55 protein-coding genes, 1 pseudogene and 1 other annotated feature (1 of these 57 only partly in view) are annotated in these 56,598 nt (G+C 53.5%); of the genes and pseudogenes, 37 read left to right on the top strand and 19 right to left on the bottom strand.

Translation table 11 applies throughout. The features are described 5' to 3' along the window. The 8 genes in view from atpB to O3S68_RS23510 are tightly spaced (at most 58 nt apart) and all read left to right on the top strand, a layout consistent with a single transcriptional unit that may run on beyond the window. Window positions 1-517, top strand: the 3' portion of a protein-coding gene (gene atpB, locus O3S68_RS23545) for a F0F1 ATP synthase subunit A (protein ID WP_020455863.1). The gene continues 302 nt to the left of window position 1, outside the view; 517 of the gene's 819 nt are visible here — the last part of the coding sequence; its start codon lies off the left edge, out of view; it ends in the stop codon at window positions 515-517. A gap of 48 nt (window positions 518-565) precedes the next feature. Then, complete coding sequence (atpE, locus tag O3S68_RS23540; protein WP_007369368.1) at window positions 566-805, top strand: F0F1 ATP synthase subunit C; 240 nt, start codon at window positions 566-568, stop codon at window positions 803-805. Between the two features lie 58 nt (window positions 806-863). Beyond that, on the top strand, window positions 864-1,334 hold the full coding sequence (gene atpF, locus O3S68_RS23535; RefSeq protein WP_017458044.1) for a F0F1 ATP synthase subunit B: 471 nt from the start codon (window positions 864-866) through the stop codon (window positions 1,332-1,334). A 13-nt stretch (window positions 1,335-1,347) separates the two neighbouring features. After that, a complete protein-coding gene (gene atpH / locus O3S68_RS23530) occupies window positions 1,348-1,881 on the top strand; it encodes a F0F1 ATP synthase subunit delta (protein WP_017458045.1) in 534 nt (177 codons plus the stop codon). Window positions 1,882-1,893: 12 nt separating this feature from the next. Then, a complete protein-coding gene (gene atpA, locus O3S68_RS23525) occupies window positions 1,894-3,435 on the top strand; it encodes a F0F1 ATP synthase subunit alpha (protein WP_017458046.1) in 1,542 nt (513 codons plus the stop codon). Between the two features lie 50 nt (window positions 3,436-3,485). Continuing rightward, the gene (gene atpG, locus O3S68_RS23520) at window positions 3,486-4,349 is read left to right on the top strand and encodes a F0F1 ATP synthase subunit gamma (protein WP_017458047.1); all 864 of its coding nucleotides are present in this window, start codon (window positions 3,486-3,488) and stop codon (window positions 4,347-4,349) included. Window positions 4,350-4,375: 26 nt separating this feature from the next. Further along, the gene (gene atpD, locus O3S68_RS23515; RefSeq protein WP_017458048.1) at window positions 4,376-5,758 is read left to right on the top strand and encodes a F0F1 ATP synthase subunit beta; all 1,383 of its coding nucleotides are present in this window, start codon (window positions 4,376-4,378) and stop codon (window positions 5,756-5,758) included. Between the two features lie 20 nt (window positions 5,759-5,778). After that, window positions 5,779-6,198 (top strand): F0F1 ATP synthase subunit epsilon, encoded by a 420-nt coding sequence (locus tag O3S68_RS23510; protein WP_017458049.1) that lies wholly within the window; start codon window positions 5,779-5,781, stop codon window positions 6,196-6,198. A gap of 336 nt (window positions 6,199-6,534) precedes the next feature. On the opposite strand, the gene O3S68_RS23505 is transcribed toward O3S68_RS23510, so the two are convergent. Then, window positions 6,535-8,652, bottom strand: coding sequence for a right-handed parallel beta-helix repeat-containing protein (locus tag O3S68_RS23505; RefSeq protein WP_269232644.1), 2,118 nt, complete (start codon window positions 8,650-8,652; stop codon window positions 6,535-6,537). Between the two features lie 343 nt (window positions 8,653-8,995). Here O3S68_RS23505 and glmU point away from each other — a divergent pair, with 343 nt between their 5' ends. The 8 genes from glmU to phoU all read left to right on the top strand — a co-directional run bounded on the left by glmU (window position 8,996) and on the right by phoU (window position 17,949). Beyond that, window positions 8,996-10,366, top strand: coding sequence for a bifunctional UDP-N-acetylglucosamine diphosphorylase/glucosamine-1-phosphate N-acetyltransferase GlmU (gene glmU, locus O3S68_RS23500; protein WP_269232643.1), 1,371 nt, complete (start codon window positions 8,996-8,998; stop codon window positions 10,364-10,366). Window positions 10,367-10,573: 207 nt separating this feature from the next. Next, window positions 10,574-12,403: a glutamine--fructose-6-phosphate transaminase (isomerizing) gene (gene glmS / locus O3S68_RS23495; RefSeq protein WP_269232642.1), complete on the top strand. Its 1,830-nt coding sequence runs from the start codon at window positions 10,574-10,576 to the stop codon at window positions 12,401-12,403. A gap of 66 nt (window positions 12,404-12,469) precedes the next feature. Beyond that, a complete protein-coding gene (locus O3S68_RS23490; RefSeq protein ID WP_045507312.1) occupies window positions 12,470-13,048 on the top strand; it encodes a hypothetical protein in 579 nt (192 codons plus the stop codon). A gap of 272 nt (window positions 13,049-13,320) precedes the next feature. Beyond that, window positions 13,321-14,361, top strand: a complete 1,041-nt coding sequence (gene pstS, locus O3S68_RS23485) for a phosphate ABC transporter substrate-binding protein PstS (protein ID WP_020455856.1) — start codon at window positions 13,321-13,323, stop codon at window positions 14,359-14,361. A gap of 123 nt (window positions 14,362-14,484) precedes the next feature. Further along, the gene (gene pstC / locus O3S68_RS23480) at window positions 14,485-15,444 is read left to right on the top strand and encodes a phosphate ABC transporter permease PstC (RefSeq protein WP_017458058.1); all 960 of its coding nucleotides are present in this window, start codon (window positions 14,485-14,487) and stop codon (window positions 15,442-15,444) included. Then, window positions 15,444-16,334 carry a phosphate ABC transporter permease PstA gene (gene pstA / locus O3S68_RS23475; protein ID WP_017458059.1) on the top strand — a complete coding sequence of 297 codons (891 nt, stop codon included), beginning with the start codon at window positions 15,444-15,446 and terminating at the stop codon, window positions 16,332-16,334. The genes pstC and pstA overlap by 1 nt, the downstream gene beginning before the upstream one ends. Window positions 16,335-16,380: 46 nt before the next feature. Then, window positions 16,381-17,154, top strand: coding sequence for a phosphate ABC transporter ATP-binding protein PstB (gene pstB / locus O3S68_RS23470; protein WP_017458060.1), 774 nt, complete (start codon window positions 16,381-16,383; stop codon window positions 17,152-17,154). 69 nt (window positions 17,155-17,223) lie between these two features. Continuing rightward, window positions 17,224-17,949, top strand: a complete 726-nt coding sequence (phoU, locus tag O3S68_RS23465; protein WP_017458061.1) for a phosphate signaling complex protein PhoU — start codon at window positions 17,224-17,226, stop codon at window positions 17,947-17,949. Between the two features lie 34 nt (window positions 17,950-17,983). Here phoU and O3S68_RS23460 read toward each other — a convergent pair whose 3' ends face one another. From O3S68_RS23460 to yieH, 3 genes are read right to left on the bottom strand one after another with little or no spacing between them, the layout of a single operon-like run. Continuing rightward, window positions 17,984-18,886, bottom strand: coding sequence for an ADP-ribosylglycohydrolase family protein (locus tag O3S68_RS23460; RefSeq protein ID WP_269232641.1), 903 nt, complete (start codon window positions 18,884-18,886; stop codon window positions 17,984-17,986). A gap of 24 nt (window positions 18,887-18,910) precedes the next feature. Next, window positions 18,911-19,498 carry a PF03691 family colicin E2 tolerance protein CbrC gene (gene cbrC, locus O3S68_RS23455; protein WP_020455854.1) on the bottom strand — a complete coding sequence of 196 codons (588 nt, stop codon included), beginning with the start codon at window positions 19,496-19,498 and terminating at the stop codon, window positions 18,911-18,913. A gap of 26 nt (window positions 19,499-19,524) precedes the next feature. Next, complete coding sequence (yieH, locus tag O3S68_RS23450; RefSeq protein WP_269232640.1) at window positions 19,525-20,190, bottom strand: 6-phosphogluconate phosphatase; 666 nt, start codon at window positions 20,188-20,190, stop codon at window positions 19,525-19,527. Window positions 20,191-20,359: 169 nt separating this feature from the next. Between yieH and O3S68_RS23445 the strand changes: the two genes are divergently transcribed. Continuing rightward, the gene (locus O3S68_RS23445) at window positions 20,360-21,697 is read left to right on the top strand and encodes an NCS2 family permease (protein WP_020455852.1); all 1,338 of its coding nucleotides are present in this window, start codon (window positions 20,360-20,362) and stop codon (window positions 21,695-21,697) included. 37 nt (window positions 21,698-21,734) lie between these two features. Here O3S68_RS23445 and O3S68_RS23440 read toward each other — a convergent pair whose 3' ends face one another. The 7 genes from O3S68_RS23440 to rpmH all read right to left on the bottom strand — a co-directional run bounded on the left by O3S68_RS23440 (window position 21,735) and on the right by rpmH (window position 27,085). After that, window positions 21,735-22,301 carry an NADPH-dependent FMN reductase gene (locus tag O3S68_RS23440; protein WP_020455851.1) on the bottom strand — a complete coding sequence of 189 codons (567 nt, stop codon included), beginning with the start codon at window positions 22,299-22,301 and terminating at the stop codon, window positions 21,735-21,737. Window positions 22,302-22,320: 19 nt separating this feature from the next. Next, window positions 22,321-23,064, bottom strand: a complete 744-nt coding sequence (locus O3S68_RS23435) for a 4'-phosphopantetheinyl transferase family protein (protein ID WP_020455850.1) — start codon at window positions 23,062-23,064, stop codon at window positions 22,321-22,323. A gap of 197 nt (window positions 23,065-23,261) precedes the next feature. Next, on the bottom strand, window positions 23,262-24,626 hold the full coding sequence (gene mnmE, locus O3S68_RS23430) for a tRNA uridine-5-carboxymethylaminomethyl(34) synthesis GTPase MnmE (RefSeq protein WP_045507326.1): 1,365 nt from the start codon (window positions 24,624-24,626) through the stop codon (window positions 23,262-23,264). Between the two features lie 72 nt (window positions 24,627-24,698). Then, a complete protein-coding gene (gene yidC, locus O3S68_RS23425; protein ID WP_020455848.1) occupies window positions 24,699-26,345 on the bottom strand; it encodes a membrane protein insertase YidC in 1,647 nt (548 codons plus the stop codon). A 2-nt stretch (window positions 26,346-26,347) separates the two neighbouring features. Continuing rightward, window positions 26,348-26,605: a membrane protein insertion efficiency factor YidD gene (yidD, locus tag O3S68_RS23420; RefSeq protein ID WP_017458070.1), complete on the bottom strand. Its 258-nt coding sequence runs from the start codon at window positions 26,603-26,605 to the stop codon at window positions 26,348-26,350. Continuing rightward, window positions 26,569-26,928: a ribonuclease P protein component gene (rnpA, locus tag O3S68_RS23415; RefSeq protein WP_017458071.1), complete on the bottom strand. Its 360-nt coding sequence runs from the start codon at window positions 26,926-26,928 to the stop codon at window positions 26,569-26,571. The genes yidD and rnpA overlap by 37 nt, the downstream gene beginning before the upstream one ends. A gap of 16 nt (window positions 26,929-26,944) precedes the next feature. Then, the gene (gene rpmH / locus O3S68_RS23410; RefSeq protein WP_000831330.1) at window positions 26,945-27,085 is read right to left on the bottom strand and encodes a 50S ribosomal protein L34; all 141 of its coding nucleotides are present in this window, start codon (window positions 27,083-27,085) and stop codon (window positions 26,945-26,947) included. A 605-nt stretch (window positions 27,086-27,690) separates the two neighbouring features. Here rpmH and dnaA point away from each other — a divergent pair. The 5 genes from dnaA to yidA all read left to right on the top strand — a co-directional run bounded on the left by dnaA (window position 27,691) and on the right by yidA (window position 34,820). Next, window positions 27,691-29,088, top strand: coding sequence for a chromosomal replication initiator protein DnaA (dnaA, locus tag O3S68_RS23405; RefSeq protein ID WP_017458072.1), 1,398 nt, complete (start codon window positions 27,691-27,693; stop codon window positions 29,086-29,088). A gap of 4 nt (window positions 29,089-29,092) precedes the next feature. Next, on the top strand, window positions 29,093-30,193 hold the full coding sequence (dnaN, locus tag O3S68_RS23400) for a DNA polymerase III subunit beta (protein ID WP_065369723.1): 1,101 nt from the start codon (window positions 29,093-29,095) through the stop codon (window positions 30,191-30,193). A 146-nt stretch (window positions 30,194-30,339) separates the two neighbouring features. Further along, window positions 30,340-31,413, top strand: coding sequence for a DNA replication/repair protein RecF (gene recF / locus O3S68_RS23395; RefSeq protein WP_269232639.1), 1,074 nt, complete (start codon window positions 30,340-30,342; stop codon window positions 31,411-31,413). A 28-nt stretch (window positions 31,414-31,441) separates the two neighbouring features. Then, the gene (gene gyrB, locus O3S68_RS23390) at window positions 31,442-33,856 is read left to right on the top strand and encodes a DNA topoisomerase (ATP-hydrolyzing) subunit B (RefSeq protein WP_269232638.1); all 2,415 of its coding nucleotides are present in this window, start codon (window positions 31,442-31,444) and stop codon (window positions 33,854-33,856) included. A 151-nt stretch (window positions 33,857-34,007) separates the two neighbouring features. Continuing rightward, window positions 34,008-34,820 (top strand): sugar-phosphatase, encoded by an 813-nt coding sequence (gene yidA / locus O3S68_RS23385; protein WP_097407247.1) that lies wholly within the window; start codon window positions 34,008-34,010, stop codon window positions 34,818-34,820. 21 nt (window positions 34,821-34,841) lie between these two features. Here yidA and O3S68_RS23380 read toward each other — a convergent pair whose 3' ends face one another. After that, the gene (locus O3S68_RS23380; protein WP_269232650.1) at window positions 34,842-35,924 is read right to left on the bottom strand and encodes an FAD-binding protein; all 1,083 of its coding nucleotides are present in this window, start codon (window positions 35,922-35,924) and stop codon (window positions 34,842-34,844) included. Between the two features lie 124 nt (window positions 35,925-36,048). Here O3S68_RS23380 and O3S68_RS23375 point away from each other — a divergent pair, with 124 nt between their 5' ends. Beyond that, entirely contained in the window at window positions 36,049-37,275 is a 1,227-nt protein-coding gene (locus tag O3S68_RS23375) for a DUF3748 domain-containing protein (protein ID WP_269232637.1), read from the top strand. Between the two features lies 1 nt (window position 37,276). Here O3S68_RS23375 and O3S68_RS23370 read toward each other — a convergent pair whose 3' ends face one another. Next, window positions 37,277-37,603: a YceK/YidQ family lipoprotein gene (locus tag O3S68_RS23370; RefSeq protein ID WP_044489763.1), complete on the bottom strand. Its 327-nt coding sequence runs from the start codon at window positions 37,601-37,603 to the stop codon at window positions 37,277-37,279. Window positions 37,604-37,845: 242 nt separating this feature from the next. After that, window positions 37,846-37,921: a sequence feature (ROSE (Repression Of Heat Shock gene Expression) occurs in the 5'-region of heat shock genes and acts as an RNA thermometer to modulate expression.), on the top strand. Between O3S68_RS23370 and ibpA the strand changes: the two genes are divergently transcribed. Together ibpA and ibpB are read left to right on the top strand one after the other, a co-directional pair. Further along, window positions 37,915-38,328 (top strand): small heat shock chaperone IbpA, encoded by a 414-nt coding sequence (gene ibpA, locus O3S68_RS23365; RefSeq protein WP_020455839.1) that lies wholly within the window; start codon window positions 37,915-37,917, stop codon window positions 38,326-38,328. (Overlaps the previous feature by 7 nt.) A gap of 110 nt (window positions 38,329-38,438) precedes the next feature. After that, window positions 38,439-38,867: a small heat shock chaperone IbpB gene (ibpB, locus tag O3S68_RS23360; protein WP_017458081.1), complete on the top strand. Its 429-nt coding sequence runs from the start codon at window positions 38,439-38,441 to the stop codon at window positions 38,865-38,867. 42 nt (window positions 38,868-38,909) lie between these two features. Here ibpB and oxlT read toward each other — a convergent pair whose 3' ends face one another. Next, entirely contained in the window at window positions 38,910-40,172 is a 1,263-nt protein-coding gene (gene oxlT, locus O3S68_RS23355; RefSeq protein ID WP_269232636.1) for an oxalate/formate MFS antiporter, read from the bottom strand. A gap of 288 nt (window positions 40,173-40,460) precedes the next feature. Here oxlT and O3S68_RS23350 point away from each other — a divergent pair, with 288 nt between their 5' ends. Further along, complete coding sequence (locus O3S68_RS23350) at window positions 40,461-42,122, top strand: putative transporter (protein ID WP_045507342.1); 1,662 nt, start codon at window positions 40,461-40,463, stop codon at window positions 42,120-42,122. Here the strand turns inward: O3S68_RS23350 and O3S68_RS23345 are convergent. Next, window positions 42,090-42,836 carry a GntR family transcriptional regulator gene (locus O3S68_RS23345; protein ID WP_020455836.1) on the bottom strand — a complete coding sequence of 249 codons (747 nt, stop codon included), beginning with the start codon at window positions 42,834-42,836 and terminating at the stop codon, window positions 42,090-42,092. The two genes, O3S68_RS23350 and O3S68_RS23345, sit on opposite strands and share 33 nt — an antisense overlap. A 219-nt stretch (window positions 42,837-43,055) precedes the next feature. Here O3S68_RS23345 and O3S68_RS23340 point away from each other — a divergent pair, with 219 nt between their 5' ends. The 5 genes from O3S68_RS23340 (at window position 43,056) to O3S68_RS23320 (ending at window position 47,856) form a co-directional block, all read left to right on the top strand. Further along, complete coding sequence (locus tag O3S68_RS23340; RefSeq protein WP_269232635.1) at window positions 43,056-44,675, top strand: alpha-glucoside-specific PTS transporter subunit IIBC; 1,620 nt, start codon at window positions 43,056-43,058, stop codon at window positions 44,673-44,675. After that, entirely contained in the window at window positions 44,672-45,994 is a 1,323-nt protein-coding gene (locus tag O3S68_RS23335) for a 6-phospho-alpha-glucosidase (RefSeq protein WP_269232634.1), read from the top strand. The genes O3S68_RS23340 and O3S68_RS23335 overlap by 4 nt, the downstream gene beginning before the upstream one ends. A 105-nt stretch (window positions 45,995-46,099) precedes the next feature. After that, window positions 46,100-46,447, top strand: coding sequence for a YidH family protein (locus tag O3S68_RS23330; RefSeq protein ID WP_020455833.1), 348 nt, complete (start codon window positions 46,100-46,102; stop codon window positions 46,445-46,447). Then, entirely contained in the window at window positions 46,437-46,787 is a 351-nt protein-coding gene (locus O3S68_RS23325) for a DUF202 domain-containing protein (protein WP_020455832.1), read from the top strand. The genes O3S68_RS23330 and O3S68_RS23325 overlap by 11 nt, the downstream gene beginning before the upstream one ends. 88 nt (window positions 46,788-46,875) lie before the next feature. Next, the gene (locus O3S68_RS23320) at window positions 46,876-47,856 is read left to right on the top strand and encodes a radical SAM protein (RefSeq protein WP_269232633.1); all 981 of its coding nucleotides are present in this window, start codon (window positions 46,876-46,878) and stop codon (window positions 47,854-47,856) included. Window position 47,857: 1 nt separating this feature from the next. Here O3S68_RS23320 and dsdA read toward each other — a convergent pair whose 3' ends face one another. Further along, on the bottom strand, window positions 47,858-49,174 hold the full coding sequence (gene dsdA, locus O3S68_RS23315) for a D-serine ammonia-lyase (RefSeq protein ID WP_269232632.1): 1,317 nt from the start codon (window positions 49,172-49,174) through the stop codon (window positions 47,858-47,860). 161 nt (window positions 49,175-49,335) lie between these two features. Here dsdA and O3S68_RS23310 point away from each other — a divergent pair, with 161 nt between their 5' ends. Next, on the top strand, window positions 49,336-50,424 hold the full coding sequence (locus O3S68_RS23310) for a cellulase family glycosylhydrolase (protein WP_170956370.1): 1,089 nt from the start codon (window positions 49,336-49,338) through the stop codon (window positions 50,422-50,424). Here O3S68_RS23310 and emrD read toward each other — a convergent pair. Together emrD and O3S68_RS23300 are read right to left on the bottom strand one after the other, a co-directional pair. Beyond that, window positions 50,327-51,511: a multidrug efflux MFS transporter EmrD gene (gene emrD / locus O3S68_RS23305; RefSeq protein ID WP_044489531.1), complete on the bottom strand. Its 1,185-nt coding sequence runs from the start codon at window positions 51,509-51,511 to the stop codon at window positions 50,327-50,329. The genes O3S68_RS23310 and emrD overlap by 98 nt on opposite strands. A 177-nt stretch (window positions 51,512-51,688) precedes the next feature. After that, window positions 51,689-52,522 (bottom strand): DMT family transporter, encoded by an 834-nt coding sequence (locus tag O3S68_RS23300; protein WP_020455827.1) that lies wholly within the window; start codon window positions 52,520-52,522, stop codon window positions 51,689-51,691. Between the two features lie 210 nt (window positions 52,523-52,732). Between O3S68_RS23300 and O3S68_RS23295 the strand changes: the two genes are divergently transcribed. Genes O3S68_RS23295 through O3S68_RS23275 form a run of 5 tightly spaced genes read left to right on the top strand, consistent with a single transcriptional unit; the run spans window position 52,733 to window position 55,482 of the window. Further along, complete coding sequence (locus tag O3S68_RS23295) at window positions 52,733-52,921, top strand: ATP-dependent helicase HrpA (protein ID WP_197539469.1); 189 nt, start codon at window positions 52,733-52,735, stop codon at window positions 52,919-52,921. 42 nt (window positions 52,922-52,963) lie between these two features. Beyond that, a complete protein-coding gene (locus O3S68_RS23290; protein ID WP_269232631.1) occupies window positions 52,964-53,536 on the top strand; it encodes an EscI/YscI/HrpB family type III secretion system inner rod protein in 573 nt (190 codons plus the stop codon). A 15-nt stretch (window positions 53,537-53,551) separates the two neighbouring features. Further along, on the top strand, window positions 53,552-54,256 hold the full coding sequence (sctJ, locus tag O3S68_RS23285) for a type III secretion system inner membrane ring lipoprotein SctJ (RefSeq protein WP_097407257.1): 705 nt from the start codon (window positions 53,552-53,554) through the stop codon (window positions 54,254-54,256). Further along, entirely contained in the window at window positions 54,222-54,863 is a 642-nt protein-coding gene (locus O3S68_RS23280) for a hypothetical protein (protein WP_269232630.1), read from the top strand. The genes sctJ and O3S68_RS23280 overlap by 35 nt, the downstream gene beginning before the upstream one ends. Further along, a complete protein-coding gene (locus tag O3S68_RS23275; protein ID WP_269232629.1) occupies window positions 54,847-55,482 on the top strand; it encodes an HrpE/YscL family type III secretion apparatus protein in 636 nt (211 codons plus the stop codon). The genes O3S68_RS23280 and O3S68_RS23275 overlap by 17 nt, the downstream gene beginning before the upstream one ends. Window positions 55,483-55,535: 53 nt before the next feature. Here the strand turns inward: O3S68_RS23275 and O3S68_RS23270 are convergent. Then, window positions 55,536-56,598 (bottom strand): annotated as a pseudogene (locus tag O3S68_RS23270) (hypothetical protein); the annotation flags it as partial.

Below are 56,598 nucleotides of genomic sequence, written 5' to 3'. Positions count from 1 at the left end.
TATCGCACCACTGGCCCTGACGATCTTCGTCTGGGTATTCCTGATGAACCTGATGGATCTTTTGCCTATCGACTTCCTTCCGTGGATTGGCGAGCACGTCCTGGGTCTGCCTGCACTGCGCGTGGTGCCGTCTGCTGACGTCAACATCACCCTGTCGATGGCGCTGGGCGTATTTATCCTGATTCTGTTCTACAGCATCAAAATGAAGGGTATTGGCGGTTTCGCTAAAGAGCTGACTCTCCAGCCGTTCAACCATCCGGTATTTATTCCGGTAAACCTTATCCTTGAGGGCGTGAGCCTGCTGTCCAAACCGGTTTCACTCGGTCTGCGACTGTTCGGCAACATGTACGCGGGTGAGTTGATTTTCATTCTGATCGCGGGTCTTCTGCCGTGGTGGTCACAGTGGGTTCTGAATGTGCCGTGGGCCATTTTCCACATCCTGATTATTACGCTGCAAGCCTTTATCTTCATGGTTCTGACGATTGTCTATCTGTCGATGGCATCCGAAGAGCATTGATTTTTAACAACACTACTACGTTTTAACTGAAACAAACTGGAGACTGTCATGGAAAACCTGAATATGGATCTGCTGTACTTGGCTGCCGCTGTGATGATGGGTCTGGCGGCAATCGGTGCTGCGATCGGTATCGGCATCCTCGGGGGTAAATTCCTGGAAGGCGCTGCGCGTCAGCCGGATCTGATTCCTCTGCTGCGTACTCAGTTCTTTATCGTTATGGGTCTGGTGGATGCTATCCCGATGATCGCTGTGGGTCTGGGTCTGTACGTGATGTTTGCTGTCGCGTAGTAAGGGTTGCTTTTCAAGCAATTGTTTAGAACGTTAACCAGATAAGAGGCATTGTGCTGTGAATCTAAACGCAACAATCCTCGGCCAGGCCATCGCGTTTGTCCTGTTCGTTCTGTTCTGCATGAAGTATGTATGGCCGCCGTTAATGGCTGCCATCGAAAAACGTCAGAAAGAAATTGCTGACGGTCTTGCTTCCGCAGAACGAGCTAAAAAGGACCTTGACCTTGCACAGGCCAATGCGACCGACCAGCTGAAAAAAGCGAAAGCTGAAGCTCAGGTAATCATTGAACAGGCGAACAAACGTCGTTCTCAGATCCTGGACGAAGCGAAAGCAGAAGCCGAGCAGGAACGTACCAAAATCGTGGCGCAGGCGCAGGCGGAAATTGACGCCGAACGCAAACGCGCCCGCGAAGAGCTGCGTAAGCAAGTGGCTCTGCTGGCAGTAGCCGGCGCCGAGAAAATCATCGAGCGTTCCGTGGATGAAGCTGCTAACAGCGACATCGTGAATAAACTGGTCGCTGAACTGTAAGGAGGAGGGGCTGATGTCTGAATTTGTAACGGTAGCTCGCCCCTACGCCAAAGCAGCTTTTGACTTTGCCGTCGAAACTCAGAGCGTTGATCGCTGGCAGGATATGCTGGCGTTCGCCGCCGAGGTGACGAAAAATGAAGACATGGCAGAGCTTATCTCCGGCGCGTTAGCACCGGAAACGCTCGCTAAGTCGTTTATCGCAGTTTGTGGGGAGCAACTTGACGACAAAGGTCAGAACCTGATCCGGGTGATGGCTGAAAATGGTCGAATCAAAGTGCTTCCTGATGTTCTTGAGCAGTTTATTCAGTTACGCGCAGCCAGCGAGGCTATCGCAGAAGTCGAAGTGACTTCCGCGTCCGCACTGAGTGAAGAACAGCTTTCGAAGATCCGCGCCGCGATGGAAAAACGTCTGTCACGCAAAGTGAAGCTGAATTGCAATATCGATAAGTCTGTAATGGCAGGCGTAATCATCCGTGCGGGTGATATGGTCATTGATGGCAGCGTACGCGGCCGTCTTGAACGCCTTGCAGACGTCTTGCAGTCTTAAGGGGACTGGAGCATGCAACTGAATTCCACCGAAATCAGCGAACTGATCAAGCAGCGCATTGCTCAGTTCAGTGTTGTGAGCGAAGCTCACAACGAAGGTACTATTGTTTCTGTAAGTGACGGTGTTATCCGCATCCACGGCCTGGCCGACTGTATGCAGGGCGAGATGATTTCTCTGCCGGGTAACCGTTACGCTATCGCACTGAACCTGGAGCGCGACTCCGTAGGTGCAGTTGTGATGGGGCCGTACGCTGACCTCGCCGAAGGCATGAAGGTGAAGTGTACTGGCCGTATTCTGGAAGTTCCGGTTGGCCGTGGCCTGCTTGGCCGTGTGGTCAACACCCTGGGCGCGCCGATCGATGGGAAAGGTCCGGTTGATAACGATGGCTTCTCGCCAATCGAAGTTATCGCCCCGGGCGTTATCGATCGTCAGTCCGTCGATCAGCCGGTTCAGACGGGTTATAAATCCGTTGACGCCATGATCCCAATCGGTCGTGGTCAGCGTGAATTGATCATCGGTGACCGTCAGACCGGTAAAACCGCGATGGCAATCGATGCGATCATCAACCAGCGCGATTCCGGCATCAAATGCGTATACGTCGCTATCGGCCAGAAAGCCTCTACCATTGCTAACGTGGTACGTAAGCTGGAAGAGCACGGCGCACTGTCCAACACCATCGTTGTTGTTGCAACCGCTTCTGAATCTGCTGCACTGCAATACCTGGCGCCGTATGCCGGTTGCGCAATGGGCGAATACTTCCGCGACCGCGGCGAAGATGCGCTGATCGTATACGATGACCTGTCCAAACAGGCAGTCGCTTACCGTCAGGTTTCCCTGCTGCTCCGTCGTCCGCCAGGACGTGAAGCATTCCCGGGCGACGTATTCTATCTCCACTCTCGTCTGCTGGAGCGCGCATCCCGCGTTAATGCTGAATACGTTGAAAACTTCACCAAAGGTGAAGTGAAAGGTAAAACCGGTTCTCTGACCGCACTGCCGATCATTGAAACCCAGGCGGGTGACGTTTCTGCGTTCGTTCCGACCAACGTAATTTCTATTACCGATGGTCAGATCTTCCTGGAAACCAACCTGTTTAACTCCGGTATTCGTCCGGCGGTTAACCCGGGTATCTCCGTATCTCGTGTGGGTGGTGCAGCTCAGACCAAGATCATCAAAAAACTGTCCGGTGGTATTCGTACCGCACTGGCGCAGTATCGTGAACTGGCGGCGTTCTCGCAGTTTGCGTCCGATCTGGATGAAGCGACCCGTAAACAGCTGAGCCACGGTCAGAAAGTGACCGAGCTGCTGAAACAGAAACAGTATGCCCCTATGTCTGTTGCACAACAGGGCCTGGTGCTGTTCGCAGCTGAGCGCGGTTACCTCGAAGATGTGGAACTGGCGAAAATCGGTAGCTTCGAAGCCGCTCTGTTGGCTTTCGCTGACCGTGATCACGCTCCGCTGATGCAAGAGATCAACCAGTCCGGTGGCTATAACGACGAAATCGAAGGCAAGCTGAAAGGCCTCCTCGATTCCTTCAAAGCAACCCAATCCTGGTAACGTCTGGCGGCTTGTCTTAGGGCAGGCCGCAAGGCATTGAGGAGAAGCTCATGGCCGGCGCAAAAGAGATACGTAGTAAGATCGCAAGCGTCCAGAACACGCAGAAGATCACTAAAGCGATGGAGATGGTCGCCGCTTCCAAAATGCGTAAATCGCAGGATCGCATGGCGTCCAGCCGTCCTTATGCAGATACCATGCGCAAAGTGATTGGTCACCTTGCAAACGGTAATCTGGAATATAAGCACCCCTATCTGGAAGAACGCGACGTTAAACGCGTGGGCTACCTGGTGGTGTCGACCGACCGTGGTCTGTGCGGTGGTTTGAACATTAACCTGTTCAAAAAACTGCTGGCGGATATGAAAGCGTGGTCCGATAAAGGCGTTCAGAGCGAACTCGCGATGATCGGCTCTAAAGGCGTCTCTTTCTTTAATTCCGTAGGTGGCAACGTTGTCGCTCAGGTGACTGGTATGGGTGATAACCCATCCTTGTCAGAGCTGATCGGCCCGGTAAAAGTAATGTTGCAAGCCTACGACGAAGGTCGTCTCGACAAGCTTTATATTGTTAGCAACAAATTTATCAACACCATGTCTCAGGTACCGACCATCACTCAGCTGCTGCCGTTACCGGCTGCAGAAGATGAAGAGTTGAAGCGTAAATCCTGGGATTATCTGTATGAACCTGATCCAAAAGCGCTGCTGGATACTCTCCTGCGTCGTTATGTTGAATCTCAGGTTTACCAGGGTGTTGTGGAAAACCTGGCCAGCGAGCAGGCCGCACGTATGGTGGCGATGAAAGCCGCGACCGACAATGGCGGCAGCCTGATTAAAGAGCTGCAGTTGGTATACAACAAAGCTCGTCAGGCCAGCATTACTCAGGAACTCACCGAAATCGTCGGTGGTGCATCCGCGGTATAACCAGGTTAATTCGTAGAGGATTCATGATGGCTACTGGAAAAATTGTCCAGGTAATCGGCGCCGTAGTTGACGTCGAATTCCCTCAGGATGCCGTACCGCGCGTGTACGATGCTCTTGAGGTTAAAAATGGTAACGAGACGCTGGTGCTGGAAGTTCAGCAGCAGCTCGGCGGCGGTATCGTACGTACCATCGCCATGGGTTCTTCTGACGGTCTGCGTCGTGGTCTGGAAGTTAATGACCTTGCGCACCCGATCGAAGTCCCGGTAGGTAAAGCTACACTGGGTCGTATCATGAACGTGCTCGGTCAGCCGATCGACATGAAAGGCGACATCGGTGAAGAAGAGCGTTGGGCGATTCACCGCGCGGCACCTTCCTATGAAGAGCTCTCCAGCTCTCAGGAACTGCTGGAAACCGGCATCAAAGTTATCGACCTGATGTGTCCGTTCGCCAAGGGCGGTAAAGTCGGTCTGTTTGGTGGTGCGGGCGTAGGTAAAACCGTAAACATGATGGAGCTGATCCGTAACATCGCGATCGAGCACTCCGGTTACTCTGTTTTTGCGGGCGTGGGTGAACGTACTCGTGAGGGTAACGACTTCTACCATGAAATGACCGACTCCAACGTTCTGGATAAAGTATCCCTGGTTTACGGCCAGATGAACGAGCCGCCGGGAAACCGTCTGCGCGTTGCGCTGACCGGCCTGACCATGGCTGAGAAGTTCCGTGACGAAGGTCGTGACGTTCTGTTGTTCGTCGACAATATCTACCGTTATACCCTTGCCGGTACTGAAGTATCCGCACTGCTGGGCCGTATGCCTTCAGCGGTAGGTTACCAGCCGACGCTGGCGGAAGAGATGGGTGTTCTGCAGGAACGTATCACCTCTACCAAAACCGGTTCTATCACCTCCGTTCAGGCGGTATACGTACCTGCGGATGACTTGACTGACCCGTCACCAGCCACCACCTTTGCGCACCTTGACGCAACCGTGGTACTGAGCCGTCAGATCGCGTCTCTGGGTATCTACCCGGCCGTTGACCCGCTGGATTCCACCAGCCGTCAGCTGGATCCGCTGGTTGTTGGTCAGGAACACTACGACACCGCGCGTGGCGTACAGTCTCTGCTGCAACGTTATCAGGAACTGAAAGACATCATCGCCATCCTCGGTATGGATGAGCTGTCTGAAGAAGACAAACTGGTGGTAGCTCGCGCACGTAAGATCCAGCGCTTCCTGTCCCAGCCGTTCTTCGTAGCGGAAGTATTTACCGGTTCTCCGGGCAAATACGTCTCCCTGAAAGACACCATCCGTGGCTTTAAAGGCATTATGGAAGGCGAATACGATCACCTGCCGGAGCAGGCGTTCTACATGGTTGGTTCCATCGAAGAAGCAGTGGAAAAAGCCAAAAAACTTTAACGCCTTAATCGGAGGGTGATATGGCAATGACTTACCACCTGGACGTCGTCAGCGCAGAGCAACAAATGTTCTCTGGTCTGGTCGAAAAAATCCAGGTAACGGGCAGTGAAGGTGAACTGGGTATTTTCCCGGGTCACGCACCGCTGCTCACCGCCATTAAGCCTGGTATGATCCGCATCGTAAAACAGTTCGGTCATGAAGAGTTTATCTATCTGTCCGGCGGCATTCTTGAAGTGCAACCGAGCAGCGTGACCGTTCTGGCTGATACCGCTATTCGTGGCCAGGATCTCGACGAAGCGCGAGCCCTGGAATCGAAGCGTAAAGCAGAAGAGCACATTAATAGCTCTCACGGTGACGTGGATTACGCTCAGGCGTCTGCGGAGCTGGCGAAAGCCATCGCGAAACTGCGTGTTATCGAGTTGACCAAAAAAGCGATGTAACACCGGCTTGAACGTTAAAAAGCCAGTCTGGTTTCCAGGCTGGCTTTTTTTATGGCTGCGTTCCAGTAAATATGAAACTGAAAATGTGTTTTATTATTTTGTGATGCATATCACAAAAATGTTGATCGGTTAAAAAATGAGGCGTAGACTCTTTTTTGTGAAGTTCATCACAGAAAATAACCTTCAGTCAAAGCAGGAAACCATTATGAAACTGATCAACAAAATCATCGCTCTCTTCAGCAACATGAACATCTCTTTCGGTACGTTCAATCATTAATTGCTGATATGCCGAGTGGCGCCACGCTTACCGTTGTGTGATAAGCGAGCGCCATCTGGCTACATCTTCAGTTCCGCCAGCACCGCCCCACTATCCAGCACTTTCCCCTTGTTGTTCACGCTCTGCCCTTTCTCAATAAAATAATTCGTCTCATCAATATTTCCGACCACCGCATCGTCATAGCGGCCCGGCGCACTGCGCACGGATTTGTTGTGGGTGAATTTCCCCTGAGTGGAAGCATCACCATAGGGGCTTGGGCGAAAAATAAAGTTAAAGCGTTGATTATCCGCAGCGATATTGTTCTCTACCACCAGCGCACCAGGATTAAAATTGTCGGTGAAACCATCCAGATGGTTAGCAATCGCTTTACTGTTCCGCACCTGATGCGCCACTGGCTGCCCTTCTCCCCCCAGTTTGAAACCGTTGCTGGTATTGTTGCTGGCAATAGAATTCTCTATCACCACAACACCGTTGCCGCCGTCCTCAATCTTATTAAACAAATCAAAGCCGTCATCGATATTGTCATGGGAGTAGCATCTCTCCAGGCGGTTACCGTCACCGACGCGCATCTTCACCGCGAAGCCGTCAGCGTTGATTTTGCCGGGATCTTCATTCCCCCAGGACTCAGCATCGATCACGCGGTTATGGCTCGCCCACAGTGCGCGACCAATGTTTTCCGGTGAGGAGATCTGAATGCCGGTATCGTCATTACGCCAGGCGACCACTTTTTCGATCACGTTATGGCTACCCTGCACGCGCAGGCTCTTGTCGGTAACGCCAATACCTTTGATATGCCAGTAACTGGCATCAACCAGTAAACCGTGGATCACCGCTTTGCCATCGGCTTGCAGCGTTTTTGGTTTATCACGCAAGCCGCTGGCGGTGAGTGGGATCTCTGCCCGGGCATAATCTCCGGCTTTCAGGTTAATTGTCCCGCCTGGCGGCAACAGAGATATAGCGGTTGGCAAATCCAGTGGTGATGCAGCGGTACCTTCACCATCCGCTTTACCATCGGCGGCGGCATACAGAGTAGAAGCCATGGTTCCGGCAACCCTTTCGACAGCGAACGTCTGCGAAATGGGCGTTATCTCTTTACCGCTTGTTGGTGTAAAGGTCAGTGCAAAGGTGTTTTCTGCCGCCAAGTGAGTTGGCAGGGTATACATTTCACCCGCTTTCACCGGTTTTTCATTACCGATCACCACTTCGTTCTGCCGCACGCTAAACAAGCCATCATAATTAGCGCATGCCTGCACCGTGTAGGCTTCGCCAATGCTCTGGGCGGGAGAGGCTATTTGTACGACAATCGGCAACGGCTTAGCCTGCCAGGGTTTAGAATCAATAGTCTGGGCTTTGCTGGTGGTTAATGTGGCATCGCTAACCACAATTTTGGCGTTACGCGAGGCAAAAAAGCCCACGTAATAGTGGTCTTTATTTTGCACCGAAATCAAATCGGCGCGCGGTACGCTGCGGCTGACCCATTTATCACTCCCCTGCGGCGCCCATGCGCTGATAAAACCGTCGTTGGTACGTTCTAGTTTCAGGCGAAAGGTTGGCGTCTGGCGAAGATCAATCTCTTCCTGATAACTCTGTTTCGAGATAGTGGCACCGGCATTCCCCCACGGCTGGCTAATCCCCTCACGGGTAATCGCTTGCATCTTCACGCGGAAATTATCTTTTTTATCCTGCGTCATAATGGCGTTCATCACCATATTTGATGCCGCCGGAAACTCTTCATAACCCTCTTTCAACGGCTGCTGGCGCGGGGCACCAATCACGTCTCGTACCAGCAAACCTGCACCTTCCTGCGCGGCGGGTTTTGCTCCGTTTTCAGGACCGAACTGTTCAACGGTAATGGTTGCCTGTAAGACAAAATTTTCGTTACCAGGAAGTCGGGTATAAAAAAACGTCAGGCCGTCGTGGGAATTGGCAATTTTGCCGCCGCGGCTTTCAATTGTGATCGGATTTGTTAACGTTGCCTCATCCGCAACAGAGAGCTTTTTACCAGCGATGGTGACATCATTGACGCCTATTTTTTCCGGTAACACATTCGATGAGAAATTCATGTCGGTAGATTGCCCAAAAGCAATCGCTTTCCAGACAGGGGCTGTTGCAGCCAACGCAGGAACGGAAATAAGTGAACTGCAAATCGTGAGGGCCAGAGGTATTTTATAATTCATTCTATTCTCCTGATTGATAATTGCCTGCCATTATCATCAAGATGAAACAGTGTTTCTTTTTTGTACGTCACACTCTTTGATAATTAAAACGCCGTTTTGTTTTTGTGCGATCTTTATTCAGGATGAGAATAATGGCTAACTCATTGTATGAATTAGCACCAGCGGGAAATGGCGCTATTTTTCAGCGGCAAACTGATTTACTCTGCGCACCAAATAGTCTTCAAATGGCCTGAAATAGCGGAACTTGAGCGTTTCGTCGGCAATCCATTTCATGCTACAAAATATGTAGAATTTTCAACACGAAAGAGGTTTACTTCTTTCCCAAAATAGAGTCAGGACGCAAATGTTGAACACAAAAATGAGTGTGGTGATCCTTGCTGCGGGCAAAGGTACACGCATGTATTCCGATCTTCCCAAAGTGCTGCATCCGCTTGCAGGGAAAGCGATGGTTCAGCATGTCATTGATACCGCTACTGTTCTTGGCGCGAACCACGTCCATCTGGTGTATGGCCACGGTGGCGATCTGCTCAAACAACGCCTTTCTGACGATAAACTCAATTGGGTTCTGCAAGCTGAACAGCTGGGTACTGGCCATGCGATGCAACAGGCTGCACCGTTCTTTGCGGATGACGAAGATATTCTCATGCTCTATGGTGATGTGCCGCTGATTTCGGTGGAAACACTGGAACGTCTGCGTGCTGCAAAACCGCAAGGTGGGATCGGTTTGTTAACTGTGGTTCTGGATGACCCTACTGGATATGGCCGCATCACGCGCGAAAACGGCGTTGTGACCGGTATTGTTGAGCAGAAAGATGCCAGTGAAGAGCAGCGTAAGATTAACGAAATCAATACCGGTATTTTGATCGCCAATGGCGGCGATATGAAACGCTGGCTTGGTAAACTCACCAACAATAATGCCCAGGGTGAATACTACATCACCGATATCATTGCGCTGGCTTATCAGGAAGGGCGTGAAATCGTCGCTGTGCATCCGCAGCGTCTGAGCGAAGTGGAAGGCGTTAACAATCGTCTTCAGTTGTCACGCCTGGAACGCGCTTATCAGTCTGAGCAAGCCGAAAAATTGCTGCTGGCAGGCGTTATGCTGCGCGATCCTGCGCGTTTCGATCTGCGCGGTACGCTGGAGCACGGGCGGGATGTCGAGATCGATGCTAACGTCATCATTGAAGGTCACGTTAAGCTTGGCGATCGCGTGAAAATTGGCGCCGGTTGCGTTCTGAAAAACAGCGAAATTGGCGACGATTGCGAAATCAGCCCATATAGCGTTGTGGAAGATGCTCGTCTGGAAGCGGAATGTACCATCGGGCCTTTTGCGCGTTTGCGCCCGGGCGCTGAACTGTTGGCTGGCGCGCATGTCGGCAACTTTGTGGAAATGAAAAAAGCGCGTCTGGGGAAAGGTTCGAAAGCGGGCCATCTGACTTATCTGGGCGATGCAGAAATTGGCGACAACGTAAATGTCGGTGCAGGCGTTATTACCTGTAACTATGATGGCGCGAACAAGCATAAAACTATTATTGGTGATGATGTCTTCGTTGGTTCTGACACGCAACTGGTGGCACCTGTCACAATCGGTAAAGGTGCGACGATTGCCGCCGGTACAACGGTGACGCGCAACGTTAACGAAAATGAACTGGTTTTAAGCCGCGTGCCGCAGGTCCAAAAACAGGGCTGGCAGCGTCCGGTGAAGAAGAAGTAATGATTTCAGGGATGAGGGGAAAGATAATTCCCCCGCCCGCGTGCAGTACCTATAAAAATAACCCCACTCTCTACAAGGCTCGGGGAGTCCGATAATCGGACACTTACACTCAATAATTCGCGTTGTACAAAGGCAGCGTCGAAGAATGACGTGTAAACAGGTTGACCGACAACAAAAGGCATAATGCCAAAATCGGAATCAAAAAATATGTGTGGAATTGTTGGCGCAGTCGCGCAACGTGATGTAGCTGAAATCCTTCTCGAAGGCCTTCGTCGTCTGGAATACCGTGGTTATGACTCTGCTGGTCTGGCGGTGGTTGATGCACAAGGTCATATGACCCGTCTGCGCCGTCTTGGTAAAGTGCAGATGCTCTCTCAGGCGGCGGAAGAACACCCGCTGCATGGTGGCACTGGTATTGCTCATACGCGTTGGGCAACGCATGGTGAACCGTCAGAAGGCAACGCGCATCCGCATGTTTCTGACCATATTGTGGTGGTGCATAACGGTATTATCGAAAACCACGAGCCGCTGCGTGAAGAGTTAAAAGCACGCGGTTATGTGTTTGTTTCTGAAACGGATACCGAAGTTATCGCGCACCTGGTGCACTGGGAACTGGAGCAGGGCGGCACGCTGCGTGAAGCTGTACTGCGTACTATTCCTCAGTTACGCGGGGCATATGGCACTGTCATCATGGATACGCGCGATCCGGGTACGTTGCTGGCAGCGCGCTCTGGCAGCCCACTGGTTATTGGCCTGGGCATGGGTGAAAACTTTATTGCATCCGATCAGCTGGCCTTGCTGCCGGTTACCCGCCGCTTTATCTTCCTTGAAGAGGGCGATATTGCTGAAGTGACTCGCCGTAGCGTGACTGTTTTCGATAAATCTGGCGCGCAGGTTAAACGCCCTGATATCGAATCTAATCTGCAATACGACGCTGGCGATAAAGGTATTTACCGCCACTACATGCAAAAAGAGATCTACGAGCAGCCGAACGCCATCAAAAACACCCTGACTGGCCGTATCAGCCATGGTGAAGTTGATCTGAGCGAACTGGGGCCGAATGCCAACGAACTGCTGTCGAAAGTTGAACATATTCAGATCGTTGCCTGCGGTACGTCTTATAACTCCGGTATGGTTTCCCGCTACTGGTTTGAAGCGCTGGCGGGTGTTCCGTGCGATGTCGAAATCGCTTCTGAGTTCCGCTATCGCAAATCTGCGGTGCGTCGTAATAGCCTGATGATCACCCTGTCGCAGTCTGGCGAAACGGCGGATACGCTGGCGGCACTGCGCTTGTCAAAAGAGCTGGGTTATCTGGGGTCGCTGGCTATTTGTAACGTTCCGGGTTCTTCGCTGGTGCGCGAATCCGACCTGGCGATGATGACCAAAGCCGGTACGGAAATCGGCGTTGCATCAACCAAAGCGTTTACCACTCAGCTCACCGTGTTGCTGATGCTGGTGGCGAAACTGAGCCGCCTGAAAGGGCTGGATGCGGCCATTGAGCACGATATCGTTCATGGTTTGCAGGCGCTGCCGAGCCGCATTGAGCAGATGCTGTCGCAGGATAAACGCGTTGAAGCACTGGCAGAAGATTTCTCCGACAAGCATCATGCGCTGTTCCTTGGCCGTGGCGACCAGTATCCGATCGCACTGGAAGGTGCGCTGAAGCTGAAAGAGATCTCCTATATTCATGCCGAAGCCTATGCCGCAGGTGAACTGAAACATGGCCCATTGGCGCTGATTGATGCCGATATGCCGGTGATTGTCGTTGCGCCAAACAACGAGCTGCTGGAAAAACTGAAATCCAACATCGAAGAAGTTCGCGCCCGTGGCGGCGTGCTGTATGTCTTTGCCGATCAGGATGCCGGTTTCACCAGCAACGACAATATGCACATTATCGATATGCCGCATGTAGAAGAAGTGATCGCGCCAATCTTCTATACCGTGCCGCTGCAACTGCTGGCTTACCATGTTGCGCTGATCAAAGGCACCGACGTGGATCAGCCGCGTAACCTGGCGAAATCGGTTACTGTGGAATAAGGTCTTAAGCTTGTCATAGTGTAGAGAGAGGTTGCCTGATGGCAGCCTCTTTTTTTAAGGATAGCCATGAGTTTGTTGGAAAAAATGGCAGGTGCAAGATTGCTTGCACTCATCAATTATTGCCGGGGTGTTGATGCGGGAATAGCGGGTCGCAAGCTGGCACAGTTGAAGCTGGCGGCGGAGGCATTTAAAGAGATGCCAAAGGCCTATCCTGCAGGCAGAGGCGGGATGACATTTTATGGCAGCGTAACGGTGGTATTTTATGCCTTGTTACTAAGCTATGTTTGCCTTGCGCTGACGGTGAAAACCGCCATTGGTGGCCTGGGTTTCATCGCAGGTGTAGCGGTATTTTTAGTCCTGGTCGTGGCGCTCATCGGCGTAGAAAAAGGGCGCACGCTCTCCTTAAAATTATTCCTGGCTGTCTGGTTGCTGTTATGTGTTTGCAACGTGCCAGTGGCAGGATGGCTTCTCATTGCTCCTTTTTCCGCACTGTCTCTGGTTTTTTGGGGGAGTAGTATGGTTCTGTTATGGCTGACGCGGAAAGTGATGAATGGGCCGGAACTCACGAAATTAATGCAGTGGCGTGTATCGCTAAAAATAGCCCAATTCCGGCGTCAGGCGTTGACGCAATCCAGGCGTAAATAAAGTGATAAGCGGTGGCTTTTTCTCGCGTTTTGTTAGGACTTCTTGTCAGATTCAGCTACGTTTTTAATGTCATAAAACTAAAATCTTGCTGACATTTTATCGTCATCAACTTTTTTATCTCGCTGATAAATCATCCTGAATTCGTTAAATCTGGCCGCAATCCGTTGCTGTCATCAAACAGTAACAATCTTTGCATATAACTGTCATCAAAGTGTCCTATTTTGCTCATCGTAGCCACTAAACAACGATTTACGATTCTTGCAGGAGACATTATGAACGTTATGCGTACCACTGTCGCAACTGTTGTCGCCGCGACCTTTTCTCTGAGTGCATTTGCTGTAAACGCAGCTGCCAGCCTGACAGGCGCGGGCGCAACTTTCCCGGCGCCGGTGTATGCCAAGTGGGCTGATACCTACCAGAAAGAAACAGGTAACAAGATTAACTACCAGGGTATCGGTTCGTCTGGTGGCGTTAAACAAATTACTGCTAAAACTGTTGATTTCGGTGCGTCCGATGCCCCGCTGGCTGACGACAAACTGGCTCAGGAAGGCCTGTTCCAGTTCCCGACTGTGATCGGCGGTATCGTGCTGGCAATCAACGTCCCGGGTGTTAAATCCGGTGAACTGGTGCTGGACGGCAAGACCCTGGGTGATATCTACCTGGGTAATATCAAAAAATGGGATGACGCGGCTATTGCCAAACTCAACCCAGGCCTGAAACTGCCTTCACAGAACATCGCTGTGGTTCGCCGCGCTGATGGTTCCGGTACCTCCTTCGTTTTCACCAGCTACCTGGCGAAAGTGAACGAAGAGTGGAAATCTAAAGTTGGTTCTGGTTCTACCGTTAACTGGCCGACCGGTCTGGGCGGTAAAGGTAACGACGGTATCGCCGCGTTCGTTCAGCGTCTGCCGGGCTCTATCGGTTACGTTGAATATGCTTACGCTAAGCAGAACAACCTGACCTACACCAAGCTGCTCTCTGCCGATGGTAAAGCGGTTAGCCCGACGGAAACCAGTTTCTCCAACGCGGCTAAAGATATCGACTGGAGCAAGTCTTTCGCACAGGACCTGACTAACCAGAAAGGTGCGGACGTGTGGCCAATCACTTCCACCACGTTCATTCTGGTACATAAAGAGCAGGCTAAACCTGAGCAAGGCGCGGAAGTGCTGAAATTCTTTGACTGGGCCTACAAAAAAGGCGGCAAACAAGCTAACGACCTCGACTACGCAACCCTGCCGGATAGCGTTGTTGAACAAGTTCGCGCTGCCTGGAAAGCAAATGTGAAAGACAGCAGCGGTAAAGCACTGTACTAAGCACTGGTTTTTGAAGAACATGGCGGATGGCGCTTACACCATCCGCCTTACAGATCTTCTGTAGGCTGGCAAGCGCAAGTGCCTGCGGGCAAATTCGTAAGACGTTAAACTGAAGAGTAATTTATGGCTGCAACCAAGCCGGCATTTAATCCCCCGGGTAAAAAAGGCGACATGTTATTCAGCGCACTGGTAAGACTGGCTGCGCTGATTGTGTTATTGCTGCTCAGCGGCATTATCGTGTCCCTGATTTTCTCCTCATGGCCAAGCATTCAGAAGTTTGGTTTTTCTTTCCTGTGGACCAAAGAGTGGGATGCGCCGAATGACGTCTACGGGGCGCTGGTACCGATTTACGGCACCATTGTTACCTCGGTCATCGCGCTACTTATCGCGGTTCCGGTGAGTTTTGGTATCGCGCTGTTTCTGACGGAGCTGTCGCCAAACTGGCTGAAACGCCCGCTGGGTATTGCTATTGAACTGCTGGCGGCGATCCCGAGTATTGTGTACGGCATGTGGGGGCTGTTTATTTTTGCTCCGCTGTTCGCGACTTACTTCCAGGAGCCGGTGGGCAATGTCCTTTCTAACATTCCATTTGTCGGCGCGCTGTTTTCCGGCCCCGCATTTGGTATCGGCATTCTGGCCGCCGGGGTGATCCTCGCCATTATGATCATTCCGTACATTGCGGCGGTAATGCGCGATGTATTCGAACAAACACCGGTGATGATGAAAGAGTCGGCCTACGGCATTGGCTGCACCACCTGGGAGGTTATCTGGCGTATCGTGTTGCCATTTACCAAAAACGGGGTGATTGGTGGCGTAATGCTGGGGCTGGGGCGCGCACTGGGTGAAACCATGGCGGTGACCTTTATCATCGGTAACACCTACCAGCTCGACAGTGCTTCACTGTTTATGCCTGGTAATAGTATTACCTCTGCGCTGGCGAATGAGTTTGCCGAAGCCGAATCGGGCTTGCATGTCGCGGCATTGATGGAACTGGGGCTTATCCTGTTCGTGATCACCTTTATCGTATTGGCCATTTCTAAATTTATGATCATGCGCCTGGCGAAAAACGAGGGGGCACGCTAATGGCTACGCTTGAAATGCAAAGTACCGCGCAACTGGCTGAATCGCGTCGCAAAATGCAGGCGCGCCGCCGTCTGAAAAACCGCATTGCCCTGACATTGTCGATGGCGACGATGGCCTTTGGTCTGTTCTGGTTGATTTGGATCCTGCTGTCGACGGTTACCCGCGGTTTTGATGGTATGTCGCTGGCGATGTTTACCGAAATGACGCCGCCGCCAAATACGGCGGGCGGTGGCTTGGCTAACGCCCTGGCGGGCAGCGGCCTGTTAATTCTCTGGGCGACGGTTGTCGGTACACCACTGGGCATTATGGCCGGGATTTATCTGGCGGAGTATGGCCGTAAATCACTGTTGGCTGAAATTATTCGGTTTATCAACGACATCCTGCTTTCAGCGCCTTCTATCGTGGTTGGCCTGTTCGTTTACACCATCGTTGTCGCGCAGATGCAGCACTTCTCCGGTTGGGCCGGTGTGATTGCGCTGGCGCTGTTACAGGTGCCGATTGTCATCCGTACTACGGAAAACATGCTGAAACTGGTGCCGGACAGCCTGCGCGAAGCGGCTTACGCGTTGGGAACGCCGAAATGGAAGATGATTTCCGCCATTACCCTGAAAGCCTCGGTTTCCGGGATTATGACCGGCGTGCTGCTGGCTGTTGCGCGTATTGCGGGTGAAACGGCACCGCTGCTGTTTACCGCGCTCTCCAACCAGTTCTGGAGCACCGATATGATGCAGCCTATCGCTAACTTGCCGGTGACGATTTTCAAATTCGCTATGAGCCCGTTTGCCGAGTGGCAGCAGCTGGCCTGGGCCGGGGTGCTGATCATCACTCTCTGCGTACTGTTGTTAAATATTCTGGCGCGCGTCATTTTCGCGAAGAGTAAACACGGTTAATTTTTGCGACGCGGCGAAAGCGGCGTCGAGTTGAGGAAAGAGATAAATGAGTATGGTTGAAACGACGCCGGGCAAGATTCAGGTTCGCGATTTGAACTTCTATTACGGCAAATTCCATGCACTGAAAAACATCAGCCTGGATATTGCCAAAAATCAGGTGACGGCGTTTATCGGGCCGTCGGGCTGCGGTAAGTCCACGCTGCTGCGTACGTTTAATAAAATGTTTGAGCTCTATCCTGAGCAACGCGCGGAAGGCGAGATCTTGCTGGATGGCGACAATATTCTGACTAACACGCAGGATATTGCGCTGCTGCGCGCGAAAGTAGGGATGGTGTTTCAAAAGCCAACGCCGTTCCCGATGTCGATTTACGACAATATCGCTTTCGGTGTGCGCCTGTTTGAGAAGCTTTCACGCCCGGATATGGACGAGCGTGTGCAGTGGGCTTTGACTAAGGCCGCATTATGGAACGAAACCAAGGATAAACTGCACCAGAGCGGGTACTCTCTCTCCGGTGGTCAGCAACAGCGTCTGTGCATTGCCCGCGGGATCGCGATCCGCCCGGAAGTGCTGTTGCTTGATGAACCCTGTTCAGCGCTCGACCCGATCTCAACCGGTCGTATCGAAGAGCTGATTACGGAACTGAAACAGGATTACACCGTTGTTATCGTAACGCACAACATGCAGCAGGCGGCGCGCTGTTCCGATCACACGGCATTTATGTACCTCGGTGAGTTGATTGAGTTCAGCAATACAGATGATCTGTTCACGAAGCCGAAGAAGAAGCAAACGGAAGACTACATTACCGGGCGCTATGGTTGATTTGCCGAGCCGTAAAGGTCTCAGCAACCCTGTTACAACGTGAAATCTGTCGGGCATTTGGAGTGCACCATGGACAATCTCAACCTTAACAAACACATTTCCGGGCAGTTCAACGCTGAGCTGGAAAGCATTCGCACTCAGGTAATGACCATGGGTGGAATGGTGGAGCAGCAGCTTTCTGATGCGATCACCGCCATGCACAACCAGGACAGCGAGCTGGCTAAGCGCGTTGTTGAGGGTGACAAGCAGGTCAATATGATGGAAGTTGCCATCGATGAAGCCTGTGTGCGCATTATTGCTAAGCGTCAGCCGACGGCGAGCGATTTACGCCTGGTGATGGCGATCATCAAAACCATCGCTGAGCTGGAACGTATTGGCGACGTGGCGGATAAAATCTGCCGTACCGCGCTGGAAAAATTCTCCCAGCAACATCAGCCGCTGCTGGTAAGCCTTGAATCGCTGGGCCGCCACACCGTGCAGATGCTGCATGACGTGCTGGACGCTTTCGCCCGTATGGATCTGGACGAAGCGGTGCGTATCTACCGCGAAGATAAAAAAGTGGATCAGGAATATGAAGGCATTGTGCGTCAGTTAATGACCTACATGATGGAAGATTCCCGCACCATTCCGAGCGTGCTGACCGCGCTGTTCTGCGCCCGTTCCATCGAGCGTATCGGCGACCGTTGCCAGAATATCTGTGAATACATCTTCTACTTCGTGAAGGGGCAGGATTTCCGTCACGTTGGCGGCGATGAACTGGATAAGCTGCTGGCGGGAAAAGATCCCAAAGAGTAATGTGAAAACCCCCTCAGCGACGAGGGGGTTTTTTTCAGGCCGATTTTGCCAGCAGCTTTCTTGCCAGCCTATCGATATCCTCATACTGCCAGAGTTTGTCACGCCACGTTTGCGGAATGCCGTTTACCCCGTAGAACGCACCAGCCAGTTGTCCGGCAATGGCGGCGGTAGTATCCGCATCATCGCCGAGGTTAGTGGCCAGCAGGATGGTTTCTTCAAAGTCGTTACCTTTGGCGAAACACCACAGCGCCGCTTCCAGGCTCTGCACGCAGTAACCGGTACCAAAAATCTCCGCCCGGTTTTTTTGCAGATAGCAACCCTCAGCGATGTGGCGCAGGTTTTCCTGCTCCGGCAACTGCGCGATATCGGTCAGCGTTTCCTGCTTACTTTTGCCCTGTAAGGCATTCATAAGCTGTTGTGCGAACAGACGGCAGCTGGCGAGTGCTTCCGGCGCTGCATGCGTCGTGCGTGAAGAGGCTTGTGCATATTCCAGCACTTGCGCTTGATTCGGAAAGAACCACAGCACCACAGGCGCCAGACGCATCAGTGAGCCGTTGCCGGCCGTTCGCGGGTTGCTGGAACCGGCAAACGGCTCGCCATCATTGGCGAACTTCTGCAGCGCGCTGGCAACGGTCATGCCGATATCAAAACAGTGACCTGTAGAGCTTAAATAGCCCCACTTCCACCAGTTCAGATAACGGTTCATCTGATCCTTTGCGTCAAACCCGTTACAGGTAACCAGGCTTTCCGCAAGGCACAGCGCCATTGAGGTATCGTCAGTCCACTGCCCGGCCTGTAAATGAAACGGGCCGCCGCCTTCCATCCCCTTCACGGGTGGAAAGGAGTCCTTCGCGCTGAACTCCACCGTGGTACCAACTGCGTCACCTGCGGCCAGCCCGAGCAGGCAACCCTGGTAACGTGCAAGTAATTCAGGCATCTGTTGTGCTCCTGTCGTTCTCCATCAGGATAAATCGGCCCACAAGCGAAGTTTCCCGCAATGCAGGCAGCGGAAGAGATAACCCTGGCAATCACCGCCGTCGAGCAGGTATTCGGGGAGCTTCTCGTAATCAATGCCGAAAGCATCGCAGTCGGCCCGCAGATCGGCAAATTGGTCCAGCTTGTCGGCAATCTCTTTCCAGCCAACGTAACCCTCGAAGGCGCAAAAATCATTACAGTGCGCCAGCCAGAATTCCTGCTGCCAGCCACAATATCCCGGCGTTCTTTCGGTTAATTCAATCACGCTGGCTTCCGGCCAGGGATTTTTAAAGCCAGTAAATTCGCCTTCGTCGTCGAACTCGCTTTCTATACCCTCCAGAGAGGATTCATCCTGAAAGCTGCCGCCAAATTTCTCTGCGGCCGCACCGTCAGCAATACACCATGGGCAGAGGTAATCGACATCTTGCTGGGTATAGAACGGATTGGTGTAGTAGACATTGGTCGGCTGCTGACAGCAGGCGCAGGTGACCGTTTTGTCTTCAGAGAACACCCCGGTTTCCAGAGGCTGCGGGTGATATTTAAATACCGGTAGAGGGCGATGTGTCTGGGCCATAAAAACATCCTGTTTAGTGGTTTAGATTAACGCGTAACATGCCACCCGCGAGCGCGCCACAGCTCTGGCAACTGCGCCAGGTCAGTGAACATAGTCACTTTTGGGTGGTCGATGGGTTTGTTATGCGGATCGGCGCAGAAGTAAAATACTTCCATCCCTGCCGCGATACCAGATTGCGCCCCGGCGGTGGAATCATCCACCAGAATACAGTTTGCCGGATCGACATTAAGCGCTTTAGCTGCATGGTACATTATCGCCGGATCGGGCTTCCAGCGTTGGATGTCATAGCCGCTAAACAGTTTTTCAGGAAAGTGATGTAGCATTCCAAGTTTGCCCAAAGAGTGTTGCATTTTGCTGACGGGGCCATTAGACACGACGCACATCGGAATCGCCACCGCGTCCAGCAATGCATTCGCTCCGGCAATCACTTCCAGCTCGCTGTCAAACAGACGCGCTACTTCCGCGCGATACACCGGCTCCAGCGCGCTTTTATCCAGCGGTTTACCGTACTCGTCGCCGATAACATCGATGATTTCATACAGTTTCATGCCTTTAAATCGTTTAAAAACCTCGTTCAGATCGAGCGAAATACCAAACGCTTCAAACATATGCACGTACGCGCGGGAACAAATTACTTCACTGTCGACCAGGGTGCCGTCACAGTCGAAAAATACCGCTTCAATGTGGGACATGCCGTTTCCTGTTTTATTGCAAGTTTAACGTTTACTTAACGCAGATTACGGGACGCAATCGTTGCCGTATAAGCAAATTCAATGAAAAAAAGTGTGTGATAACCGTCAACATTGTCTCATTTTGGTATAGGATAGCGACGAATTTTCCCTCCTATTCCGGAAATTGATAATGAGCCAACAACACACTACCCAGGCTTCAGGCCAGGGGTTGCTTGACCGCGTGTTTAAACTGCGCGAGCACGGCACTTCGGCACGCACTGAGGTGATCGCCGGTTTCACGACGTTTTTGACGATGGTGTATATCGTTTTTGTTAACCCCCAGATTCTGGGCGTCGCCGGAATGGATACCAGCGCAGTATTTGTGACAACCTGCCTGATTGCTGCTTTTGGCAGCATTCTGATGGGGCTGGTGGCGAATTTGCCGGTCGCACTGGCGCCAGCCATGGGCCTGAATGCTTTCTTTGCGTTCGTGGTCGTTGGCGCGATGGGGCTCTCCTGGCAGATTGGCATGGGCGCAATTTTCTGGGGCGCGGTCGGTTTGCTGCTGCTGACTATTTTCCGCGTTCGTTACTGGATGATTGCCAATATCCCGGTAAGCCTGCGTGTTGGTATTACCAGCGGTATCGGTTTGTTTATTGGCATGATGGGGCTGAAAAACGCCGGTGTTATCGTCGCCAACAAAGAGACGCTGGTAAGCATTGGCAACCTGACGTCTCACAGTGTTCTGCTGGGTGTGCTCGGTTTCTTTATCATCGCGATTCTGGCGTCGCGCAACATTCACGCCGCGGTGCTGATCTCTATAGTTGTGACAACGCTGCTGGGCTGGCTGATGGGTGATGTGCAGTACCACGGCATCGTTTCCGCGCCGCCGAGCGTGGCGTCCGTTGTCGGCAACGTTGATCTGGCAGGTTCATTTAATATCGGTCTGGCGGGTGTGATTTTCTCGTTTATGCTGGTTAACCTCTTCGACTCTTCCGGTACGCTGATTGGCGTGACGGATAAAGCCGGGCTGGTGGATGAGAGCGGCAAATTCCCGCGCATGAAGCAGGCGCTGTTCGTTGACAGCATCTCTTCAGTGACAGGTTCGTTTATCGGCACCTCTTCCGTGACGGCTTATATCGAATCGTCTTCGGGTGTCTCTGTCGGTGGGCGTACCGGCCTGACCGCAGTGGTGGTTGGTCTGCTGTTCTTGCTGGTTATCTTCCTGTCGCCGCTGGCGGGCATGGTTCCGGCTTATGCCGCTGCTGGTGCGCTGATTTACGTTGGTGTGCTGATGACATCCAGCCTGGCGCGCGTGAAATGGGAAGATATGACAGAAGCCGTGCCTGCATTCATCACTGCCGTGATGATGCCGTTTAGCTTCTCAATTACTGAAGGTATTGCGCTCGGCTTTATCTCTTACTGTGTGATGAAGATCGGCACTGGTCGTCTGCGCGATCTGAGCCCGTGTGTTCTGGTGGTTGCGGTGTTGTTCCTGCTGAAAATCATCTTTATTGACGCGCATTAATCTTTCTCCCTCTCCCGCAAGGGAGAGGGATTTACCATTACCGCTTAACGCGCTGAATATAATCACCAAACGCCGTTAGCTGCCCGGTCAAATGGTCGAGCGTACTTTGATCAACCACTTCTCCTGTTTGCTGATCCACCTTGTTCTGGATCACGCCGCCCATAAACTCCGGCTTGTTCATTACCATCGCATCCAGGAATACCAGGATCTGGCGTAAGTGATACTGGCAGCGAGCACCACCAATCGCGCCCATTGAACTGGTCTGGATCAACACCGGTTTTCCAGCCAGCGGTTGCTCAGGCAGACGCGATAACCAGTCGATGGCGTTCTTCAGGCCGCCAGGCACGGAGTAGTTATACTCAGGCGTCACAATGACCACGCCGTCCGCAGCGCGGATTTGTGCCGCGATCGCTTCCACACTTTGCGGGAAACCTTCTTCTTGCTGAATATCAGCGTCATACAGCGGAATATCAGCAATAGAAGGCAGCGGCGTTACTTCCATTCCTGCCGGAGCGAGTTTCGGTAACGTGCGTGCAACCATGGCATTGAATGAGCCTTTGCGCAGGCTTCCGAGAAGTGTCACAACCTTAAGTTCAGCAGACATAATGACTCCTGTGTAAGGATCAATTAAGGATCAGCGCTTTTTCCGCAGGCAGGCTGGTGAATCGCATTAAGCGGGATGCGGGATCGTTAGCGCGCGTTTGCACATCAGAAAGATAACGCCACCCTTTTTGACTGTCGAATTCCCAGATCTTCAGGCTTTCGATTGCCGGGCTCACGGCGACCGACCAAATCAATACATCTTCCGCGTCACACATCACTTCCACCTGCGACAGTTGCGCAGTGCGAAGACGCCCGGAGCCTGGCAACAACTGTAGCTGGCCCGGCTCATCCTGCATCTGGTGCAGCAATTTCATTACGCTCTGGCGAATGGTCAAAAGCTGGGTTTGCGCTTCGTTAGCATCGTTTTGGTTGTTGATCCACAACTGTTCATTATTGGTGAACGTGTGTTTATGGCCGTGCGGGCTATGAAAACTCCGCGTTGCGCGCTGTAACTCCATATCCAGCCCGCATTCGCCTTCGGTGGTGATAGCCACACCGACCATGTTCCCGGCATATGCCAGTGAGAAATGCGGCAGGCTGCTGTCGACAAACCTCGGTCTTCCGCTTGGCTCAACTTCTATTTCCGGCAGTTCACTCGCGCCGTACAGCATAAACAGCATTTCGGCGAGTAACGCGCGGGAAGCGAGAAAGCGTGAGCGGCGGTGTTCAGGAAGCTGGCGCGCCGTATCGTGGCAGGTTAGTGGTAATCGGGTAGAGATGAGATGCCCTTCTGACAGAATCCCTCTAGCAAAGTGCGTCGCCATTTTTCTCTCCGTGATAATGGTCTGAGTTGATCGAATCGATAATCAATATTATCGCCCATACTGCATAGGTTTTAATGCGGAAATTCGTATCTGAAAAGTCCTAACGGGGATATTTACACTTTCTTTCGCTGATCCGAAACACTTTAGGAAAATCCACCGTAGTAACACAAACGGCCGTTAAAACGGCCGCCATGTCATTACTTACCAATACAGAAACTTGAGAAAATGCGCCCCAGCAAATCGTCCGAGGTAAACTCGCCGGTGATTTCACTTAAGTTCTGCTGTGCCAGGCGAAGCTCTTCGGCAAGCAATTCACCTGCCCATGCACCTAACAGCTGTGCTTTGCCCTGTTGCAAATGCTCTGCGGCCGTTTCCAGCGCTTGTAAATGACGACGACGCGCGAGGAAGCCGCCCTCCATGTTGGTGTCAAAACCCATGCTCTGTTTAAGATGCTGGCGTAACACCTCCACACCTTCACTGGTTCGCGCTGAAAGGCGAACCAGTGAGTGATTATTCACTTCACTGATGCCAGGCTGTTCTCCGGTCACGTCCGCTTTATTGCGTACCACGGTAATCGGTAGTTTTGCTGGCAAACGGGCAATAAAATCGGGCCAGATCGCCGCCGGGTCAACGGCATCGGTAGTGGTGCCATCCACCATAAACAGCACTCGGTCGGCTTGTTCGATCTCCTGCCAGGCGCGTTCGATGCCAATGCGTTCCACTTCGTCGCTGGCTTCGCGCAATCCGGCGGTATCGATAATATGCAGCGGCATACCATCGATATGAATATGTTCGCGCAGTACGTCGCGAGTGGTGCCGGCGATATCGGTGACGATTGCCGCTTCGCGCCCGGCCAGCGCATTCAGCAGGCTCGATTTTCCGGCATTTGGGCGTCCGGCAATAACGACCTTCATCCCTTCGCGCAGCAGGCTGCCCTGGCGCGCTTCGGCGCGTACGGCGTCCAGATCGGCGATAACGTTATTCAGTTGCGCTTCGATTTTGCCATCGGAGAGGAAATCGATCTCCTCATCCGGAAAGTCAATTGCCGCTTCGACGTAGATGCGCAGGTGAGTAAGTGCTTCCACCAGGTGATTCACGCGGGCGGAAAATGCGCCCTGCAATGAGTTAACCGCCGAACGTGCCGCCTGCTCAGAACTGGCATCAATCAGGTCGGCAATTGCCTCAGCCTGCGCCAGGTCGAGCTTGTCGTTAAGGAATGCGCGCTCAGAGAACTCGCCAGGATTGGCGATACGCAGTCCTGGCAGCGTCAGGATGCGTTTTAACAGCAGATCGAGGATCACCGGGCCGCCGTGGCCTTGCAGCTCCAGCACGTCTTCACCGGTGAAAGAATTCGGGCCGGGGAACCACAGCGCAATGCCCTGGTCCAGTGCGGTGCCGTCGACATCCATAAACGGCAGATAGTCGGCATAACGCGGTTTCGGTAGCTTGCCCAGCACCGCCTGCGCTACATCGCGTGCTTTGCTGCCTGAAATACGCAGGATGCCCACGCCACCGCGTCCCGGTGGGGTTGCCTGGGCGACAATCGTGTCGTTGTGGTTCATGGTTTATTTTCCGAAATCTCAAAATAAGAAAGGCGGTCAGTTGACCGCCTTCCGTAGAGCTATGACTTACTGTCAGGAGCTTTTCTTCTCGCGGCTATGCAAACCACGTTTCTCCAGACCACGGTAAATCAGCTGCTGCTGAATAATGGTCACCAGGTTGCTGACGATATAGTACAGCACCAGACCTGACGGGAACCACAGGAAGAACACCGTGAAGATGACCGGCATAAAGGTCATGATCTTCTGCTGCATCGGGTCGGTCACGGTGGTCGGCGACATCTTCTGAATGAAGAACATCGTTACGCCCATCAGGATCGGCAGGATGTAGTACGGGTCTTGCGCGGACAAGTCGTGGATCCACAGGGCGAACGGCGCGTGGCGCAGCTCAACGGAACCCATCAGCATGTAGTACAGCGCGAGGAAGATTGGCATCTGAATCAGCAGCGGGAAACAGCCACCCAGTGGGTTCACTTTCTCCGCTTTGTACATCGCCATCATTTCCTGGCTCATACGCTGTTTGTCATCGCCTAAACGCTCACGCATCGCCTGAATTTTCGGCTGCAGCATGCGCATTTTCGCCATGGAGGTGTACTGCGCTTTCGTCAGCGGGTACATGATGCCACGTACGATAAAGGTGATGGCGATGATGGCGAAGCCCCAGTTGCCGAGGAAGCTATGGATCCATTTCAGCAGTTTGAACAGCGGCTGAGAGATGAACCATAACCAGCCGTAATCCACGGTCAGATCCAGGTGAGGTGCCGCAGCAGCCATTTTGTCCTGAATCTCCGGGCCAACCCACAGGGTGCTGTTTAGCGCGGTAGTCTGGCCAGGCTGAACAATAACCGGCTGGGATTTGTAGCCGATAGCGGCCACGCCATTACCCAGATTGCTGGTGTAGAAGTTATTGGCACTGTTGCTGCTCGGGATCCACGCCGTAGCGAAATACTGTTGCAGCATCGCAACCCAGCCGCCATTGGAGCTGACGTTCAGGTTTTCGTTATCGGCGATGGTGTCGAATTTGTATTTCTCATACTTCGCGTCTGGCGTCGAGTAAGCCGCACCGCGGAAAGTATGCAACGCAAAGTTGCTGCTGCCGGTATCACGGTGAGTTGGTAAATTGATGGATTGCTTCAACTGACCGAAGGCTGCCACTTCCAGCGGTTTTTCGCTGGCGTTCTGCACGTTATAGCCGACGTTCACCGTGTATTCACCGCGTTTCAGGGTGAAGACTTTGGTGAAGGTGTTGCCAGCCGCATCGGTATAGGTCAGCGGGATAGCCAGCTCGTTCTGGCCATCAGCCAGCACAAACGCATCTTTTTCCACGTTATACAGCGGACGTGGGCCGTTCGCCGGGTTATCCGGGCCATCACGACCTGTCAGGCCACTCTGCGCCTGATAGATAAACTGCGGGGTGGTTTCCAACAGCTGGAACGGCTCGCTGGAACCCAGCTCTTTCGGGTAAGCCGGAAGCAGTGCCTGCTCAACATCACCACCACGGGTGTTGATGGTCAGCTCGAGCACATCGGTTTTAACCGTAATCAGTTTCCCCTGGCCACTGGCCGGAACGCCCTGGTCGGCTGCGTTACCCGCTGCGGTGGTCGTAGTCTGCGTGGTCTGCTGCTGCGCCGGAGGAGGATTTTTATCCTTCTCCCACGTTTGCCAGATCATGAAAGACACGAACAACAAAGCGATGATAAAAAGATTGCGTTGCGAATCCATCGTTAGTGTTCTCTGGTTTTAGAAGGTCCTGGCGGGACGGGATCGTCTCCACCCGGGTGTAAAGGGTGGCATTTTAATACGCGTTTCACTGTCAACCAACTGCCTTTTATCACTCCAAACCTGCGCAATGCCTCAATTCCATAGTGAGAGCAGGTTGGGGTGAAACGGCAGTGCGGCCCGAGTAGCGGACTAATCAGGCGTTGATAGACCCGAATGAGGGCTATCAGGACCCTTGAGCCAGGCGACAATGGCGGCGCCATAATTTTTCCAACGCTTCCGAGAGAGCACGGTTATCGAGGTCGGCAACCCCTTTCTTCGCCACCACCACAAAATCCATTGCCGGCAGTTCATGCTGGCGTAAACGGAAACTTTCACGCGTCAGACGTTTAATCCGATTGCGTTCATGGGCGCGTTTGACGTTTTTTTTGGCGACGGTAAGACCGATACGGGGATGCCCCAGCGAATTCAGGCGGCCGAGGATGGTGATTTGCGGCGTGCCAGCCCGTTGTGGCTGCTGGAAGACGAAAGTGAAATGAGTGGGAGTTAACAAACGTAACTCCCTGGGAAAAGCGAGCTTAACCACTCAGGGGTTAGCTTTATTACTTGGAAACGGTCAGACGTGCGCGGCCTTTAGCGCGACGACGAGCCAGAACCTGGCGACCATTTTTAGTAGCCATACGAGCACGGAAGCCGTGAGAACGGTTGCGCTTCAGTACAGACGGTTGAAAAGTGCGTTTCATGGCGGTTTCTACCTAAACTTGAATAAATTCACTGACTTTTGCGTATGCCTGAACGGATATCGAACGACTGGCGCGCAAGCCATGGGTAATTAAAGAGGCCGGATTGTAATAATTGTACACTCCGGAGTCAATTCTCTTTCCTTATTGCGCTCCTATTTTTGCACAGATCCGCACAAAAAATAAGCAGCATTCGACGCCCAACAAGAGCAATACGCGCCGGGGGCAGAATTATACGGAGCCAACAGCAAAGCGCAAGGATCCTCCAGGATCTTCATTAGATCGTTTAAGCAATAAATCGGCGTTACTCATTAAATTTTCCAATATGCGGCGTAAATCGTCTCGCACGTATGGTTGGATCGTTTACACTTACCCGATTCCGAATCGCCCTGTGGATAAATAGTGAAGAATCTGTGAGAAACACAAGATCTCTGCCGCGGTTTACGCTATGATCCGCGGTCCCGATCGCGATCCAGGATCGTGAGCAGGGCAAAAAACCGTAAATAGCGGTTCGCACGTCACCCGGTTGGGTCTTATCGACGTGTGTCAAAAAACATTAATGTTTCTGTCTTTACTATTTATCGATTTTCGTTCGAGTGGAGTCCGCCGTGTCACTTTCGCTTTGGCAGCAGTGTCTTGCCCGATTGCAGGATGAGTTACCAGCCACAGAATTTAGTATGTGGATACGCCCATTGCAGGCGGAACTGAGCGATAACACGCTGGCTTTGTATGCGCCAAACCGTTTTGTCCTCGACTGGGTTAGGGACAAATACCTTAATAATATCAACGGGCTGCTGAATGACTTCTGCGGCACGGATGTTCCGCAGCTGCGTTTTGAAGTGGGCACCCGCCCGGTTAGCCAGACCCTGAAAGAACCTGCTGTTGTCGCTGCGCCCGCGCAGGCGGCGCAAGTAGTTGTGCAGCGTGCGGCACCGGCAGCTCGCCCTGGCTGGGATAATGTCCCGGCACCTGCGGAACCGACCTACCGCTCAAACGTTAACGTGAAACATACCTTTGATAACTTCGTTGAAGGTAAGTCTAACCAGCTTGCTCGTGCGGCGGCTCGTCAGGTAGCGGACAACCCCGGCGGTGCGTATAACCCATTGTTTTTATATGGTGGAACCGGTCTCGGTAAAACGCACTTGTTGCATGCGGTGGGTAACGGCATTGTGGCGCGAAAGCCCAACGCTAAAGTGGTGTATATGCACTCCGAGCGTTTTGTCCAGGACATGGTAAAAGCCCTGCAAAACAATGCGATCGAAGAGTTTAAACGCTACTACCGCTCCGTTGACGCCCTGCTGATCGACGATATTCAATTCTTTGCCAATAAAGAACGATCCCAGGAAGAGTTTTTCCACACCTTTAACGCCTTACTTGAAGGCAATCAGCAGATCATTTTGACGTCGGATCGTTATCCAAAAGAGATCAACGGCGTTGAGGATCGTCTGAAATCCCGCTTCGGCTGGGGGTTAACGGTGGCGATCGAGCCGCCGGAGCTGGAAACTCGCGTCGCGATCCTGATGAAAAAGGCCGACGAAAACGATATTCGTCTGCCGGGTGAAGTGGCCTTCTTTATTGCTAAGCGCCTGCGCTCTAACGTGCGTGAGCTGGAAGGGGCGCTGAACCGCGTTATCGCCAACGCCAACTTTACTGGCCGCGCGATTACTATCGATTTTGTCCGTGAGGCGCTGCGCGATTTGCTGGCGTTGCAGGAAAAACTGGTCACCATCGACAATATTCAGAAGACGGTGGCGGAGTATTACAAGATCAAGGTAGCGGATCTGCTGTCGAAGCGTCGATCCCGTTCGGTAGCCCGCCCGCGTCAGATGGCGATGGCGCTGGCAAAGGAGCTGACCAACCACAGTCTGCCGGAAATCGGCGATGCATTTGGTGGTCGCGACCATACTACCGTGCTGCACGCCTGCCGTAAGATTGAGCAGTTGCGTGAAGAAAGCCATGATATCAAAGAAGATTTTTCCAATTTAATCAGAACATTATCTTCGTGACGCTATGAAATTTACCGTTGAACGTGAACACTTATTAAAGCCGCTGCAACAGGTTAGCGGCCCGCTGGGCGGACGTCCGACGTTGCCTATTCTCGGTAATCTGCTGCTTCAGGTTACTGAAGGCGCGTTGTCGCTGACCGGCACCGATCTCGAAATGGAGATGGTGGCGCGTCTTGCATTAGTCCAGCCGCATGAACAGGGAGCGACCACCGTACCGGCGCGTAAATTCTTCGACATCTGTCGCGGTCTGCCGGAAGGCGCTGAAATCGCTGTGCAGCTGGAAGGCGAGCGTATGTTGATCCGTTCCGGGCGCAGCCGTTTCTCTCTTTCCACTCTGCCTGCTGCTGATTTCCCGAATCTGGACGACTGGCAAAGCGAAGTGGAGTTCACGCTTCCGCAGGCCACCATGAAACGCCTGATCGAAGCGACGCAGTTTTCGATGGCGCATCAGGATGTGCGTTACTACTTAAACGGCATGCTGTTTGAAACCGAAGGCGAAGAGCTGCGTACGGTTGCGACTGATGGTCACCGTCTGGCAGTCTGCTCAATGCCGATTGGTCAGGCGCTGCCGAATCATTCGGTGATCGTGCCGCGTAAAGGGGTGATTGAGCTGATGCGTATGCTCGACGGCGGTGATACGCCGCTGCGCGTGCAGATTGGCAGCAATAACATCCGTGCGCACGTTGGCGATTTCATTTTTACCTCCAAGCTGGTTGATGGCCGTTTCCCGGATTATCGCCGCGTATTGCCGAAAAACCCGGACAAGACCCTCGAAGCGGGTTGCGATTCGCTGAAACAAGCATTTGCCCGCGCGGCGATCCTCTCTAACGAGAAATTCCGCGGCGTGCGTCTGTATGTCAGTGAGAATCAGATCAAAATCACCGCCAACAACCCGGAGCAGGAAGAAGCGGAAGAGTTTCTCGACGTCACCTACGGCGGGAGCGAAATGGAAATCGGCTTTAACGTCAGCTACGTGCTGGACGTACTGAATGCGCTGAAATGCGAAAATGTGCGCATTCTGCTGACCGATTCGGTTTCGAGTGTGCAGATTGAGGATGCGGCGAGTCAAAGCGCAGCCTATGTTGTCATGCCCATGCGTTTGTAGTGATTAAAAGGGGCTGGTTTACTTGCCATTTCGCCTGCCGGCAGTGCTCGAAATGCTCACGTACTTCGTGTACGCTCCGCTTTCTGTGCGCTGACGGTAGACGAACTGGCTGCGACACTCACGCCCCTGGACTGATGCTCTGAACTATGTCACTGACCCGCCTTCTTATTAAAGACTTCCGTAACATCGAGAACGCGGATCTCACGCTCTCCCCTGGCTTTAATTTCCTGGTCGGTGCGAACGGCAGCGGCAAAACCAGCGTGCTGGAAGCGATCTATACGCTCGGTCATGGGCGGGCGTTTCGCAGTTTGCAAATCGGCCGTGTGATCCGTCATGAGCAGGAATCTTTTGTTCTGCATGGGCGTTTACAGGGCGAAGAGCGGGAAACGGCGATTGGCCTGACCAAAGACAAGCTCGGCGACAGCAAAGTGCGCATTGACGGCACCGACGGGCATAAAGTCGCGGAGCTGGCGCTGCTGATGCCGATGCAGCTGATCACGCCGGAGGGGTTTACTTTACTCAACGGCGGCCCCAAATACCGAAGAGCGTTCCTCGACTGGGGATGCTTTCACAACGAAACCGGTTTTTTCACCGCCTGGAGCAATCTCAAACGTCTGCTGAAACAGCGTAACGCCGCGTTGCGCCAGGTGAGCCACTACGCGCAGCTTCGTCCGTGGGACAAAGAACTTATCCCGCTGGCCGAGCAAATCAGCCGCTGGCGTGCGGAGTACAGCACCGCTATCGCTGAAGATATGGCGGATACCTGCCAACAATTTTTGCCGGAGTTTTCCCTGACGTTCTCTTTTCAGCGTGGCTGGGAGAAAGAGACGGACTACGGCGACGTGCTGGAGCGCAATTTTGAGCGCGACCGCATGCTGACCTACACCGCGCACGGCCCGCACAAGGCGGATTTCCGTATTCGTGCGGACGGCGCGCCGGTAGAAGACACGCTGTCGCGCGGGCAGCTAAAACTCTTGATGTGCGCGCTGCGTCTGGCGCAGGGCGAGTTTTTAACGCGCGAGAGCGGACGACGCTGTTTATACCTGATAGATGATTTTGCCTCAGAACTTGATGACGCGAAGCGCGGGCTGTTAGCCAGCCGCTTAAAAGCTACGCAGTCGCAGGTTTTCGTCAGCGCTATCAGCGCTGATCACGTGATGGACATGTCGGACAAAAATTCGAAGATGTTCACCGTGGAAAAGGGTAAAATAACGGATTAACCCAAGATTAAATGAGCGAGAAACGTTGATGTCGAATTCTTATGACTCCTCCAGTATCAAAGTCCTGAAAGGGCTGGATGCGGTGCGTAAGCGCCCGGGTATGTATATCGGCGATACGGATGACGGCACCGGTCTGCACCACATGGTATTCGAGGTGGTAGATAACGCTATCGACGAAGCGCTCGCAGGGTACTGTAAAGACATTATCGTCACGATTCATAGCGATAACTCTGTCTCCGTACAGGATGATGGCCGTGGTATTCCGACCGGTATTCACCCGGAAGAGGGGGTTTCCGCGGCGGAAGTGATCATGACCGTTCTGCACGCAGGCGGTAAGTTTGACGATAACTCCTATAAAGTTTCCGGCGGCCTGCACGGCGTGGGTGTTTCCGTGGTTAACGCCCTGTCGCAGAAACTGGAGCTGGTTATCCAGCGCGATAACAAAGTTCACCGCCAGATTTATGAGCACGGCGTTCCGCAGGCACCGCTGGCGGTTACCGGTGACACCGAAAAAACCGGGACGATGGTGCGTTTCTGGCCGAGCTATGAAACTTTCACCAATGTTACCGAATTCGAATATGAGATTCTGGCGAAGCGCCTGCGTGAGCTGTCATTCCTGAACTCTGGTGTGTCTATCCGCCTGCGTGACAAACGTGACGGCAAAGAAGATCACTTCCACTATGAAGGCGGCATTAAGGCGTTTGTTGAATACCTCAACAAGAACAAAACGCCGATCCACCCGAATATCTTCTACTTCTCCACCGAAAAAGACGGTATCGGCGTCGAAGTTGCGCTGCAGTGGAACGATGGTTTCCAGGAAAATATCTACTGCTTTACTAACAACATTCCACAACGCGATGGCGGTACTCACCTTGCAGGTTTCCGTGCGGCGATGACCCGTACGCTGAACGCCTACATGGATAAAGAGGGCTACAGCAAGAAAGCCAAAGTCAGCGCTACCGGCGATGATGCCCGTGAAGGCCTGATTGCGGTCGTCTCTGTAAAAGTGCCGGACCCGAAATTCTCCTCGCAGACCAAAGATAAACTGGTCTCTTCTGAGGTGAAATCGGCGGTAGAACAGCAGATGAACGAACTACTCAGTGAATATCTGCTGGAAAACCCGTCCGACGCGAAAATCGTGGTCGGCAAAATTATCGATGCGGCGCGTGCGCGTGAAGCGGCGCGTAAAGCGCGTGAAATGACCCGCCGTAAAGGCGCGCTGGATCTTGCCGGTCTGCCGGGCAAACTGGCGGATTGCCAGGAGCGTGACCCGGCGCTGTCCGAACTCTACCTGGTGGAAGGGGACTCCGCGGGCGGTTCTGCGAAGCAGGGCCGTAACCGTAAAAACCAGGCGATTCTGCCGCTGAAAGGCAAAATCCTGAACGTTGAGAAGGCGCGTTTCGACAAGATGCTCTCTTCGCAGGAAGTGGCGACGCTTATCACGGCGCTGGGCTGCGGCATCGGCCGCGATGAGTACAATCCGGATAAATTGCGTTATCACAGCATCATTATCATGACCGATGCGGACGTCGATGGTTCGCACATCCGTACGTTGCTGCTGACCTTCTTCTACCGTCAGATGCCGGAAATCGTTGAGCGCGGCCATGTCTACATTGCGCAGCCGCCGCTGTACAAAGTGAAAAAAGGCAAGCAGGAGCAGTACATCAAAGATGATGAAGCGATGGATCAGTACCAGATCGCAATCGCCCTTGATGGCGCCACCCTGCACACCAACGCCAGCGCACCTGCGTTAGCCGGTGAGCCGCTGGAAAAACTGGTCGCTGAATACAACGCGGTGCAGAAAATGATTGGTCGCATGGAGCGCCGTTTCCCGCGCGCGCTGCTGAAAGAGCTGGTGCATCAGCCGACGCTGGCCGAAGCCGACCTTTCCGACGAACAGAAAGTGACTCGCTGGGTTAATGCCCTGGTCACTGAGCTGAACGAAAAAGAGCAGCATGGTAGCCAGTGGAAGTACGATGTGCGTGTTAATAGCGAGCTGAACCACTTCGAGCCGATTATTCGCGTGCGTACTCACGGCGTCGACACGGATTATCCGCTGGATAATGAGTTTATTATCGGTGGCGAATACCGTCGTCTCTGCGCGTTGGGCGAAAAGCTGCGTGGTCTGATTGAAGAAGACGCCTTTATCGAACGTGGCGAGCGCCGTCAGCCGGTTGCCAGCTTCGAGCAGGCGCTGGACTGGCTGGTGAAAGAGTCCCGCCGTGGTCTCGCTATCCAGCGTTATAAAGGTCTGGGTGAAATGAACCCGGATCAGCTGTGGGAAACCACTATGGATCCGGACAGCCGCCGTATGCTGCGCGTGACCGTCAAAGATGCGATTGCCGCAGACCAGCTGTTCACCACGTTGATGGGCGATGCGGTTGAACCGCGCCGCGCCTTTATCGAAGAAAACGCCCTGAAAGCGGCGAATATCGATATCTGATCCGCTGTTTCCCCTCTCCATCCGGAGAGGGGAAAATCTAAAAGAGGCACTTCCCGCCCCGTTTCCATCCCCCTTTTCCCGTTTTATCCGTGCTGTTTTTTGAGCGGAATCGCGTTAGCATGAGCCTGGAAATATCTCATCTGGGGATCTCATGGCTATCAAACTTATTGCAATCGATATGGACGGCACGCTGCTGCTGCCGGACCACACCATCTCTCCCGCGGTTAAAAACGCGATCGCCGCTGCGCGCGAACGCGGTATTAACGTGGTGCTGACCACTGGCCGGCCATATGCGGGCGTACACAGCTATATGAAAGAGCTGCATATGGAACGGGAAGGCGATTATTGCATTACCTATAACGGCGCACTGGTACAGAATGCCAGCGATGGCAGCACCGTCGCGCAAACTGCGCTGAGCTATGATGATTATCGCTATCTGGAAAAACTCTCCCGTGAAGTGGGTTCCCACTTTCACGCGCTGGATCGCAATACGCTCTACACCGCTAACCGTGACATCAGCTACTACACCGTGCATGAATCTTACGTCGCCACCATTCCGCTGGTGTTCTGCGAAGCCGAGAAAATGGATCCGGCAATCCAGTTGCTGAAAGTGATGATGATTGATGAGCCAACCATTCTTGATCAGGCCATTGCCCGTATTCCGCAGGAAGTGAAAGAGAAATATACCGTGCTGAAGAGCGCACCGTATTTCCTTGAAATCCTTGATAAACGCGTCAACAAAGGCACCGGCGTCAAATCGCTGGCCGATGCGCTGAATATCAAACAAGAGGAGATCATGGCGATTGGCGATCAGGAAAATGACATCGCGATGATTGAATATGCCGGCGTGGGCGTGGCGATGGATAACGCCATCCCGGCGGTGAAAGAGGCGGCGAATTTCGTCACTAAATCGAACCTGGAAGACGGTGTTGCCTACGCGATCGAGAAATTTGCGCTGAACTAGGCCGTAACATGCGCAAGGGCGCTACGCCCTTGCCGCTGTTGGTTTTTCTGCGGTCAGCGGGATATGCGCAACGCCGCTTTTCATGATCCATTTGCGTAACCACGGTGTGGTAAGGATGCGATTTTTAATGATTTTTCCCAGCAGTTTTATGCGTAATCGCCGCGTTTTTTGGCGATAGACGTTATTCGCATTATCCGGCGCATTGCAAAGCACGCCGCTGAGTATTTCGGCGCTATCCAGCGCGTAACTGATGCCTTCGAGCGAGCTGGCGCTGATAAAACCGGCCGCTTCACCAATCAAAAATGCATTATCTTCCCCACAAACAAAATCGCCCCAGCGCGACGGGCACAGAACGGTACATTTTTCGCTTTTCACCACCTCGCCGAAGCGAAAATTGAACGTCTCAAGCCGCGTTTTCAGCGCCTCAAAATTTTCACGGCTGTTTTTCAACGCAAACGCACCGCCAAAAATAAAGTAGCCCTCTTTACTGATGCTCCATGCATAACAATCGGTGGTCGCGTTATCGAAAACGCAGGAATAGAACGGCTGCGGGTGCTGGTCTTTAAACCATTGTTGCAGCGCGACATATTTACGAATGTCATGCGCAGGGTAAATAACCCGCCGCACCATTGAGTTTGCGCCGTCTGCGCCCACCAGATAACGGCATGTCACAGTGGATTCCGCACCTTCGGCGCAAAATGTCAGATGCCAGAGATCGTTTTCGCGCCAGATTTTTCGGCACAGCGCATCGTGGTAAACGTTGACCGAGGGGGGAATCAACGATTTCATCCACAAATCAAACGCATGGCGATCGATATTCAGGTAACTGCGCTGGTAGTTTCGCGTAAGGCCACTTTGCACATCGACCGTACGCACGCTAAAAATCTGCGGATCGGCCATCACCTGCACCGGAAGCGTAATACCTGCACGGATAAACGCCCGCTGCGCATCGGGTGCCAGCAGCCCACCGCACGGTTTTTTAAAGCCGCTATTGCCCTGCTGCTTTTTATCCAGCGCGATAACGCTCAGGTTCCCGGCTAACTGCCGCGCCAGTGCCGCACCTGCTGGCCCCAGCCCGATTATTGCCACGTCAAAATGCTGCATCATTTCCTCCTGTGTTAAGGGAGGAAGGCTATACCGAGTCTGTGAAGTGACCGTGAAGTGCAGAGTAGGCGAATCCCGCCCATTGCTATACCCTGAAGCGACATTATGGCTTCAGGGTCTTTTCATGAAACAGCTCACCTTTGCTCCGCGCAATCATCAACTTACCAATATCAACACCTGGACGGCAGACAGCCAGTGGCTGGTATTTGATGTTCGCCCCTCTGGCGCATCGTTTACTGGTAAAACTATTGAACGGGTCAATGTGCGCAACGGTGACGTTGAGGTGCTGTATACCGCAACACACGGTGCGCATGTTGGGGTAGTGACGGTGAACCCTCGGGCGCAAGAGTATGTCTTTATCCACGGTCCGGAAAACCCGGACGCCAGCTGGCAGTATGATTTTCACCATCGGCGCGGCGTGGTGTTGGCAAATGGTATCGCCCGTAACCTTGATGCGCTGGACATTACCGCGCCTTACACGCCCGGTGCATTACGCGGCGGCACACATGTGCATGTGTTCAGCCCGAATGGCAAGTTTGTGAGCTTCACGTATAACGACCATGTATTGCACGAGCGCGATCCGGCTCTGGATTTACGCAATGTCGGTGTCGCGGTGCCGTTTGGCCCGGTTACGCCGCCTTGCACGCATCCACGCGAATATGGTGGAAGCCACTGGAGTGTTTTGGTCAGCCGCACTACGCCCGTGCCACAACCGGGTAGCGATGAGATCAACCGCGCGTATGAAGAGGGGTGGGTGGGCAATCAGCGGCTGGCGTTTATCGGCGATACCTTGTCGCACAGCGGTGAAAAAGTGCCGGAGTTGTTTTTTGTTGCGCTTCCCGGCAATGAACAGGGCTGGAAAACGCCGGGCGATGCGCCATTAGCGGGCAGCGAACAAACCCTGCCCGCGCCGCCAAAAGGTGTGATGCAAAAACGCCTGACGTTTACGCATCACCGCCGCTACCCAGGATTAGTGAATGTGCCGCGTCACTGGGTGCGCAGCAATCCGCAAGCCACGGCAATCGCGTTTCTGATGCGCGACGACGATGGCATTGTGCAATTGTGGCTGATAAGCCCGGACGGCGGCGAACCGCGCCAGTTAACGCATACAACTCACGGAATTCAGTCAGCTTTTAACTGGCATCCTTCCGGCAAAGCGCTGGGATTTGTGCTGGAAAACCGTATTGCGATGTGCGACGCGCAGCATGGCGATATCACCTTTTTGAGCGCCGATCATGCAAATCCGCCGTCGGCAGATGCGGTCGTGTTTTCACCGGATGGTAAGCAGATTGCCTGGATGGAAGAGGTGGACGGTTTCCGCCAGCTATGGATGACGGAAACCGGCAGGTAATTTAATGTGCCGGCATGGGCGCGGGGGGGATCACCGAATCGGTTGCCAGCGAGGCTTTCTCGCTTTGTTCCACCCGCGATTTGAGAGAACTATCGCGGCGGAAAAGATCCCACGGCAGCAATAGCGTATCCAGGATGGCGGTAAAGGGCATATCCAGCACCACCAATGATTTCGTGCCTATGCCGGTGTCATCATCAGACAGCATCGCCGAACTGGCGCGTGTGCCGGGGTACGTCCCCTCTTTGCCGCCAGTATGCGACATCACGCTTGAACACCCCGACAACACCATCCCGCTGAGCAATGCAGAAACTATCAGAATCGTTTTCATTTTCGATTTGTCATCGTTGTTTATCGTTTGAATGCTATCCAGGGGGTTATAGCCTCCCGAACGAGAAAGCGACAGCATTCGAGCTCCGCTCTGTGGCGGCATTCGCACTTTAACTTTTTGTGCTGCTACCCCAGTCTATGCGTTGTGCCAGAAAGTGCAAAAAAAAGTCCGAATTGCGGGCTTGAAAACCTCTCCTTCAACCACATTTTAGGAATGTAGCCCGGGAACATGCCGGAAGGGTGTTCGGCTACGTTAGTTGCCTGTCCATGGTGGAAGGCATAAAAATCTCGCTGATTTCAGGAGCTTTAACTATGCGTAACTTCGATCTTTCCCCGCTTTATCGTTCAGCCATTGGTTTTGACCGTCTGTTTAACCTGCTGGAAAACAACCAGAACCAGAGCAATGGCGGTTATCCTCCGTACAACGTCGAGTTAGTGGATGAAAACCACTATCGCATCGCTATTGCTGTGGCCGGTTTCGCGGAAAGCGAGCTGGAAATCACCGCGCAGGACAACCTGCTGGTGGTGAAAGGTGCCCATACCGACGAACAGAAAGAGCGCACTTACCTCTATCAGGGCATCGCCGAACGTAACTTCGAGCGTAAATTCCAGCTGGCGGAAAATATCCACGTGAAGGGCGCCAATCTGGTCAACGGCCTGCTGTATGTCGATTTAGAACGCGTGATCCCGGAAGAGAAAAAACCGCGTCGTATCGAAATTAACTAATTATCCAGGGTCGCGGCTGGCGGCCCATCCCAGACATGCTCGCCGACAGGGAGCATATGTGAGCTTACGCGCTCGCAGGTATTCACTCGCTTCTTAGAAGGAGAAACACAATGCGTAACTACGATTTATCCCCGCTGCTGCGTCAATGGATCGGCTTTGACAAACTGGCCAACGCCCTGCAAAGCACCAGTGAGCAACAGGCGTTTCCGCCCTACAACATTGAGAAGGGCGACGACAATCACTACCGCATTACCCTCGCGCTGGCTGGTTTCCGCCAGGAAGAGCTGGATATCCAGCTGGAAAACGGGCGCTTAACCGTTAAAGGTACGCCGGAAAAACCGGCCAACGAGCCGAAATGGCTGCATCAGGGGCTGGTGATCCAGCCGTTTAGCCTGAGCTTTACGCTGGCCGACTATATGGAGGTCTCCGGTGCGACCTTCACCAACGGCCTGCTGCATATCGATCTGCTGCGTAACGTGCCGGAAAGCGCCGCGCCTCAGCGCATTGCCATCAGCAATCGCCCGGCGTTAAACAGCTAACGGTCAGTAACGAAAAGGCTCCGCATGCGGGGCCTTTTTTGTTTATGCCCGCACGCCCTGCAAGAAGCGGTGGCGCCAGGGTTTCAGCACAAAAAATGCCAACAGCGCACAGAGAATATCCAGCGTAATGGCGCAGCCAAATACCAGATCCCAGCTACCGGTTTGCTGATACAGCAGCGCCGCCAGCGGGCCGCCGAAAATCGAACCAATCCCCTGAGAAATATAGAGCCAGCCGTAATTCGCGGTGGCATGCTGCGTACCAAAGGTGTCGGTGAGCGTGGCGGGAAACAGGGAGAAAATCTCGCCCCAGCCGAAAAATACCACCCCGGAAAGCAGAACAAACAGCAGCGGATCGTCTTTGCATAGCAGCCACAGCGCCATTGCGCAGCCTTCCAGGCCAAAAGCGATAAACATCATGTTTTCCCGGCCAATCCGGTCAGAAATATAACCGCACACCGGGCGCGTCAGCCCATTCATAAAACGGTCAATGGTCATTGCCAGCGGCAGCGCCGCCATCCCCATTACCGTTACGGCAGTGATGCCGAAATCCTCAGCGAAAATGGCCATCTGCGACGTCACCATCAACCCTGAGGTAGACATCATGGTCATCATCGCAAACATCAACCAGAACAGCGGTTTTCGCAGCATCTCTTTCGGCGCGACGCTTTTATCGCTCATCTTCAGGTTGCTGGTAATTTCTTCTGTTCGGATGCTGTGCGGCGCCCGTAGCCCCTGGCTGGCGATAAACCCGATGAACGCCATCAGCAGGCCAAATTGCCACAGCGTATTCTCCAGCCCTTTGGCAGCCAGCGATTGTGTCACCGGGAAAGTTGTCAGGATCGCGCCCATACCGTAGCCCGCCGCCACCATCCCTGTGGCAAATCCGCGTTTTTCCGGGAACCATCGCACCATCAGGCCAACCACGCCGATATAAACAATGCCGGTGCCAAGGCCGCCCAGTACGCCGTAATAGAGATAGAGTTCCGTCAGGCTGCTGATGGTGGCGGTCAGCATCCAGCTTACGCCACTCAACACCGTGCCGATGGCAATCAGCCGCCGCGGGCCAAACTTATCAATTAACCGCCCCTGAAAGGGGGAGAAGAAGGTTTGCAGAATAATCAGCAGCGAAAAAGTGAGCTGGATTTCCGCCAGGGGCACGTGCAGTTTTTCCATAAACGGTCGCGTCAGCAGCGCCCAGACATACTGCGGGCTGGAAATAGAAACCATGCACACCAGGCCCAGCGCCAGTTGCATCCACTTTTTCGGGCTTGCTACTACCACGTTGGTCAATGTTGTATTTGTCATTCTGCCACCCTGTTGTTAACAAAAGTGGTCTTTTGCATTAACTATGCCATAACCTATTGTTGCGGCTGGGATTGCATTGATGCTTAGCAGGCATAGGGTTTGAATCAATCCTGAAGCGGTCAGACAGGCGAACAGCACTGCTTTGATTCGGGGCAACCGTCGTTTGCTGGTGCACTTTTCGCCACATCACGAAGCAGAGAAAATCCCTGCACTTTGTGCAGCATCACCCATACAGTTATTACAGCTTCTGCCAATATTCCTGTAGTCATCATGTACAGGGAAACGATCATGAGTGATATCGCATTAACCGTAAGCGTTCTGGCACTCGTTGCTGTCGTCGGGTTATGGATAGGCAACCTGAAGATTCGTGGCGTCGGGTTTGGCATTGGTGGTGTGCTGTTCGGTGGGATAATCGTCGGCCACTTTGTTGATCAACTGGGCATTCCATTGAGTAGCCCAATGTTGTTATTTGTGCAGGAGTTCGGCCTGATCCTGTTTGTGTATACCATCGGCATTCAGGTCGGCCCCGGGTTCTTCGCCTCGTTACGCGTCTCCGGCCTGCGGCTGAATCTGTTCGCTATTCTGATAGTGCTTCTCGGCGGCCTTGTCACCGCCATTCTGTATAAGCTGTTCGCCATTCCGTTGCCGGTGGTGCTGGGGATTTTCTCCGGCGCGGTAACCAACACGCCTGCACTTGGCGCGGGGCAACAAATCCTGCGTGATTTGGGCATTGCAGGCCCGGTGCTGGATCAGATGGGCATGAGCTACGCGATGGCCTATCCGTTCGGTATCTGCGGCATTTTGCTCAGCATGTGGTTACTGCGCGTGCTGTTTCGCGTCAATGTGGATGAGGAAGCGCGTAAGCACGACGCCACGCTCAGTAACGGCACATCGCTGATTCGCACCATCAATATTCGCGTCGAAAACCCGAATCTCAACAAGATGGCGATTCAGGACGTGCCGATCCTCAACAGCGATAAAATCATCTGCTCGCGCTTAAAACGCGGTGAGTTGTTGATGGTGCCTGCGCCCGGTACGCTGATTGAAGCCGGCGATTTGTTGCATCTGGTGGGATTACCTAAAGATCTGCACAACGCTCAACTGGTTATCGGCCAGGAAGTTGATGTCTCGTTATCCACGCGCGGTACGGATTTGCGAGTGGAGCGCGTGGTGGTGACCAACGAAAAAGTGCTGGGGAAAAAGATTCGCGACCTGCACTTTAAAGAGCGCTATGACGTGGTGATTTCACGGCTTAACCGCGCCGGGGTTGAACTGGTGGCGAGCAGCGACGCCAGCCTGCAATTCGGCGATATTCTTAATCTGGTCGGGCGACCATCGGCGATTGAAGCCGTCGCCAATGAAGTGGGTAATGCGCAACATAAACTGCAACAGGTGCAGATGCTGCCAGTGTTTATCGGTATTGGTCTCGGCGTATTGTTAGGGTCGATCCCGCTGTTTATTCCCGGTTTTCCTGCGGCGCTAAAATTAGGTCTGGCCGGTGGGCCGCTGATTATGGCGCTGATCCTTGGGCGCATTGGCACCATTGGCAAGTTGTACTGGTTTATGCCGCCCAGCGCCAACCTGGCGCTGCGGGAATTGGGTATCGTGCTGTTTCTGGCGGTGGTTGGGCTGAAATCCGGCGGGGATTTTATCGCCACGCTGACTCACGGCGATGGGGTGAAATGGATGTGCTACGGCATTTTCATTACTGCCGTTCCGCTGATAACCGTCGGCTTGCTGGCGCGGATGGTGGCGAAGATGAACTATCTGACCTTATGCGGCATGTTAGCCGGGTCGATGACCGATCCGCCCGCGCTGGCCTTTGCTAACGCGTTGCACCCCACCAGCGGCGCGGCGGCGCTCGCCTATGCCACGGTCTATCCGCTGGTGATGTTTTTGCGCATTATCACGCCGCAATTACTGGCGGTGATCTTCTGGGGAATGGGCTAATGGCGTTTCCGGGTGGATACGCCGCAAATGGTAATCCACCTGGTAATCGCGGGTGTTACGGAACATCACCGAGTAGTTAAGGAACTCGCCGCTGTCGCTGTAGGAAAGGGAGGTGATACGCAGCAGCGGCGTTTGCTCCTGGATGTTTAATATTTGCGCCAGTTGCTTATCTGCCAGCACCGGCGTCAGGCTTTCGTAGTTGCCGCTAATTGTTATTCCGCACTCCTTTTCGATGTAATCGAACTTTGACCCTTCAAGGTGCGCCAGCGAGAGCGTACGGAACAGTTTCACCGGCATATAGCTATCTTCCAGCATCAGCGGTTTGCCTTCGACATAACGCACGCGGCGCGAGAAGTAGATGCGCTCATTGATTTGGATGCGCAACTGGCTGGCGATCGCCGGTGGCGCAGGCATCACTTCAAACAGCAGCACTTTGCTGTGTACCTCTTTCCCTTGCTGGCGCAGCACTTCTACCAGCCCCGTCAGGTTGGTAGTTTCATGATGTACATCTTTGCGCGCCACAAAGGTTCCGCTGCCGTGACGGCGCACCACCAGCCCCCACACCACCAGCAGATCAACCGCTTTGCGAATGGTCATTCGCGCCACGCCAAACTCCTGCGCCAGCGTTTTTTCACCCGGTAAGGGACTACCGACGTTGTAATCCGAGGAGTTCAGCCGCAGACGCAGCCGCTCGGCTATCGATTTGTAGATCACCTGTATACCTCTTTACACCCCATGTCAGGAATATACGCACCCTGCATGTCTATTTTTAACTCAAAAAGTAGACCTGAAGGGGTGAAATAAAACCATGAAAGGGATCACGGAACGCAGCGGCGCGTCCTGCCGGCAGGAAGGTGAATTCTTATGCTCATTTCAGGCCACTAAAACAAAACAAGGCCTCTCCCCTACAGGTTGTTTCATGAGGATTTAACTATGCTCAGTCAAATACAACGTTTCGGCGGCGCAATGTTTACCCCGGTGCTGCTTTTTCCCTTCGCGGGCATGGTGGTGGGCATTGCCATTATGCTGCGCAACCCGCTTTTCGTCGGTGAAGCATTAACCGCACCCGATAACCTTTTCGCGCAGATTGTGCACATTATCGAAGAGGGCGGCTGGACCGTGTTTCGTAATATGCCTCTGCTGTTTGCCGTTGGTTTACCGATTGGCCTGGCAAAACAAGCGCAGGGACGTGCCTGCCTCGCGGTACTGATCAGCTTTTTAACCTGGAACTACTTTATTAACGCGATGGGAATGACCTGGGGTCACTTCTTTGGCGTGGATTTCTCCGCAGAGCCGACGGCCGGTAGCGGTCTGACACTGATCGCCGGGATTAAAACGCTCGATACCAGCATTATTGGCGCGATCGTGATTTCCGGCATTGTGACCGCCATCCATAACCGTTTTTTTGAAAAGCCGTTACCGGTCTTTCTGGGGATTTTCCAGGGCACTTCGTTTGTGGTGATTATCGCCTTTCTGGTGATGATCCCCTGCGCGTGGTTAACCCTGCTCGGCTGGCCGAAAGTGCAGTTGGGCATTGAATCCTTACAGGCTTTTTTACGCTCTGCCGGTGCGCTGGGCGTGTGGGTGTATACCTTCCTCGAACGCATTCTGATCCCGACCGGGTTGCACCATTTTGTCTATGGTCCGTTTATCTTCGGCCCGGCGGCAGTGGAAGGTGGCATCCAGGTTTACTGGGCGCAGCACTTACAAGAATTCAGCCAGAGCACCGAGCCGCTGAAAGCTCTGTTCCCGGAAGGCGGATTTGCGCTGCACGGTAACTCGAAAGTCTTCGGTTCTGTCGGTATCGCGCTGGCATTGTGGTACACCGCCGCGCCGGAAAACCGCGTCAAAGTTGCCGGTCTGCTGATCCCCGCCACGCTCACTGCTGTACTGGTAGGGATCACCGAACCGCTGGAATTTACCTTCCTGTTTATCTCGCCGCTGCTGTTCGCTATTCACGCGGTACTCGCCGCCTCCATGGCGACGGTGATGTACAGCTTTGGCGTAGTCGGCAATATGGGCGGCGGGCTGCTTGACCAGTTCCTGCCGCAAAATTGGATCCCGATGTTCCATAACCATGCGGCGATGGTATTCACCCAAATCGCTATTGGCCTGTGCTTTACCGCGCTCTACTTCATGGTTTTCCGCACATTGATTGTGCGCTTTAACCTGAAAACCCCAGGCCGGGAAGAGAGCGAAATCAAACTCTACAGCAAAGCCGATTACAAAGCCGCGCGCGGGCAAACCACGGCAGCGGCAGCGAATACCCAGCTCGGCCAGGCAGCCGGTTTCCTGCAGGCACTGGGTGGCAGCGCAAATATTGAAAGCGTGAATAACTGTGCCACCCGGCTGCGTATCGCGCTGGTCGATATGGCGAAAACACAAAGCGATGACGTCTTTAAAGCGCTTGGCGCGCACGGCGTGGTCCGGCGCGGCAACGCCATCCAGGTGATTGTCGGGCTGCATGTCCCGCAAGTACGCGACCAAATCGAATCGTTAATGAAAACCCCTTTATCCCCCGAACCATCTACCATGACAGAGGCTGTATCATGAAAAAATTCTCCGTTGTTATTGCCGGTGGCGGCAGCACCTTTACGCCGGGTATCGTTTTAATGCTGCTGGCTAATCGCGATCGCTTTCCGCTGCGGGCGCTGAAGTTCTATGACAACGATGGCGCGCGCCAGGAAACCATCGCCGAGGCCTGCAAAATCATCCTGCGGGAGCAGGCACCGGATATTGAATTCAGTTACACCACCGATCCAAAAACCGCCTTTAGCGATGTCGATTTTGTGATGGCGCATATCCGCGTAGGCAAATATCCGATGCGTGAACAGGATGAAAAAATCCCGTTGCGCCACGGCGTTGTCGGCCAGGAAACCTGTGGCCCAGGCGGTATTGCCTACGGTATGCGCTCGATTGGTGGCGTACTGGAGCTGGTGGACTATATGGAAAAATACTCCCCGAATGCCTGGATGCTGAACTACTCCAACCCGGCGGCAATCGTGGCGGAAGCGACGCGCCGCCTGCGTCCGCAGGCAAAAATCCTTAATATCTGCGATATGCCCATCGGCATTGAAGGGCGCATGGCGCAGATTGTGGGCCTGCAAGATCGTAAACAGATGCGGGTGCGCTATTACGGGCTGAACCACTTTGGCTGGTGGACATCGATTGAAGATTTGGACGGCAACGATTTAATGCCGAAATTACGCGAATATGTGGCGAAAAATGGCTATGTTCCTCCGGCGAAAGATGAGCACACCGAAGCAAGCTGGAACGATACCTTCGCCAAAGCGAAAGATGTGCAGGCGCTTGACCCGGATACGATGCCGAACACCTATCTGAAGTATTACTTGTTCCCGGATTATGTGGTGGCGCACTCCAACCCTGAGCGTACCCGCGCCAATGAAGTGATGGATCACCGTGAAAAACAGGTGTTTGGTTCCTGTCGCGCCATTATTGAAGCGGGGAAATCATCGGCAGGTGAGCTGGAAATCGACGAACATGCGTCGTACATCGTCGATCTGGCAACCGCCATCGCCTTTAACACTCAGGAACGGATGCTGCTGATTGTGCCGAACAACGGCGCGATCCATAACTTTGATGCTGACGCGATGGTGGAGATCCCTTGCCTGGTGGGTAAAAACGGCCCGCAACCGCTCACGGTTGGCGATATCCCCCATTTCCAGAAGGGGCTGATGAGCCAGCAGATTGCCGTGGAAAAACTGGTGGTCGATGCCTGGGAACAGCGCTCTTATCAGAAGTTGTGGCAGGCAATAACCTTGTCCAAAACGGTTCCGAGCGCTTCTGTCGCCAAAGCCATTCTGGATGATTTAGTCGAAGCCAATAAAGCGTTCTGGCCTGAGTTGCATTAATCCCCGCGACCGGCATCGTCAGGATGCCGGTCCAAATATGAAACGTGTCGAAAAAATTCACCGTATCCGCTACTTTGTTGACCAGTACACCAACAAGGAGCCCTGATGAAAATTTCCCGCGTTGGCCAGGCGCCGGACTATCGTTTCTCGCTGGCGAACGAACGTACTTTTCTTGCGTGGATCCGCACGGCGCTTGGTTTTCTGGCGGCCGGTGTGGGTCTGGATCAGTTAGCGCCGGAATTTGCCACGCCGCTGATTCGCGAAGTGCTGGCGTTGCTGCTGTGTCTCTTCGCAGGCGGGCTGGCGTTGTATGGCTACCTGCGCTGGCTGGGCAATGAAAAAGCGATGCGCCTGAAAGAAGATTTGCCTTACACCCGTGCCCTGCTGGTGATAAGCGTTATTCTGCTGGCGGTTGCGCTGGTGGTGATGGTGCTGGTGTTCTATGGCGGATAACCGCAAAGCGCGCCGCGAAGCGGACCCCGGCCTGCAACCGGAACGCACGTCGCTGGCGTGGCTGCGCACATTGTTCGGCTACGGTGCGTTGATGGCGCTGGCGGTCAGGCATAACTGGCAGCATTCGGGGCTGCCGTTTTGGATCTCGCTGGCGGTACTGCTATGCGTGGCGCTTCTGCTCTGGCGCTACACACATAAACGTATCTTAATGGATGTGAATAAAAGTGATTTCGTCTTATCCGGCGCGGTTCGTGACAAATTGTTGATCTCCCTCGCGGTGCTTTCCCTCGCATTACTGTTTGCTGTAACGCATATCCGACAATTACTCCTGATTTTCTGAGGAACACCGCATGCCAGGCTGCCACGTTATGGCCAGGCCCGCCCGTTGTCGCCGCTGTACTGACATGGGAACACAGCCGCAAAAGAGAATGGATGATGCCGCTTTGCGGACGTTTATTCGCCAGCAGATCGCTACCCACTCCGCTGCTAGTGTGCCTTTTGCCTGGCAAGAGGGCGGGTTGGATTTTTTCCGCCGCATCGTTGCGCTGCAAAAGCGGTACGCTAAAAAACGTATCGAAAACACCTTCCATACGGACGGCAGTTCGCTTGATGATGAGTTGTGCCGTTTCTTTCACGAGCACGGCTGGCGGGTGAGTCTCTCTATGAACGTCCCTGCCGTGGCGCAAGATATCCGTCACGTTAACCGCAGCGATCAGCCCTCACACCAGCACGCGCTAAATGCTGTTCAATGGCTGGCGAAACATAGCGTGGCATTCAGTGTTAACTGTGTCGTCAACCACCGCAACAGCCAGCAGCCGCTGCATCTGTACCTTTCTCTGTGTGCTCTCGGCACGCCCTTTGTGCACTTTGTTCCGCTGGTGGAGCAAGATCCGCAGGGACATTTAACGCCGGAATCAGTGAGCGCAGCGGCGTGGGGCCATTTTCTGACCACCGTGTTTGACTACTGGGTGCGTGAAGATATTGGTCGGGTTTATATCCCGCTCTTTGACGAAACACTCGATGTCTGGAGCGGCTATCCGTTACACCTGTGTTCCTGTAGCGAAACCCGCGATCGCACGTTTGCGCCGCATGCGAACGGCGATACCGCGTCGGTTTACTCCGATAACCATTTGGGCAATCCGATTATCACGGTGAATGCCAGCGATGACGCATCGGCGGGCGGGCCGCATCAAACCAGTCTGCTTAGCGAGGCGTGTCGCCGCTGCGATATGCTGCCATTTTGCCAGGGCGATTGCCCGAAACATCGCGTTGTACAGGGCAAAAGCGCGCTGTGTGACGGCTATTACCACTTCTTTAGCTATTCCGGGCCTTATATGCGGGTGATGCGTGACCTGCGCAAACAGCGGCACTCCCCGATGTCGTTATGCGCCTTTTTGCAGCATTGCTAAATTAGCGCGCTTTCGCCAGATAGCGCGCCATCTCCTCTGCGGGCACCATGCCGCCGCCTGTTGCCCACACCAGGTGGGTGGCCTGCGCCAGTTGCGTCTGGCTAAAGCCGTGAAGCTGATGGTAATCGCGCTCTTCACTGATCTGTTTCGGACCCGGCATGCCCGCCAGCGCCGACGGTTCCAGCAAAATGTTCTCTTCCTGCGCCAGTAATCCCAGCAGGTTATAAAGCGTCTGGTCATCGACGGTGTAAAAACCGTCCAGCAGGCGTTCCATCGCGCGGCCAACAAAACCCGACGCGCGCCCGACGGCCAGCCCATCGGCGGCGGTCTGGTTATCAATGCCTAAATCCTGCACCGCAATGCCATCATGCAGGCCGGTGTACACGCCAAGCAGCATGCACGGTGAATGCGTCGGTTCGGCAAATATACAGTGGACATCATCGCCAAACGCCAGCTTCAGGCCGAACGCCACACCGCCAGGGCCGCCGCCAACGCCGCAGGGGAGATAGACAAACAGCGGATGGTCTTTATCGACCACTTTACCGATACGGGCGAACTGCTCTTTTAGCCGTTGCCCGGCGACCGCATACCCGAGGAACAGCGTGCGGGAATTTTCATCATCAATAAAAAAGCAGTTCGCGTCCGCCTGCGCCGCGCGGCGGCCTTGCTCAACGGCAACACCGTAATCTTCGGCATACTCCACCACGTTCACCCCGTGGCTGCGCAGCAGCGCTTTTTTCCAGGCGCGGGCATCGGCAGACATATGTACTGTTACGCGAAAACCGAGGCGCGCACTGATAATGCCAATCGACAGCCCGAGGTTACCGGTCGAACCGACGGCGATACTGTACTGGCTAAAAAAGCGGGTGAATTCAGGCGAGAGCAGGCGGCTGTAATCGTCTTGCGGCGTCAGCAACCCGGCGGCGAAGGCCAGTTTTTCTGCGTGGGTCAGCACCTCATAAATGCCGCCGCGCGCTTTGATTGAGCCAGAAATCGGCAAGTGGCTGTCTTTTTTCAGCCACAGCTCACCGGTGATGCTTTGCCCCAGACGGCGCTGCATTGCCGGGATCGGCACTACGTCGGATTCAATGATGCCGCCACTGGCAGCGGTTTCTGGAAACGCCCGCGCAATAAAAGGCGCAAAGCGTGTCAGGCGGGCGTGCGCATCGCTCACATCTTGCGGTGTCAGACCAACATGCGGCAAAGCCTCGGCAACCGAGGTAGTATTAGGGTTAAACCAGCGCGTTTCTTGCAAATCAATCAGGCGTTGCACTAGCGGGTCGTGCTGGATGAGCTTCTGGAGGTCGGCGTTTTTCATCGGTTCTTCATCATCGAAAGCGGATGGTTAAAGAAAACAGGAATACGCCGTCGGTGCAAGTGTGCAGACGTGGTGAGAATTTATTACGTTTTGCCGCTACACGTTGTGGCGTAAAGCATGCTAAATACATGTATTCGCCCCCAATTTTCACAAGGTTAACTGTGTTAAAGCCACTGATTGCTGTTGCTATGCTGCTGGCGGGAACCTCTGCGTTTGCCGCTGATACTCCGCTGACAGCGGCGCATTACGCGCAGCAGCTGGGTGTGGGGATGGATGTCGACTGGGCGCGTACCGACAGGGGAATCCGTGAGTTTGACCCGCTGGTGGTGCGTGATTTCTACGAGGCGGGCATCCGCCATGTGCGTATTCGCGTTGCTGATAATATGACCGAAGCACGCCTGATTCATCTGCGAAAACTGGTGGAAGCCTGTGAAGCGTATGGCGTCATTCCGATTATTGCTTACCAGGCCGATAGCTTTAAAGCCGATCCTGACGCAAAAAACGAAGCGCAACTGGTGGTGTGGTGGAAAACCGTCGGCACCTTTTTTGGCACTGACCACCCGACGCTCGGTTTTGATGTAATTTATGAACCGGCCGATAAACTTAACCACGATCTTTCTGCGCTGAATCGCGCCTATGAAAATGTCGTCAGAACGCTGCATGATATCGATCCGCAGCGCATGATTTTTATCGCGCCGCGGATGCGTGCCGCTCCTGAAGATCTGCCCTCGCTGAAGCTGCCGCCGCATAGTCAGAACTTCCTGCTCGCCGAATGGCACATCTTTCCCTGGGGGCCGCTAAAAGCGAACGGCAAATACCCCTGGACATCCGGCACGGCGGCGGAAAAAGCCGCCATTCGCGCCCGCATCAACACCGCTGTGCGCTGGCAGCAGAAAACGGGCCATACCAGTTGGGTTGGCGGTTGGGCAGTCGGCGAGTCAATGAAAAGCGCGCCAACCGAGTCTCAGCTGGCGTTTGCCCGTTTTATGGCTTGCGAGCTGAACAAGGTGAAAATCCCGTACGCCATTAACACCGATACGCAATTTTATGACGGTGAAGAGGGCGCATGGCGACCCGCGCCGGAGCCGTTACTGAAGGTGATGATCGCGCCAGATTGCTGCAAGCCCGACGCGAAGTCGGGCCATCATGAGGTTAAATCGCCGGTTCGTGGCGAGCAAAACGCGACGCCAGCGGCAGCCAGCACAGCAGGATCAAAAGCCCGGCCAGCGTCATCAGCATCCCAAGGCTAAACTGGCTGTTCTGCGGCAGTTGTGACGAAAGCCACGCCAGCCCGCCGGAACCGATATTCTGCAAGCCACCGACCAGCGCCCCCGCCGTTCCGGCGAGAAACGGGAACGGCTCCATCGCACCGCTGGTTGCCAGCGGGAACAACATCCCGGCACCAAAGAAGAACAGCGCGGCGGGAACCACCAGCGTCCAGATGTTCATCACGCCCAGCAAACCGGGGATCCACATCAGAATACCGGCCGCCAGGCAGCTAATCACCGACTGCCACATTAACGTGGTGAAGCGCTTATTCTGCCGTCCGGCAAACCATGCGCCGAAAAACGCCGCCGGAATTGGCAGGATAAACAGCACACTGACCGTCATGCTGTTGAGGCCAAGAACGCCACCCATCAATACGCCGGAACAGGCTTCAAACACCGCAATTCCCGCCAGACCGCCAATCAACATCAGCAGATAGCAGTTAAACGCGCCGCTGCCGAACAGCGTTTTATAGCTGGCGATAAGCCGGATGCGCGGCGCGTCCGTTGGGCGGGTTTCCGGCATCCAGCGCGCCATGCTGTAGGTGACGAAGACACACAACGCCAGCAGGAAAATAAAGCAGGCGCGCCAGTTCACCAGCGTGTTCAGCACGCCGCCAATCAGCGGAGCCAGTAACGGGCTGACCAGAATCCCCATGTTCAGCAGGCTGTTGGCGTGGCGCAGCTCTGTACCCGCGTAAAGATCACGCGGCAGGGTTCGCGCCATCACGCCGCCGACGCCGGTACCAATGCCCTGCAAGGCGCTGGCCAGAATTAACACCGCCAGGCTGTGCGTGGAGATAGCAATCAGCGTCGCCAGCATAAAAATACTCATCCCGGCGAGGATCACCGGCCGACGTCCAATTCTGTCCGCCAGTGGGCCATAAAAAAGCTGCGAGACGCCATAGGTCAGCAAATAGGCGGCCATGACGCTCTGCACCGCGCCTTCACGCACATTAAGATCGCGCGCCATATCGGCGATGGCTGGAATGTAGATTGTCTGTGCCATCTGCCCGACAGCGACCAGCAGTACCAGCATCAACAACAAATTGACGTTTCTTTGCCTTTTCATCTCGATGATTACTTTAAGAAAATGAGGAAATAAAGAATATATGGCTGCAATTCAGCCTTTATGCGGGAGAAATCTAGCACAGTCAGATGACAGAACCACTATGCGGCACAGCAATGGCAATGCTGCGCCAGGCAGGTTTTGTAAACGATTTTCGGCAACTTTTGTTGCCAGTTTGTCTTATGAAAGACGCAGTAAAATTGCCCCGACGGCGATACCGCAGGCCGCGACGATTCGCAGTCCGGCGACCTTCTCATTCAGCAACAAAAAAGCCAGCAGCGCGCCGAAGAGAATCGAGGTTTCACGCAGTGCCGCCACCACCGCCAGCGGCGCTTGTGTCATGGCCCACAGCGCCAGCCCATAGGAACCCATCGTGCCGATACCGCCGGGCAATCCCTTTTTCCAGTTTACCGCCAGATAACGTGTCACTTCTTGTCGGCGCGCCAGCATCGCCCACAGCAGCAGGCAGAAGCCATTCATAAAGAATGTCCACAGTGTGTAGCCGAGCGCCGAACCGGCGAGGCGCACACCGGTGCCATCCACCAGCGTGTAACCGGCGATAAAGCAGGAGTTGAGTAACGCCAGCCAGATGCCTTTACGCGACTGACTGCGGCCATTGAACGCCATGCCGAGAATCGACAGACAGATCACCGCAATCCCACCCCAAGCCACGCTGGAGAGCGAATCGCCAAGCCACAGCACGCTGATTATCGCCACCAGCAGCGGCGCGGTGCCGCGCATCAGCGGGTAGGTCTGGCTCATATCCGCCACCTGATAGGTTTTGGCGACCAGCACCGTGTAGATCACCTGTAAGGCGCAACTGGCAATGAGATAAGGCGCGCTGGCGAGAGTCGGCTGCGGAGAAAAAGGCAGTAAAACCAGCGCGATTAATGCGGCGGAACCACTGACGGCAATAGCCGAATAGAGCTTGTCGCTGCCCGCTTTCACTATCGCGTTCCAGCTGGCATGTAGCAGCGCGGCGAACAGCAGGATGCAAAACACAGAGAGGGTCATAGCGGCACACGTGGGTGGAATGTCACCAAAATGTAACACGATGAGCGCAATGGAAGCCAGCTAACCAGACCTTCGCAAATGGCGCGTTATGCCCATAAAACGTCCCGCGAAAAGTGAACAGTTTTATAAAAAAGCGCCACCAATAAATCGTAGCAACCCCAAGTCACTACTCATCAATAAGGAGAAAACGTTATGGCCGGAGGAGCTTCAATGGGAGCGTCTTTAGCTTCCATGGGACAACTGGATATGGTTTCCGCTGCAACAACCATGATGAACGCCCAGGCGCAGTCAGCCAAAATGATCACCGATACCATTAACGGTATTACCAGTTCGTTGATCGATTCATCAACGAAAGCGCAAAACTCAATGCAGCAGGCGGGTAAAGCCATTCAATATTAAATGGCATCTCTACAATAGCGCTGTGCGATAAAGGAGTATTCTATGTGTTTTATTACCAGAGCAGCTTTAAATATGGTGAGCAACCCACAGGTTGTTTTTCAGCAAAACAACAACGTGTTAATGCGCTGTGGTTCTGCCCCTAAACCGCCTGAAAATAATAATACCTGCTGTAAACCAGACGATGGCAAAAACTGTAATAAACCCAATAACGACTGGAATCACTGCAATAAACCCAACAACAACTGGAATAATTGTCATAAGCCAAATAATAACTGGGATGGTGGCCACCGCCCTGATAATAACTGGAATAGTTGCAATCGACCTGGCAATAATGGGAATAACTGCTCCGGTGCAAATAATCACCACCGGCCGGGCAATGACCGAAATGATTGCATTACCGATACGAAATCTATTCTGCGCCAGTTATCTGATATGTTAGAAAAGCTCTCCAGACAGGCGGGACGGGATTTAAAAGCGGCTTCCGGTAGCAATAATCCTTATGATCTGCTGAAAGCCAACCGTTCGATGTCAAATTATTATTTAAATAATCAGTTTGTCTCGAAAATGATCAGCAAAATGACCAACAGCGTGGAGCGAATGACAAACCTCCAGTAACGATAAAAACCCATTATGTTAATAAGAGCAATTAACGCCATCACCCTGTTACTCATGGTTACCTTCCTCTGCGGGTGCCAGGGTGAACTGGCGTTATATCAGGGGCTTGCTGAGCCAGCGGCTAACGCCATCGTTGCCGAACTCAAGGACAAAGGTATTGACGCCGCGAAGCAGTCGGATAAAACGGGTTATTCCGTTTCGATAGCCATGTCCGATCTTCCTGAAGCTGTGAAAATATTACATTCCGCAGGATTGCCCTCCCAGAGCTATGTTAGCCTGGGAGATGTTTTTCGAAAGGAAGGGATGATTTCATCACCGCTTGAAGAACGCGTTCGTTATATTTATGCCCTGTCTCAGGAACTCGAGTTTACGTTATCGCAAATAGATGGCGTCATTATGGCAAGAGTGCATATTGTTCTGCCGGAACGTATCTCAGCGGGTGAGCCAATACAACCCGCCTCAGCAGCGGTGTTTATTAAATATAATCGGGATATTCATGTGGAAAAATTACAGCCTGTTATTAGACGGATGGCGCTGAGCAGTATTCCGGGAATGGTTGATGCCGATGATAAAAAATTGTCTATTTCTTTTATTCCTACCACAGAATATAAAACGCAAGATGTTGCGCCGGAAAATAAAAAACCAAACACCATGATATTATATCTTCTGGGTTGCCTCTGTTTACTTGCCTCGTTTTATTTCTTTATACAGAAAAAATAAAACCAATTTTATTAAAGGGATTTTCATGCTGCGATGGATTCACTGGTGGCGCGATGGCTGGCGTCATAAACGTCATCACAGTTGGCCGTTGCCGGAAGAGTTGCACCTTATTCATGCGGTTATCGCTCATGCTGAAGCACACCAAAGACACTGGATTGATAGCCTTTTTGGCGTCAAACCTGCGGCCATTCCTGAGCCAACAGAGGCGGTTATTAACGTCATTGAGCTATTACAACACCAGCGCGTTTTATTATTTGAAGCCCTTTTTTGTGTCTGCGTGGATCATCCACAATCGGTCTATCGTGTTATGTCTTCAGGTGCTTTGCAATGGTGTCGCCGGTTGGCTATGGGGTTAAAACCGGGTCTGTGGACGCCGCCTCTCTCTCCCGATCCGGACATTACCGGAATCATCCTGCTTCGCAGTTGGGTGGGTGAGCCTGTCTGGTCGCGAATGCGTTTTTCTCTGCCGAAAGAAAAAGTCGAAGAGGTCGAGCGCCAGCCAGTCATCCCTGTCACAGCGCATAAACTCTCCATGCTGTGGATGGCGGTTATCGCCTGGATACAGCGCGAATGCCCACGGGAAAACGGCCATGTTAACGGTGCATAAAATTAATCTGCTCGCCGGGGCTTCGGTTGTGCAACAACCGGTGCTGCGTAGGGAAGAGATAGCGAACTTTTTTGTCGCGCAACAGGTGTGCGACATTGCCAATCTGCGCGCCAGAGAGACGATAAAACATGCGCAATTAGCGGCAGAGCGGATTCGCCATCAGGCGTATGAAGAGGTGTCGAAGACGCTATGGAAACAGGCACAGGTATTACTGAATGACTGGCAAAAAGAGCGGGAAGAGATGCGTAAGCAGACGGTCGGGTGTGCAAAACAGTTGCTTACCCAGGCGCTGCGCCTCGCATTTGACAAAGAGCCCGCAAAGGCACGTATACAAACACTTCTCAAACAGTTGCAAAAGCATCCTGAAGTTAATCGCGCGGCAATGTTAATGGTTAATCCACGGCAATATGAGCAGGCCGAACAATTTTTAAATGCCCAAGGCGATACGCCCTGGACGCTGGTAAGTGATCCCCGGCAGGCCAAAGACGAATTGTGCCTGAAAAGCCCTCACGGGAAATATACGATCGGTTGGCAGACCTTCACCGACAGTTTCCTTTCTGCCATAACGGAAAGCGCGGCGACCACCAGGGGAGCAAATGAAACCGAACGGGGAGAGTAAAGTCATTGTGGCGCCATTACATGGCGGTAATGGCGCCGTTTACTTTGCGGGGGTTAATAGATTTTGGTTATTTTATCCGGCGTGACCTGGTCGTTGGCCAGATGCACCTCATCGAATGACCAGGCGTAATCGCCAAACCTTTCCAGCTGATTGACGCTGCGCAGACCAGCGACATATCCTGGCTGCATGGTGTTTGCTAGCTCCATATATTGTTCATTGTGTTCGATATTTTCCCGAAGTGAGACACCGGGTATGCCCTGCGCATCAATTTCATACAGATGAAAACCATTGTTCAGCTCGCCCCGACCAAAACGTTCGGCTCCCTCCCGGGTTCGCGCAACGAATACCACCGGGCCGGACATCATCTTCTCAACACCGGCAAAGTAATTTCCGTCCCTGAAACCAACATTCTGCGGATCGCCACGCCGGTCGACCCGATCTGCCTGCTCAACACGGTACAATTTATTAAAATCCCTTCTCTCAATGTAGCCGCGATCGTTCAGATAGCTTCCTGGTGGCAGTTGAACGTTATCCGCCCAGGGGTTGAAATTAATCGCATCGTCGGCATAAGGCGTGTACCCGGCGCCGGAGGTTGCGACGGATGAGGGGGTGCTCCTCCCTGAACTGTTTCCTGATCGCATTTCGGTGGCCGATAACTCACTTTCCGCGCCTGGTGTTAACGGCCTGGAAAGGGGTGAACTTCGGTTTTCTGAGCCAAACAGGGAAGCGCCTGGCGTGCGCGGGAGGCCTGTTGCGGAATAACCTTCTGACATGGCTGGTGAGAAGGGGGTAACAGGTGTTGGCGCACGGCTGCTCGCCGGTGTGAATATGGGCGTGCCGGGCGTGGGTGGCAGGCTGTTTTCCGGCGATCGGCCATCCGGTAAGCGGCGGGGCAGGCTCAGATCAAGAGGGTGTTCCGTTTCTGCTGTGTCGAGTGCTGTCGAAGGGCCTGGCTGTGAATCAACGTCCATCGGCGCTGGACGCGATAGTGATGCTGGCCGGGAGATACTGAGGTCGAGCGGCTGTTCGGGAAGATCCGCACGAGGATTACTATACATTTTGCCTGCTGGCGCATTCAATGGCTGGCCGGCTTGCGGCTGTACCCCACCGGGTAAC

This window comes from Kosakonia sp. SOY2, from assembly GCF_027109175.1.
Lineage (GTDB): Bacteria > Pseudomonadota > Gammaproteobacteria > Enterobacterales > Enterobacteriaceae > Kosakonia.
Note: the sequence above shows the minus strand (reverse complement) of the source record. Positions and strands in the feature narration are given on the sequence as shown.

What these genes read in the sequence shown, in the direction of transcription:
- atpE (WP_007369368.1), top strand. Translation starts at nt 566, where the DNA reads ATGGAAAACCTGAATATGGATCTGCTGTACTTGGCTGCCGCTGTGATG.
- atpH (WP_017458045.1), top strand. Translation starts at nt 1,348, where the DNA reads ATGTCTGAATTTGTAACGGTAGCTCGCCCCTACGCCAAAGCAGCTTTT.
- atpA (WP_017458046.1), top strand. Translation starts at nt 1,894, where the DNA reads ATGCAACTGAATTCCACCGAAATCAGCGAACTGATCAAGCAGCGCATT.
- atpG (WP_017458047.1), top strand. Translation starts at nt 3,486, where the DNA reads ATGGCCGGCGCAAAAGAGATACGTAGTAAGATCGCAAGCGTCCAGAAC.
- atpD (WP_017458048.1), top strand. Translation starts at nt 4,376, where the DNA reads ATGGCTACTGGAAAAATTGTCCAGGTAATCGGCGCCGTAGTTGACGTC.
- O3S68_RS23510 (WP_017458049.1), top strand. Translation starts at nt 5,779, where the DNA reads ATGGCAATGACTTACCACCTGGACGTCGTCAGCGCAGAGCAACAAATG.
- O3S68_RS23505 (WP_269232644.1), bottom strand. Translation starts at nt 8,652, where the DNA reads ATGAATTATAAAATACCTCTGGCCCTCACGATTTGCAGTTCACTTATT.
- glmU (WP_269232643.1), top strand. Translation starts at nt 8,996, where the DNA reads ATGTTGAACACAAAAATGAGTGTGGTGATCCTTGCTGCGGGCAAAGGT.
- glmS (WP_269232642.1), top strand. Translation starts at nt 10,574, where the DNA reads ATGTGTGGAATTGTTGGCGCAGTCGCGCAACGTGATGTAGCTGAAATC.
- O3S68_RS23490 (WP_045507312.1), top strand. Translation starts at nt 12,470, where the DNA reads ATGAGTTTGTTGGAAAAAATGGCAGGTGCAAGATTGCTTGCACTCATC.
- pstS (WP_020455856.1), top strand. Translation starts at nt 13,321, where the DNA reads ATGAACGTTATGCGTACCACTGTCGCAACTGTTGTCGCCGCGACCTTT.
- pstC (WP_017458058.1), top strand. Translation starts at nt 14,485, where the DNA reads ATGGCTGCAACCAAGCCGGCATTTAATCCCCCGGGTAAAAAAGGCGAC.
- pstA (WP_017458059.1), top strand. Translation starts at nt 15,444, where the DNA reads ATGGCTACGCTTGAAATGCAAAGTACCGCGCAACTGGCTGAATCGCGT.
- pstB (WP_017458060.1), top strand. Translation starts at nt 16,381, where the DNA reads ATGAGTATGGTTGAAACGACGCCGGGCAAGATTCAGGTTCGCGATTTG.
- phoU (WP_017458061.1), top strand. Translation starts at nt 17,224, where the DNA reads ATGGACAATCTCAACCTTAACAAACACATTTCCGGGCAGTTCAACGCT.
- O3S68_RS23460 (WP_269232641.1), bottom strand. Translation starts at nt 18,886, where the DNA reads ATGCCTGAATTACTTGCACGTTACCAGGGTTGCCTGCTCGGGCTGGCC.
- cbrC (WP_020455854.1), bottom strand. Translation starts at nt 19,498, where the DNA reads ATGGCCCAGACACATCGCCCTCTACCGGTATTTAAATATCACCCGCAG.
- yieH (WP_269232640.1), bottom strand. Translation starts at nt 20,190, where the DNA reads ATGTCCCACATTGAAGCGGTATTTTTCGACTGTGACGGCACCCTGGTC.
- O3S68_RS23445 (WP_020455852.1), top strand. Translation starts at nt 20,360, where the DNA reads ATGAGCCAACAACACACTACCCAGGCTTCAGGCCAGGGGTTGCTTGAC.
- O3S68_RS23440 (WP_020455851.1), bottom strand. Translation starts at nt 22,301, where the DNA reads ATGTCTGCTGAACTTAAGGTTGTGACACTTCTCGGAAGCCTGCGCAAA.
- O3S68_RS23435 (WP_020455850.1), bottom strand. Translation starts at nt 23,064, where the DNA reads ATGGCGACGCACTTTGCTAGAGGGATTCTGTCAGAAGGGCATCTCATC.
- mnmE (WP_045507326.1), bottom strand. Translation starts at nt 24,626, where the DNA reads ATGAACCACAACGACACGATTGTCGCCCAGGCAACCCCACCGGGACGC.
- yidC (WP_020455848.1), bottom strand. Translation starts at nt 26,345, where the DNA reads ATGGATTCGCAACGCAATCTTTTTATCATCGCTTTGTTGTTCGTGTCT.
- yidD (WP_017458070.1), bottom strand. Translation starts at nt 26,605, where the DNA reads ATGGCGCCGCCATTGTCGCCTGGCTCAAGGGTCCTGATAGCCCTCATT.
- rpmH (WP_000831330.1), bottom strand. Translation starts at nt 27,085, where the DNA reads ATGAAACGCACTTTTCAACCGTCTGTACTGAAGCGCAACCGTTCTCAC.
- dnaN (WP_065369723.1), top strand. Translation starts at nt 29,093, where the DNA reads ATGAAATTTACCGTTGAACGTGAACACTTATTAAAGCCGCTGCAACAG.
- recF (WP_269232639.1), top strand. Translation starts at nt 30,340, where the DNA reads ATGTCACTGACCCGCCTTCTTATTAAAGACTTCCGTAACATCGAGAAC.
- gyrB (WP_269232638.1), top strand. Translation starts at nt 31,442, where the DNA reads ATGTCGAATTCTTATGACTCCTCCAGTATCAAAGTCCTGAAAGGGCTG.
- yidA (WP_097407247.1), top strand. Translation starts at nt 34,008, where the DNA reads ATGGCTATCAAACTTATTGCAATCGATATGGACGGCACGCTGCTGCTG.
- O3S68_RS23380 (WP_269232650.1), bottom strand. Translation starts at nt 35,924, where the DNA reads ATGCAGCATTTTGACGTGGCAATAATCGGGCTGGGGCCAGCAGGTGCG.
- O3S68_RS23375 (WP_269232637.1), top strand. Translation starts at nt 36,049, where the DNA reads ATGAAACAGCTCACCTTTGCTCCGCGCAATCATCAACTTACCAATATC.
- O3S68_RS23370 (WP_044489763.1), bottom strand. Translation starts at nt 37,603, where the DNA reads ATGAAAACGATTCTGATAGTTTCTGCATTGCTCAGCGGGATGGTGTTG.
- ibpA (WP_020455839.1), top strand. Translation starts at nt 37,915, where the DNA reads ATGCGTAACTTCGATCTTTCCCCGCTTTATCGTTCAGCCATTGGTTTT.
- ibpB (WP_017458081.1), top strand. Translation starts at nt 38,439, where the DNA reads ATGCGTAACTACGATTTATCCCCGCTGCTGCGTCAATGGATCGGCTTT.
- oxlT (WP_269232636.1), bottom strand. Translation starts at nt 40,172, where the DNA reads ATGACAAATACAACATTGACCAACGTGGTAGTAGCAAGCCCGAAAAAG.
- O3S68_RS23350 (WP_045507342.1), top strand. Translation starts at nt 40,461, where the DNA reads ATGAGTGATATCGCATTAACCGTAAGCGTTCTGGCACTCGTTGCTGTC.
- O3S68_RS23340 (WP_269232635.1), top strand. Translation starts at nt 43,056, where the DNA reads ATGCTCAGTCAAATACAACGTTTCGGCGGCGCAATGTTTACCCCGGTG.
- O3S68_RS23335 (WP_269232634.1), top strand. Translation starts at nt 44,672, where the DNA reads ATGAAAAAATTCTCCGTTGTTATTGCCGGTGGCGGCAGCACCTTTACG.
- O3S68_RS23330 (WP_020455833.1), top strand. Translation starts at nt 46,100, where the DNA reads ATGAAAATTTCCCGCGTTGGCCAGGCGCCGGACTATCGTTTCTCGCTG.
- O3S68_RS23325 (WP_020455832.1), top strand. Translation starts at nt 46,437, where the DNA reads ATGGCGGATAACCGCAAAGCGCGCCGCGAAGCGGACCCCGGCCTGCAA.
- O3S68_RS23320 (WP_269232633.1), top strand. Translation starts at nt 46,876, where the DNA reads ATGGATGATGCCGCTTTGCGGACGTTTATTCGCCAGCAGATCGCTACC.
- dsdA (WP_269232632.1), bottom strand. Translation starts at nt 49,174, where the DNA reads ATGAAAAACGCCGACCTCCAGAAGCTCATCCAGCACGACCCGCTAGTG.
- emrD (WP_044489531.1), bottom strand. Translation starts at nt 51,511, where the DNA reads ATGAAAAGGCAAAGAAACGTCAATTTGTTGTTGATGCTGGTACTGCTG.
- O3S68_RS23300 (WP_020455827.1), bottom strand. Translation starts at nt 52,522, where the DNA reads ATGACCCTCTCTGTGTTTTGCATCCTGCTGTTCGCCGCGCTGCTACAT.
- O3S68_RS23295 (WP_197539469.1), top strand. Translation starts at nt 52,733, where the DNA reads ATGGGAGCGTCTTTAGCTTCCATGGGACAACTGGATATGGTTTCCGCT.
- O3S68_RS23290 (WP_269232631.1), top strand. Translation starts at nt 52,964, where the DNA reads ATGTGTTTTATTACCAGAGCAGCTTTAAATATGGTGAGCAACCCACAG.
- sctJ (WP_097407257.1), top strand. Translation starts at nt 53,552, where the DNA reads ATGTTAATAAGAGCAATTAACGCCATCACCCTGTTACTCATGGTTACC.
- O3S68_RS23275 (WP_269232629.1), top strand. Translation starts at nt 54,847, where the DNA reads ATGTTAACGGTGCATAAAATTAATCTGCTCGCCGGGGCTTCGGTTGTG.